Here is a 57,497-nt window from a genome sequence, read left to right on the forward strand (position 1 = left end):
AACCGCCGCAACCAAAGGAAAAGACACCGGCTCACACTGCGCCGGCCAGGCCGCTTACCGGCGGGAGTACCGTTGCACCGGCAGTGCCCAGGATAGCCCCTTCTGTAGGCGCATCCCCCGCGTTAGAGCTTCCGGCAGAACCGCTCATCCGCGAGATTGCCGCTGCCCAGGAGGCGCAGATCAAGGCGCACGAGGCCTACCTCCGCCTGAGCGACGGCATCGCCAGGTCAATGGCCGATGCGATCGGGCTGCAGCTTTCCCTGCAGGGCGCTTTGGGCGGCGAACCGTTGCCAGAGACGCCGGCGGTGACCGGCCCGAAAGACCCGGTGACATTCCGTCCCCCGGCCTTCGACCGCGATCTCTGCCTGGAGTTTGCCCGTGGCTCCGTGGCCAAGATGCTCGGTCCGGCCTTTGGCGAGGCCGATACCTTTCCGACCAGGGTCAGGCTTCCGGACGAGCCGCTGATGCTGGTGGACCGGATTGTCACCCTGGATGGTGAAGCCAGATCCATGACTTCAGGCCGGGTGGTGACCGAGCACGACATCCTTCCTGCTGCCTGGTACCTGGACGGCGGCCGGATTCCGACCTGCATCGCAGTTGAGGCGGGCCAGGCCGACCTGTTCCTTTCAGGCTATCTCGGCATCGACTTCATTACCCGTGGTCTCGCGGTCTACCGGCTGCTGGACGCGGTGGTCACCTTCCATCGGGGTCTGCCGGGACCGGGCGACACCATCCATTACGATATCAGGATCGAACGGTTCTTCCGCCAGGGGGATACCTGGCTGTTCCGGTTTCTGTTCGACGCCACGGTGAATGGCGAGCCGCTTCTCACCATGCGGGACGGCTGCGCCGGGTTCTTCTCCGAAGAAGAGCTGGCCAGTGGCAAGGGAATCGTCAGACCCGCCCTGGATCTAAGGCCAAAGGCCGGCATCCGGCCGGACGACTGGCAGGAACTGGTGCCGATGGAGCGGGAGAGCTACAGCGCCGGGCAGCTGGACCGCCTCCGGCAGGGGGATCTTGAAGGCTGCTTTGGCGACCGGTTCTCGACTCTCGCAATCTCGGCCCCCCTGACCATACCCGGCAACAAGATGCAACTTGTCCACCGGGTTAATGAGATCGATCCGGCCGGCGGCAGGTACGGTCTCGGGATCATCCGCGCCGAGGCGGACATCCGGCCGGACGACTGGTTCCTCACCTGCCATTTCGTGGATGATCGGGTCATGCCCGGCACGCTGATGTACGAATGCTGCCTGCACACTCTCCGGATCTTCCTGATCAGAATGGGGTGGGTGGCCGAGTCTAGCGGCGCGGTCTGGGAACCGGTCCCGGGAGTGGCGAGTGGCCTTAAATGCCGCGGCCAGGTGCTGGAGACCACCAAGGTGGCCGGTTACGAGGTAAGCATCCGTGAACTCGGCTATGGACCGGAACCGTATGCCATCTGCGACGCCCTGATGTACGCCGACGGCCGTCCGATCGTTGAGATCACCAACATGTCGGTTCGGCTCACCGGTGCGACGAAAGAGAAGCTGGCGGAATTGTGGAATCCGGTAGGAGCACTGCTTGCCGCGCCAGACAGAGTTCAAGGGCGCCGCAAGCAGCGCCCCTACAATCCGGATATAATAAAACCTGCCATCTACACCAAGGAGCAGATCCTCGCCTACAGCAACGGCAACCCGTCGGCAGGGTTTGGCGAGCCGTACCGGATCTTCGATTCCGGACGAAAGATCGCCCGGCTTCCCGGCCCGCCGTTCCAGTTCATGGACCGGATCACGGCACTCAGGGGAGAGCCGTGGCAGATGAAGGCCGGGGCCATGGCCGAGGCGCAATACGACCTCCCGGCTGATGCCTGGTTCTTTGCTGCTGAGCGCCAACCGGTCATGCCGTTTGCAGTCCTGCTGGAAACGGCGCTCCAGCCGTGCGGCTGGCTGGCCGCCTATGTCGGTTCGGCACTCACCACTCCGGCGGATCTTTCGTTCCGCAACCTGGGGGGGAGCGCAGTCCAGCATCGCGTCGTCACGCCGGAGAGCGGCATCCTCACCACCGCCGCAACCCTGAAAAAGGTCGCCACCAGCGGCGGCATGATCATCCAGGAGTTCGACTTCAGCGTTGCCGACCGCGACGGAGTCATCTACGAGGGTGAGACCATGTTCGGCTTCTTTTCCCGCGAGGCGCTTGCCAACCAGGTGGGAATCCGCGACGCCGCACCGTACAGCCCGACCAGGGATGAGACCGGTCGCGGTATCACCCTTCCCTACCCGGATGAGCCGCCGTTTCCAGAACAGAGGCTGCGGATGATCGACCGGATCGAGCTGTTCGTGGCTGACGGCGGGCCGGCCGGTCTCGGTTATATCAAAGGTATCAAGGATGTGGACCCGGACGAATGGTTCTTCAAGGCCCATTTCTTTGAAGACCCGGTGACCCCCGGTTCACTTGGGCTGGAGTCGTTCCTGCAGCTGCTCAAGTATGCCGCCAGGGAGCGTTTCGGCATGCCGAAGGCAGCGGCAATCGCCCTGGGCGCCAGGCACAAATGGCTCTACCGCGGCCAGATCGTGCCGGCCAACAGCCGTGTCATTGTTGAGGCCTGGATCACCGCAACGGACGAACATGCGCGGACTTTGACCGCGGACGGCCTTCTGTCGGTCGACGGCAAAGCGATCTACCAGATGAACCAGTTCACCGTCAGCGTGGAGTGATACAGATGAAGTATGCAAAGGTGTCCATCGAATCTCTCGGTTATGAACTCGGTCCGGTTGTAGTAACATCGTCCGAACTGGAGTCCCGTCTGGAACCGTTGTACAAGGCGCTCCGCTTCGTTCCCGGCCAGCTGCAGGCCCTGACCGGCATCCGCGAGCGCCGCTGGTGGGAACCGGGGTATCCGCTTTCCAAAGGGGCCATTGCCGCCGGCCGCAAGGCGCTCGATACCTGCCAGGTCACCCCTGCCGATATCGGCGTCCTGATCTATGCCGGTGTCTGCCGGGAACAGTTCGAACCGGCCACTGCCTGCAAGGTGGCTGCCGGTCTGGGGATCAGCGGCAACTGCGCAGTCTTCGACATTTCCAATGCCTGTCTCGGCGTTCTTAACGGCATCCTGGAGGTGGCCAACCGGATCGAGCTCGGGCAGGTCAGGGCCGGGCTGGTGGTCTCCTGTGAAAGCGCCCGCGAGATCAACGACCTGATGATTGCCGCCATGCTGAAGGAGCAGCGGATGGAACATTTCGCTGCATCTCTGGCAACCCTTACCGGCGGCTCCGGCGCTGTGGCGGTGCTGCTCACCGACGGTTCATTTTCAGGCGCAGGCAAGCGGCAACTGCTCGGCGGGGTTACCCAGGCGGCGCCGGAACACCATGACCTCTGCCTCTGGGGGGTAACGCCGGACGGACGGGGTGGATACACCCAGTCGATGCGCACCGACGCGGTCAGTGTCATGAACTTCGGGGTGGAGCTGGGACGCAGGACCTGGGCGGCCCTGATGCACGAGCTGAACTGGCAGACATCCGGGGTGGACCGGATTGTCTGCCACCAGGTCGGCTCCGCTCACCAGAGCGCCATTCTCAAGACCCTCGGCATCCCCGAGGATAAAGATTTCACCACCTTCGAATACCTGGGGAACATGGGGACCGTGTCTCTACCGCTGACCATGGCGGTGGCCGAGGAGCGCGACATCCTGGAAGCGGGGCAGAAGGTGGCGCTGCTGGGGATCGGGAGCGGGTTGAATTGCCTGATGCTGGGAGTACAGTGGTAAAAACGGTTACGGCAATACAAGGATTTTATGCAGTCAGCACTTAAAAGAGAATACCCCTTCACAGGTAAATTCCTCGACCTCGACGGCCTCCGCTACCACTACCTCGACGAGGGGAGCGGCCCGCCGGTGCTGATGGTGCACGGCAACCCGTCCTGGTCGTTCTATTACCGCAACCTGGTCCTGGCGCTCCGGGGCAACCGGCGTTGCATTGTCCCGGACCATATCGGCTGCGGACTCTCGGACAAGCCGGCTGACGACAGGTATGACTACACCCTCTCCCGCCGGGTCAACGATCTCAACCGGTTGATAGCCCATCTCGACCTTAAGGACAAGATCACCCTGGTGGTGCACGACTCGGGGGGGGATGATCGGTATGGCCTGGGCGATCCTCAACCCGGAGCGGATCGAGCGGATCGTGGTGATGAATACCGCGGCTTTCCACCTTCCGGAAGCGAAACCGTTCCCTTTGGGGCTCAGGATCTGCCGCGACACTTTTATCGGCACCCTGCTGGTGCGCGGCCTGAATGCCTTTGCCAGGGGTGCGGCCACCGTCGGCTGCAAGCGGAACCCGATGTCTCCGGAGCTGCAGCGCCTCTACTGCCTCCCTTACGATTCCTGGCAGAACCGGATCGCCACCCTCCGCTTCGTGCAGGATATCCCGCTTGCCCCCAGCGACCGTGGGTATGATATCGTCAGCGAGGTTTCCGACCGGATTGCACAGTTCCGGGAACTGCCCCTGCTGATCGTCTGGGGGGAACTCGATTTCGTCTTTGACCGCTATTTCCTGGCCGAATGGCAACAACGCTTCCCGAATGCCGAGGTCCACTCCTATCCGGACTGCGGCCACTATATCCTCGAAGACGCCAGGGATGAGGTTGTCCCCCTGATCTCTGAATTCATCCAAAGGCCTGCCTGATACTGCCGGGAACCGGCAACTCAGCAGTAACAAGCGTTACACACCTATTCCCACATTCCCTCTGCATGTGTTAGGTTTCTTGAAACATTTATGTCAGGAAAAACGGATCTCAAGGAGGGTCAGATCATCTTCCAGACGGATTCCGTTGGAGAAACTAAGCAGCGCCTGTTGCAGCGGCTCGACCCTGAGAGGGGTTTCGGGGTATCCCAGAACCGGCAGGAGCCCGATCAGCCCTTCCGGACCGAGCATCTGTCCATGAGAGTCCTGGATCTCGACCGCCCCGTCGGTAAACAGCAACAGGCAGTCACCTGGAGCACAGTCAATCCGGCATTCATCGAATTCTGCGTTTTCTATCATGCCGAACGGTAATCCCTGAGTGCCCACCTCTTCTGCCCGGCCGTTGGCACGGATCAGCAGCAGCGAAGGGCCGCCGGCAGAGGCAATCCTGACGCTCCTGTCGCCGGCATCCAATATTCCGCAGATTGCCGTAGCAAAGGACTCATCCCTGACGACCCGGCAGAGTTCACGGTTTATCTGCCGGGCAAACTCTGCCGGCTGCGTGAGGGTATGGCAGTAGCGGTTCCAGAGCGAGCTCAGATGCATGGTGTGGAGAGCAGCAGCAACCCCATGTCCCATTACGTCGGCAATAAAGAACCCGTATTTGTCGGGAGTGAGTTTACGAATGGCGAAATAGTCGCCGCCGATCATGTCGTGGGGGAGATAAATAGAGGTAAAGGCTACCCGGTTGTCATGCGGCAGGTCCTGATCCAGCGATAGCGTCTGAATTCGCTTTGCCCGCTCCAGGTCTGAGTAGGTTTCCGAAATATCGTGAAAGGTTTCCACCCCGCCGACTACCGTGCCGGTCTCATTGTGCAGCGGGGCAACGGAAACCACCATGGGGATTCGATTCCCGTTTTTGCCCTGGCCGACAATAATCACCGGGCAGTTGCTCGGCCGGTCGGTAACCATGCTTCGATGCAGCGGGCAGAACTCCTCACCGCACAGGCACCGGCCATCTTTGTCCACATGGCAGAGAATGTTGTCCTGACAGCGGTGCCCAACCACATCGGCTGCGGCCCAGCCGGTTATCCTTTCAGCTGACTTGCTCCAGAAGATGATACGACGCTCCCTGTCGCAAACATACAGACCGTCGTTCAAAGAGTCCAGTATCACCTCCGGCATCGATACATTCGCCATTGCCACGAATCCCCCATGCGCAAGTTTGCCAACCCTGACGACATCGAAAGAATAACACTTTTCTAATCTTTGGCAAGCAGGCCGAGCGGGAACCGGCGCTGACAGCCATATTCACTGTATTTTCAATACGTTAAACTTCTCATTAATCGGTTTTCCTTGACTTTTCCCGCTGCGTGCATTATCTTGCACCGACACATAAGTTTGACCTGATACACGACAATACTAAACCATCCGCGAGGATGGGACGGAAAGCCCACAGGGTCTCAACGAGACAGCCGGGTCGCCGAAATATCTTCAGATATCTCGGGGACCCGGCTTTTTTTAGCAGCGTTCATTATGACACGGGCCACTATTGCCGTACCAAAAAGGTTTAAGGAGGATCTATGACAGAGATGAGTAAAAAGATACAGGAGATGGCAGTATTTATAGAATTTCTCGTCGGCTCGGGGCTGGCAATCTTCTTCCACCTGGTGCTGAACAATGAGCAGGCCGCCTACCTGATCTTCGGGCTGGGGATACTGTTGTCCCTGTTCACCTACCTGGTGCGCCAGGATATCGAAACAACCAAATCGCAGTTGATCGACAAGTATCATGATGCCCACGAGATCCCGTTTGCCCTGGCGCAGATCAGTGATGCCGAGTGCAAGATAAAGGCGAACGAGTTGATCGCCAGCACCCTGAAAAGCATCATGATCCTGCAGAATGGCTACATCCCGCTGGATGAGATCGAGTTCTACCTCGAAGGCGCCAGGCTCTCCGACCAGTCGCTTCACCAGATCAAGGCAGTGGACCCATTGACTTCAGGCTGGCTGAGCCGCGGGGCGCTGATCAATTTCTACCAGGCGAACCTGCGTGCCGTCAACCGAGGAGTCACCATCACCCGGATCTTTGTCACCAGCCGCGAGGAGCTTGGCGACAGCGATGTCCAGAAGGTGCTGCTGACCCAGTACAACGACTGCATCGATGTACGGATTGCCTTCCGGGACGAACTCCCGTCAACCTTTGACATCAGCGGCAGGGACACCAACAGTTCCTTTGACTTTGCCATCTATGACGATCGTGGCGTGACCGACGTCTTTGTGCAGACCGGCAAATACTACGGCAGAAAGACCTTTCAGCAGTCAGAAGTCGCCAAGTACCAGTACCTTTACGAGCTGCTCGAACACAGCGCCCACCCGGTTAGACTTGAGAACGACCGGATTGTCCTGGCAAGCGAGCAGTTTTCCCTGGCATCGAACGGTTAGCAGTGGCTGACCAGGAATGAGTTTGCACCAAAATATTCGATAATATTTTATAAGCTTGTTTGTTTTTCAACAACTCTGACTCTGCACCGATATCACCTGCGTGCCTTTAAAATCAGATTAGCGCCATTTTCTTAAGAAAAATTATCCATATTTCCCTTTACATATTAATGGAACATAGTTTTAAATATACATAACAACAGAACAAGCCAAATCCCCGGGGCCAGCAACTGACATGCCCGACAGGTTCAGGGACGAGGAGGATGCCATGCTGACAAAATACCGGGAAGAGCTTATTACCGGGATCGAAGAATTCGACGATCTGAACGAAGAGTTGTTCACCAAGGTAGAGGAACTAATGACAGAAGCGCGTAGCGGCAATGCCGGACAATGCCTGGGGCGGTTTCTCTGGTTCCTGCAACGCTACGTCCGCAAGCATTTCCGGGCCGAGGAACAGCTGCAGCGCAGCCTCGGCTTTTCGGGATATCCTGCCCATAAAGAGCAGCATGATCTGTTTTTCGAGCAGGTGAGTGAGTTGCAGGCGCGGTATGGCCGCGAGGGAAACAGCACCGTCTTGATTGTGTCGGTTATCAAGATGCTGTCGGACTGGTCAAAAACCCATATCAAGACCTTTGACCGGGAAGCGGCCAATTTCTTCCGAAAGGTCGGCGGATAACACTACCCTTTCGAAATGAGCTGCAGCAGTTCATAAAATGCCCTGCGGGACTCTCCCACAGGGCATTTTATCGTCTAGGGGGGACCTTAGGGCACTGTTTCAAACCTATGGCCGATCAACAATGTCACGACATCCCGAAAATCGAGGTTGTTTCAGGATATCAATGATAGTAGAGTTATTGGTCGCTCGCATTGAAGGGGCACTGTTATCTGCCATTTTGCACAGGAGGGGAGCCGATGGAACGGGTTGGGATTGATGATGCCGCATGGAAAAAGGTATTAAGCCTGCCAGTTATTGTGGCTGCGCTCGGATACTTTGTCGATATCTACGACCTGGTGCTCTTCAGCATTGTCCGGGTGCCGAGTCTCAAATCCCTTGGTCTGCAAGGACAGGACCTGATCAATCAGGGGGTCTTTCTCCTCAACATGCAGATGATCGGAATGCTGATCGGAGGGATTGTCTGGGGGGTGCTGGGTGACCGCAAAGGGCGGCTGAAGATCATGTTCGGCTCAATCTTTCTCTACTCCCTGGCCAATCTCGCCAACGGCATGGTCTCCACCCTCCCCGCCTATGCCGTGCTCCGGTTCGTTGCCGGGGTGGGGCTTGCGGGAGAACTGGGCGCCGGCATCACGCTGGTCTCGGAAGTCCTCCACAAGAGCGTTCGCGGCTATGGCACCATGGTCGTCGCGTCGGTCGGTGTTTCCGGGGCGATCCTCGCCAATACCATTGCGGCCAATTTCGATTGGCGCAATGCCTTCTTCATCGGCGGTGTGCTCGGGCTGCTGCTCCTTATCCTCAGGATTTCCGTGGTCGAATCAGGCATGTTCCGGGATATGGAGCAGAAACAGGTTGCCAAAGGGAACTTCCTGGCCCTGTTCACCGACCGGAACCGGTTTGGCCGTTACCTGGACTCGATTCTGATCGGCATCCCTACCTGGTTCGTGGTGGGAATCCTCATCACTTTTTCGCCAGAATTCGCCAAGGCCCTGCGGGTAACCGGCCCGGTATCGGCCGGCAATGCGGTCATGTACTGCTATCTCGGGCTGGTCTTTGGCGATTTTGCCAGCGGTTTGCTGAGCCAGCTGCTGGCAAGCAGAAAGAAAGTGATCCTCATCTTTCTCGTCCTGACCGGTGCCGGAGTTCTATGGTATTTCAAGGCGACAGCGGTTTCGCCCGCCATTTTCTACCTCATCTGCACCTTCCTCGGTTTTGCCAGCGGCTACTGGGCCATCTTCGTTACCGTGGCCGCCGAGCAGTTCGGCACCAACCTGCGAGCTACCGTGGCCACCACGGTCCCGAACTTTGTGCGGGGAATGGTGGTGCCGATCACCCTCTCCTTCCAGTGGGCGCGGGGCCAGTTAGGCCTGGAGCGGGGAGCCGTTGCCGTTGGCTGCCTCTGCATGCTCATCGCGCTGATCTCACTGTACCGGCTTGAAGAGACCTTTCACAAAGATCTGGACTATTTCGAGGAGTATCTTTAAGGAGCGGCACTATTCCCATGCCCCGTAACAATAGCGTAAATATTGCCTGGCCGCTGTCCGAACTGGCCCAGAGCCAGCCGGATACCCCGGCCATTGTCTTTCCGCAGGAAGGCCGGTCACTGACCTTCCGCGAACTGGATACGGACAGCGACCGGCTGGCCGCCGGTCTGGCCGGTATCGGCATTGGCAGGGGAGTGCGCACAGCCCTGCTGGTTCCCCCTTCTCCGGAGCTGTTCAGCCTGACCTTCGCTCTGTTCAAGGCCGGAGCGGTGCCGGTGTTCATCGATCCCGGCATCGGTGCAAAAAACATGAAAGGGTGCCTCAGAGATGCGGAACCAACTGCATTCATCGGCGTCCCCAAGGCGCACTTTGCCCGGAGATTGCTGGGATGGGGAAAAGAGACCATCCGCACCCTTGTTACCGTAAACGGCAGCAAGATCTCGGGGGGGGATTCCCCTTGAAGAGATCCGCTCGTCCGCCTCTGACCTGACCAGTTACGTTCCGGCCCGGACCGGCCGGGATGAAACCGCCGCCATCCTCTTCACCAGCGGCAGCACCGGCGCCCCCAAAGGGGCTGTTTACACCCACGGCAACTTCGCCGCTCAGGTCGAAGCACTCAGGCAGGTCTACGGCATTACCCCCGGTGAGGTCGACCTCCCGACCTTTCCGTTGTTTGCCCTCTTTGCCCCGGCGCTCGGCATGACCGCCATCATCCCCAGGATGGACTTTACCAGACCCGGCTCGGTCGACCCGGAACGGATCATCGGGCCGCTGAACCGTTTCCAGGCCACCACAATGTTCGGCTCGCCGGCGCTCATCAACCGCGTTGCCAGATATGGAGTTGCCAAGGGGGTGAAACTGCCATCACTTAAACGGGTGATCTCTGCCGGGGCTCCGGTACAACCGCATGTTCTGGAGCGGTTCAGCGCTCTGCTGCCGGAAGGCGCCGAGATCTTCACCCCGTATGGCGCCACCGAGGCACTGCCGGTATGTTCCATCGGCAGCCGCGAGATTCTGGGAGAAACCCGTCGGGTCACCGATGCCGGGGGCGGTGTGTGCGTGGGTAAACCGGTCAATGGAATCAGGCTGGAGATTATCGAGATCAGCGACGCTCCGATCCCGGAGTGGGACGAAGCGCTGCGCGTACCGCTGGATCTGATCGGCGAGATCGTAGTGCAGGGGCCGCAGGTCACCAAGGGTTACTACAACCGGCCGGAGGCCGATCGGCTGGCCAAGATATCGGACCCTGCGACCGGCAGCTTTTTCCACCGGATGGGTGATCTGGGGGGTAAAGACGCGGCAGGCAGGATCTGGTTCTGCGGCAGAAAGTCGCACCGGGTCGAGACCGGTGCCGAGACCCTGTTCACAATCCCGTGTGAAGCAGTCTTCAACACCCACCCGGCGGTCTTCCGCTCCGCGCTGGTCGGGATCGGCGTCCAGGGACAACAGCGGCCGGCCATCTGCATCGAGCTGGAAAAGGGGTGCCGGACCGACCGGGACAAGATCCGGCAGGAACTCCTTGTCATTGCCCGGGCACATATCCATACTCAGGCGATCGAAACCTTCCTGTTCCACCCGGCGTTTCCCGTGGATATCCGGCACAATGCCAAGATTTTTCGGGAAAAACTGGCGGTATGGGCGGCAAGGAAACTGAAATGAAGGCTCTGGTGACCGGAGGTGGCGGATTTTTGGGCGGAGTTATCGTGAGGATGCTCCGTGACCGAGGTGACGAGGTGGCTAGCATCTCCCGCTCCATATATCCCGAACTGACCGGTCTTGGCATACAGCAGGTTCAGGGCGACCTGGCCGACAGTTCAGCGGTCATGAAGGCTGCCGCAGGTTGCGATATTGTATTCCATGTTGCGGCCAAGGCCGGAGTATGGGGCCCTTATAGCGAATACTACCGAGCCAATGTGACCGGTACGGAGAATGTGATCGCTTCCTGCCGGGCCAACGGCATCGCTAGGCTGGTCTACACCAGCTCCCCCAGCGTGGTGTTCGACGGCAGTGATATTGAAGGGGGAGATGAAACGCTCCCCTACCCCGCTCACTTTGAGGCCCCTTACCCGCAGACCAAGGCCATGGCTGAGCAGCTGGTTCTGGCCGCCAACTCGCCTGAACTGGCCACGGTATCGCTGCGTCCCCATCTCATCTGGGGTCCCGGCGACAATCACCTGGTACCGCGGATCATTGCCAGGGCCAAAAGCGGCAGGCTGCGCCGGATCGGCGACCGGCCCTGCCGGGTGGACACTGTCTATGTGGACAATGCGGCCCGCGCGCATCTGCTGGCTGCGGATCGGCTCTCACCAGGCTCTCCGGTTGCCGGCCGGAGCTATTTCATCAGCAACGGAGAACCGCTACCGATCTGGGATATGGTCAACCGCATCCTTGCTAGCGCAGATATCCCCCCGGTCTCCGGGACCATATCGCCACGGCTGGCTTATCTTGCCGGTGCCTTGTTCGAGAAGATCTGGAGCGCTTTCCGTCTTTCCGGCGAACCGCCCATGACCCGCTTTGTCGCCCATGAGCTGGCCACAGCCCACTGGTTCGACATCTCCGCTGCCCGGCGCGACCTGGGGTATGAACCGGAGGTTTCGATGGATGAAGGGATGCGAGGGCTTAAGGATTGGCTTACCGGAAGAGGATAAACACTTCAATGAAAGCACAGATTATCGAAAAGGAAGGCAGGCCTGAATTCGCGGTGATTTCATACACGGATTACGAGCATTTTCTGGAACTGCTTGAGGATGAGGCAGATACCAAAGCCGTTGCCGAGTTTCATGAAGCCTATACCGCCGGTCGGGAGTTTCTGGAGCCGAATGAAGATTATGCGCCGCGAACTCGCCGGAGAATCGCCGATTAAGCTCTGGCGCGAATACCGCAGCCTGACTCAGCAGGAACTCGCCAAGAAGGCGGCGATAAGCAAGCCGTATCTGTCGCAGATCGAAACCGGCAAACGGCAGGGGAAGGTTGAAACACTATCTGCCATAGCGCGGGCACTTGATGTGCCACTTGATGTTTTGGTCGACTAAACCTTCCGCTTAAATCTCCGTAATAACTCCATAAGGCTGACCAGCCCGCCCAGTCTTTCCGGGCGGGCTGGTCAGCCGCAAGTTGGATACTCTTGCTGTCAGACTGCGATGACAGTGGTTTCAATTCTGACATGGAGGGATTTCTTAATAGTGGCGAAGATAGTCGACAGGTTTTCCATGGTAGGATTGCCGGAAGCGGAAAGCATGCGGTGAAGACTTTTGCTTGGTTTTTGTACTTCTTCAGCTAATCGCTCGAATCCGACTGTTGCGTTTATGAGGTCTCTTAAAATCAGTTTGGCAGTGGCTGAATCGCCATCCAGCAATAAATCGACCGCTTCATGAAGCAGTGATTTGGCAAAATCAGGGTCGCACTCAACCCGCTTTTTTATGGTTTCTTTGAAGTCTCTCGTCAGGGCCATTTTGTCCTCCCTAAATCTATTTCTTTTTCTGTTTGGCTTTTCGTTCTTTGTACTCTTTCCAGATGGCTTCTGCCTTGTCGATATCCTTTTGCTGTCCCTTTTTCGTACCGCCCCCGAGAAGAATTATCAGTTTATCACCGTCTTTACCGATGTAGACCCGATAGCCTGGCCCCCAATCCAACCGGTATTCTCCGATTCCTCCAAGCCATTTTACGTTGGAAAGGTTACCTTGTTCCATTTTGAGCTTTACGATCGTGATCTTCGCAGCTGCAATAGTATCCAGTCCCATGAACCATTCTTCGTAAGGGCTTGTTCCATCTTCGCAGAGGTATTCTTCAACTTTATAACTCATGCTTGATAGTATCCTATATGTTACTATCATTCAATGGGAAAATTGCATTGATTCAGCAAATCCCGCGAATTGCCAATACAATTAAAAGAAGCACCAGTACAAACACTCTATGGTCAATCACAAAATTGGTTCCGCTCGATAATATGGCAACCGCACTGAATACAACCGACCCCGCGGCCTGCCCAATGTAATCCAGGTACAAAAAAGGGCACCACAGTGGGTGCCCTTTAAGTAGAGTTAACGGGAGATCGAATCAGTCGATCACCTTGCCGATATTCCCGAATCTGACGCGGAAATTGTCCTTGTCCCATGACCAGTACTTGATGAACGCCAGCCCCTTGATCTTGTCCATCTTCACGAACCCCCAGAATCGGCTGTCATAGGAACGGTCGCGGTTGTCACCCATGACAAAATAGGAACCCGGCGGGACCACTATCTGCTTGGTGTTGTCACGCGGGTTCTGGGCGGCCGGTATCACGTCCTTCTCCTTGTGCACTTCGTGGGGGTTGGAGTATGGCTTGGCATTTACCATCACGGTCTTGCTCACCACCTGCACCACGTCACCCGGTACCCCGATAACCCGCTTGATAAAGTCTTTGCTCGGGTCTTCGGGATATTCAAAGACAATGACATCCCCACGCTTGGGGTCGCGGATCTTGAACAGCCGCTTGTCGGTAAACGGGATTTTCGTGCCATAGATGAATTTGTTCACCAGGATATGATCGCCGATGGCAAGAGTATCTTCCATGGATCCGGATGGTATCTTGAACGCCTGTACGATGAACGTCCGGATGACGAGAGCCAGAATCACCGCAATAATGATCGACTCTGCATACTCCCGAATGATATGTTTTTTCTTGAATTCCGGTTGCTGTGTCTCTTTGGCGCCGAGATTCTTGTAATCTTCCATTATCAGGTCCCTAATCCTCTACTTTTAGTATCGCCAGGAACGCCTCCTGAGGCAGTTCCACATTACCGACATTCTTCATCCGCTTCTTCCCCTCTTTCTGCTTTTCGAGGAGCTTCCGCTTGCGGGTTATGTCACCGCCGTAACATTTGGCAAGAACATCCTTGCGCAACGCCTTGACCGTTTCCCTGGCAATGACCTTGTTGCCGATGGCGGCCTGAATGGCCACCTCGAACATCTGGCGGGAGATCAGCTCCTTCATCTTGGAAACAAGAGCACGGCCCCGGTAGTATGCCTTCTCCTTGTGAACGATCAGAGAGAGTGCATCGACCACTTCACCGTTGATCATGATATTCATCCGGACCAGATCACTCTGCCGGAAATCGAGATGTTCATAATCCAGGGAGGCGTATCCCTTGGAGATCGATTTCAACCGATCGTAAAAATCGAGCACGATCTCGTTCAGCGGCAGTTCATAGATGATCATGACCCGTGTCGGGGTAAGATATTTAATTTCCCGCTGGACACCCCGCTTCTCGACACAAAGTGCAAGAACAGGCCCGACAAAGTCATTGGGAACATGAATATGCGCCAGGATGAAAGGCTCTTCCATATAATCGATATGCTGCGGTTCCGGCATCTTGGCCGCGCTCTCGATCTCGATCATGCTGGAGTCGGTCCGATGGACGCGATAGACAACCGTCGGCGCCGTGGTGATCAGATCGAGGCTGAATTCCCGTTCCAGCCGCTCCTGGATGATCTCCATGTGCAGAAGTCCCAGGAAGCCGCACCGGAACCCGAACCCGAGCGCCACCGAGGTCTCCGGCTCATAGGAAAAGGAGGAGTCGTTCAGCTTGAGCTTAGCCAGCGCATCCCGAAGCTGTTCATACTGGGCGGTGTCGATCGGGTAAAGCCCGGAAAACACCATCGGCTTTACCTCTTTGAACCCTTCCAGCGGCTGGCTGCACTGGCGGTGCAGCAGGGTGACGGTATCGCCAACCTTGGCGTCGGCAACATCCTTGATACCGGCAATGATAAAGCCGACCTCGCCGACGGAGAGGCTCGGCACCTCCCGCATTACCGGAGCGAAGACACCCACCTTGAGCGCCTCGTAGGCACGGTTGGTGGACATGAGCTGGATCTTGTCCCCCTTCTTGAGCGTGCCATCGATAATCCTGACCAGGATGATGACCCCCTGGTACTGGTCGTACCAGGAGTCGAACAGCAGCGCCTTAAGCGGGGCATCCAGATTCCCCTTAGGAGGCGGTATCTTTTTGACGATCTCTTCCAGGATCTCCCTGGTGCCGATCCCCTCCTTGGCGCTGGCCAGTACGGCATCGTGGGCATCGATCCCGATGATATCCTCGATCTCCTGGATAACCCGCTCCGGCTCGGCAGCCGGAAGGTCGATCTTGTTCAGGACCGGGAAGACTTCGAGATTGATATCGAGAGCCAGGTAGACGTTGGCCAGGGTCTGGGCCTCCACCCCCTGTGAGGCATCGACGACCAGGAGTCCACCTTCACAGGCTGCCAGCGACCGGGAAACCTCATAGGTGAAGTCGACGTGGCCGGGGGTATCGATCAGGTTAAGGATATACTCCTTGCCGTTGTCAGCCTTATAGTTGAGCCTGACGGTCTGGGCCTTGATGGTGATGCCCCGTTCCCGTTCCAGGTCCATCTTGTCGAGGAACTGGTCCTGCATCTCCCTGGCGGTCAACGCGCCGGTGTACTCCAGCAGCCGGTCGGCAAGCGTCGACTTCCCATGGTCGATATGGGCGATTATGGAAAAATTGCGGATAATCTCTTGAGACATGAACACCTTTGCATCCTGATTGTATAAACCTTGGAAGGATAGACCAACAGAGGCGCTGATGTAAAGGTATTTCTCGTCTGAGCCGCCTGTAAATCATTGCCTTGCATAATCGTCCGTGATAAAGTCCGCTCATAAATACAAATAAAGGATAATCACTGAATGCTGACCGGAAAACAGAAACGATTTCTCAGGGCTCTCGGGCATGGTCTCAAACCGATAATCACCATTGGCAAGAGCGAAATAAGCGAGGCGTTGGCCAAAGAGACCTCCATAGCACTGGATGCCCACGAGCTGGTGAAGATAAAACTGCTCGAAAGCTGCATCATGGATCGGCACGAGGCGGCCGCACTGCTGGCCGACGCCAGCAAAGCGGAAATTGCCCAGATCCTGGGGAGAACGTTTCTACTTTATCGCCAGGCCAAGGAGCCGAAGATTCAGCTCCCTTCGGAAAAACCGAAAAAAGGCAGCCCAAGGTAATCATATGAAGCAGATCGATGAATTCCCCCGGGAGCGGCCGGACCTGGCCTTGTATGCGGCCAGAAGCTCTGAATCCGGAGGCCGCAAGCACGACGAGGAGTTGCGCGACCCACGCCCGGCATTCGAGCGCGACCGTGACCGGATCATTCACTCTGCGGCGTTTCGACGCCTTGAATACAAGACCCAGGTATTTGTCAATCATGAGGGCGACTACTACCGCACCCGGCTGACCCATTCGCTGGAGGTCGCCCAGATAGGGAAAGCCATTGCTCGGCGCCTTAACCTGAACGAGGAGCTGACCGAGGCGATCGCCCTGGCCCACGATCTCGGCCATACGCCGTTCGGTCACACCGGCGAGGAGGTTTTGAACCGGCTGATGGCAGATTACGGCGGCTTCGAGCATAACCTGCAGTCGCTCCGGGTTGTGGACGAACTGGAGGAGAGATACCCGACATTCAACGGGCTCAACCTGTCGTGGGAGGTCCGTGAAGGGATCATCAAGCACTCCTCCCCCTATGACCGGCCGGCCGGGATCATCGAAGAGTTTCTGCCCGGCATCGTGCCGACCATTGAGGCACAAATCATCAACTTTGCCGACGAGATCGCCTACAACAACCATGACATCGACGACGGACTGAAATCAGGGCTGTTGAACCTTGGACAATTGCAGCAGGTGGAACTGTGGCAGGAGATGTACGGCCATATATGTTCCCGTTTTCCAGGACTCGATGAAGAACGAGCCAAGTGCCAGACAATCAGCGCCCTGATCGGTTCCTTCATAACCGACCTGACCGCAAACACCGTCAGAAATCTCGAATCGCTCAATATCGCCACATCCGCAGACCTGCGCCGGGTAAACAGTCAGGTGGTCGATTTCAGCCCTTCTTTTGGGGAAAAGAACCGGCAGCTGAAAAGGTTTCTGTTTGAGAACCTCTATCGCCATTACAAGGTCGAAAGGATGCGGGTCAAGGCCGAGCGTTACATCTCCATGCTGTTCGACACCTATCGCAAACACCCCACCCTGCTTCCCGGCAAGTACGAGAAACGGATGGATTCAGTCGGCAGGGAACGGGTCATCTGCGACTACATCGCCGGCATGACCGACCGGTTTGCCCTGGACGAATTCAAGCGTTTGTTCGAACCGTATGAACGGGTATAAATACACTTTATGTGGCAGATCCCGCAACTCCTGATCGCGCTTACTTCTTGACTGTTCAGGTATCTGGTGATAAATTAATGAACTCTTCTTTACCAGGCCACGCAAGAGAGAACAACAATGCACAGCAAGCTGCTTGACAAGGTCCCGGCAAACGTCAGAGCCCGTATCGGTTCTGCGAGCATGGTCTGTCCACTTTCCGGACGGGACGTCTTTAATGCGCTCAGCAACGAGCGATTGATAATCATGGGGTGCAACCCGAGGATACTGCATGTGATTCCGGGGATCATGCGCGCTGCCGAAGAACTGGATGCCGTAGTCGCTTTTGAGTTGAGCAAGGCAGAAGGCGGCCTTGACGGCGGTTATACCGGCCAGACCCCGGAAAGCTTCTGTTCCGCCCTGATCGAGTACGCAGATTCCTGTCGCTTTACCAAGCCGTTCATCATCTATGCAGATCACATCACTGTTACCAACACCACCCCCGCAGAACTGGAAAAGGCAAAACTGCTGATCGCCGCCCAGATCGCTGCCGGGTTTACCTCGTTTGCTCTGGACGCGTCTTTCAATCCGCTGGCAGAGAATATCGCCGTTACCGCCGAGCTGGCGTTACCTATTCAGCAGGCCGGGTTCGGTCTGGAAACGGAACTTGGCGAAGTCAAGCATGTCGGTTCCGAATCCCGGCTGACAGAGGTTTCCGAGGTCGAAACATTTCTTTCCGGTCTGCGCGACAAAGGGATCCACCCGCAGTTACTGGCGATAGACAACGGCTCCAAAAGCGGCAACTATCTTGACGGGCAAGCGATAAGCATCGACCTCGAACGGACCGGAGATATTTTCCGGGCTGCCGTTCAATTCGGCATTGCCGGACTCGTACAGCACGGCATAACCGGCACCCCGCTCAGGATCGTCGGCAGGTTTTCGGATTTCGGCATCCGCAAGGGTAATATCGGCACGCTCTGGCAGAACATTGCCCATGCCGGGTTCCCGCTCGACCTTATGGATGCGATGCGAAAATGGTCCAGAGATAACAACAGGGACATAAAACATGCTACCGCAGTATTCAAATCGGATATTGACTCTATCCCGGCAGAAAACATCCAGATGATTCGAGATATGGCTTACCGTGAAGCAGGTGAATTCATCAAGGCATTTCACGCCCAGGGGAGCGCAGCCAAACTGATATCCCGCATGAAGAGTGAATGAGGGTAATCAGCGGTACGGCTAAAGGCAGACACCTTGCTCCTCCTGCGGACCGGCGGGTCAGACCGACAACGGATCGGATCAAGGAAGCGCTTTTCAGCATCTTGACCTCATTTTTTGGTGATCTGGACCGTCTGTCCGTTCTCGATCTTTTTGCCGGCACCGGAAGCCTCGGCATCGAGGCGCTGAGCCGGGGAGCTGCCAAGGCTGTTTTCATCGACAACAACAAGGTATCGGCAGCGCTGGTAAAAGAGAACCTCCGGTCAACCGGTCTTTCCGGATCTGCGGAAGTCATTCAGGCTGATGTCATACAAGCACTTGCCAAGCTGGATAACCAAAACAGGAAGTTCGATCTTGTTTTTGCCGATCCTCCCTATGGTATGGGGTTGGCTGACAAATTTCTCGACAAGATCAGCGCCACGACTCTTCTGGCCGAAGGTGCGCTGGTGGTGGTTGAATCAGGTGCAAAAGAAAATTTCCCTCTGGAAGAACGGTGTCTGAGGCAAATCGATCGCCGGGTATACGGAGACACTGCCCTTACATTCTTCGCGACAACGGACTGAGGTTTTTATGCCGAGAAAAATTGCCGTCTATCCGGGCTCGTTTGATCCCATCACCTATGGCCATCTTGATATTATCAACCGTGGACTCATGATCTTCGATAACGTCATTGTGGCGGTTGCCAGAAACTCGGCAAAAAATTCGCTGTTTACGATAGAAGAACGGGTGGATCTGATCAGCCGTGTCCTTGACGGGAACGACCGGGCAAGAGTTGACACCTTCGACGGCCTTCTGGTAGACTACGTCCGCTCTCAACAGGCAACGGTGATCATCCGCGGGCTCCGGGCCATATCCGATTTCGAATACGAATTCCAGATCGCCCAGATGAACCGGAGCATTACCAGCGAGGTGGAAACGTTATTCATGATGACCTCGGTTCCCTACGGCTACCTCTCCTCATCCATCGTCAAGGAGGTCAGCTCCCTGAACGGCCCGGTGGACGGACTGGTGCCGCCGCTCGTCAAACAAGCGCTTATAAATAAGTTTTCATCATAAACACCCATAACAAGGAGACCCGTATGAATCCGTTAGCCGTAGAACTCAACGAGATGCTCACCCAGAGCAACCCTTATGTTCTGGATATGCTATCCGACCTGGGCAAGAACCTCTTCTTCCCCAAGGGAATTCTGACCCAGTCGGCAGAAGCAAAGGAAAAGGCCCACAAATTCAATGCCACCATCGGCATCGCCACCGAAAATGGCGGCCCGATGTACCTCCAGTGCATCCAGGACAAGCTCACAGCCTTTGACCCGAAGGACATCTACCCCTATGCGCCGCCGGCCGGCAAGCCGGAACTGCGGGCGCTGTGGCGGGAGAAGCAGCTGCGGGAGAACCCGAGCCAACAGGGGAAACACTTCAGCAACCCGATCGTCACCAACGCCCTTACCCACGGCCTCTCAATCGTTGCCGACATGTTCGTCGACCAGGGTGACCACGTGGTCCTGCCGGACATGCTCTGGGGAAACTACAACCTCACCTTCGGCACCTGCTCCGGTGCCGTCATGCGGAAATTCCCGACCTTCACCGTGGCTGGCGGCTATGACGTCGACGCCTTTAAGGCTGAGTTGAAAAACAGCGCCGAGGAAAAGGGTAAAGCCGTTGTCATCCTGAACTTCCCCAATAACCCGAGCGGCTACACCCCGTCCGTCGCCGAAGGTGACGCCATCGTTGCCGCCATCAAGGAAGTCGCCGAGAGCGGCTGCAACATCGTCGCCGTCACCGACGACGCCTACTTCGGACTCTTCTACGAGAACAGCTTGAAGGAGTCGCTCTTCGGCAAGCTCGCCAACCTCCATCCGCGCATCCTGGCGGTAAAGCTCGACGGCGCCACCAAGGAGGAGTTCGTCTGGGGCTTCAGGACCGGCTTCATCACCTTCGCCGACGGCAACAGCTTCGAGAACGAACGGGTCATGACCGCCCTTGAGAAGAAGGCCATGGGGATCATCCGTGCCCGGATCTCCAACTGTCCCCACCCCTCCCAGACCTTCGCCATCGAGGCGCTCCGCTCCCCGAAATTCCTCGAACAGAAGGAAGAGAAGTTCCAGGTGCTGAAAGGGCGCGCTCTTAAGGTCAAGGAGGTCCTCAACAGCGGTAAGTACGATTCCGCCTGGACCTACTACCCGTTCAACTCCGGCTACTTCATGTGCTTGAAACTCAAAACTGTTGATGCCGAGAAGCTGCGGGTCCACCTGCTTGACAAGTACGGCGTCGGCGGCATCTCCATCGGCAAGACCGACCTGCGGATCGCCTTCTCCTGCATCGAGGAGAAGGACATCCCCGAACTGTTCGACATCATCTACCAGGGAGTGCAGGATCTGGCCTGATCATCCTGCAAGTATCAAAAACCTGAAATAGATCTGATCGGGGGACGCTCCGGCGTCCCCGCTGCTTTAGAGGGAGGTTTCATGATCACCAAAGACATGATCATCGGCGACATCATACGCTCCTTCCCCGCCACCATTCCAATCTTCGACAAATACAAACTCGACTGCTACGAATGCCAGATAGCCGATCTTGAGACTCTCGAACATGGCGCCGGCGTCCATAAAATAAGCGTGGATGCCCTGCTCGAAGAGCTGAATCGGAACCAGTCACCCTGATGGCGGTCCGGTTACCAATGCATGAATGACCAACTACCTGAATACGAGCAGTATTTTCAGCCTCATCAATCCGTAAGGATTGCATTGGTTGCCGAAGGCCGCAAGCTGCCCGAGATCGTCGGTGGTGTATCACGGCTTTCCGGCGACCTGATCGAACTCATTCTCAACTCTCGATTGCCGGTTGATACATCCTCAACCGATACGGAATATCTGCTTGAGCTCCGCTCGGTTCATTTGGGGAGTGCCTTCCGCTGCCGGGCGCTTCTGGTAAGCGACGCCTCTGAGATGACCGTAAGCATGAGACTGGTGGGAAATGTCATCTTAGAGGAGTTGCGGGAATACTTTCGGATCGATACCTACATACCGTTACGATATATTCCGCTGGCAGACCTTGATGAAAAGACTGTGCTCAGACGGTGGCTGGAATTCCTGGATTTTCAGACCCAGAGGTCAATCAGGCCGGCAAGCTTTGCGTTCAAAGGAGAACCGGCCTCAGCGGCGTCATCGGATTCCGACCTTTTCTCCCCCCTTGAATACTCTACTCCGGTTGCGGCCAACATCAGCGGCGGAGGACTGAGAACCAATCTCCCGGAGCTGCTCAAACCCGGATGCCAGGCAATTCTGGAGATGTACCTGCCCGGTACCCCTCCCAGGATCGTCGATGTCGTCGGTGAAGTCCTCGCCTCCGGATATGTCCATTCCGAGGATGGCGGCAAGACTTTTTCCACACCGTTCAAGTTTACGCATATCAACGAAAACGACCGTGATGCGATCATTAACCATATCCATAAAGTACAGCAGCAGCAGATCAGGCAGATCTCCGATGAAACTCCGGTCGAGTTAAGGACAACTGCTCCCTCCCCACTGTCCCGGAACGCAAGGATCAAGCGGTTCATTGGCAAGACAATTGTAATTTCATTGCTGATCATTACCGCCCTGTTCCTTTTCAATCTCTACAAACACCGCGGAAAATCAGAGGTAAGCATCATTTTCGAACGGGGATTGAAGATGTACCTCGACAGGATTTTTTCAACTCCCCCCTGACCCGGGCAACAGTGTACACTGTAGGCTAGTTTGTGTACTCAACACCTGACAACTCCCCCCTAAACCATACGATAAACACCAGCCCCGCGACACGCACCCACTCTAATTAGTCTTTTATTCCATACAGTTGACCGTTTGAGACCTCCATTTTCAACTGCTGGCATGCAAATCGCAATATCTGTCCGCAGCGCTTCCCACTTATCAGCGTGCCGCATCCTCAACATGGAGGTAGACAGGTGCTTTACAAAACACCGAATGAATCATTCAACGAATTCATCATTGCCAGAAACGACTCCACCTGCATAAGATGCAAGGTCTGCGTCCGGCAATGTTCCTATGGAGTCCACCGCTATATATCCGAGACCGATTCCCTGTGTGAGGATTCCGGACAGTGCATCGGATGCCGGCGGTGTTCCGCATTCTGCCCGACCGGAGCCATAACCATCCGCGGCAACGAAGAAACTTTCAAGGCCAACGCATCCTGGTCTAACGCCCATATCAGAAACCTGTACGCCCAGGCCGATACCGGCGGCATTCTCCTTGCCGCCATGGGTAACCCGGCAAAATACCCGATTTACTGGGACCACATGCTCCTCGACGCCTCGCAGGTCACCAACCCATCCATAGACCCTCTTCGTGAGCCGATGGAACTCAGGACCTATCTCGGTAAAAAACCCCACTCCATCGAGGTGGTCAAGGACAAGAAGACCGGCAAGCCGAAACTGGCAACCAAACTTACCCCGCAGTTGAAGCTGGAATATCCGTTCATATTCTCCGCCATGAGCTATGGCGCCCTCAATCTCAACGCCCACAGGGCAATGGCAGCGGCAGCGGAACAGCTGGGAACCATCTATAACACCGGAGAAGGCGGTCTGCACAAGGACCTGTACCGGTACGGCAAAAACGTCATTGTCCAGGTCGCCTCCGGCCGATTCGGCGTCAGCGAGGCATACCTCAATGCCGGTGTCGGGATCGAGATCAAGGTCGGCCAGGGGGCCAAACCAGGTATCGGCGGCCACCTCCCCGGCGAGAAGGTCAACTGCGAGATCTCCGAAACCCGCATGATTCCGATGGGTTCGGACGCGATATCCCCGGCTCCGCACCACGATATCTATTCCATCGAGGACTTGCGCCAGCTGATCTATGCACTGAAGGAAGCAACCAACTACGAGAAACCGGTTTCGGTAAAGATTGCCGCAGTTCACCATGTTGCGGCAATTGCCTCCGGCATTGCCCGTGCCGGTGCGGACATTATAACCATCGACGGTTTCCGCGGCGGCACCGGCGCTGCGCCGCAGGTCATCCGCGACAATGTCGGCATTCCGATGGAATTGGCCCTGGCCGCGGTTGATACCAGGCTGCGCGACGAAGGGATCAGGAACCAGGTCTCCATCGTTGTCGGCGGCGGCGTCCGGAACTCCGGCGACGCCATCAAGGCCATCGCCCTGGGCGCCGATGCGATCAACCTCGGGACTTCCACACTCCTGGCCCTTGGCTGCACCCTCTGCCAGCGTTGCTATACCGGCAAGTGCCCCTGGGGGATCACCACCAACGAGCCTTACCTTGCCAAGCGGCTCAACCCGGAAATAGGCGCCGAGAAACTGGTCAACCTGGTCAAGGCCTGGGGGCACGAGATGAAGGAGATCCTGGGTGGAATGGGTCTCAACGCCCTCGAATCGTTGCGCGGCAACCGCTACAAGCTGCGTGCCGTCGGACTAACCGAAAAAGATATGAACCTCTTGGGCGTAATGCCCGCCGGAGAATAGTTTATGAAAAGGATCTACACCTTAGAAGACGCATGCATCGGCTGCCATCTCTGCGAAGTAGCCTGCATCACCGAACACTCGCTCTCCAAGGATCCGGTCAAGGCCTTTCTCCATGAACCGGCCAAGCCGATTTCCCGCTGCACGGTGGAAGAGTTTGACGGCGGAGTAATATCGCTCTCCACCACCTGCCGCCACTGCGATGAGCCCGACTGCCTCCGCGCCTGCATATCGGGGGCGATTCAGAAGAATGACCAGGGTGTTGTACGCCTGGACACCGAGCAGTGCGTCGGGTGCTGGTCATGCGTCATGGCCTGCCCGTACGGGGCGATACAGCGCAATCTGACAAAAAAGAAGGCCAACAAGTGTGACCTGTGCCCGGACCGGAAAGGGCCGGCCTGTGTTGACGCATGCCCCAACCGGGCCTTGATCTACAGGGAGGGGAGCCAGAAATGAATTACGTTATCATCGGCAACTCCGTTGCAGCCGTCGGAGCAGTCCGCGCCATCAGGGCGCACGACAGCCAGGGAAATATCACCATAATCTCGCGGGAACGTCACTCCGCCTATGGCCGGCCACTGATTTCCTACCTCCTTGGCGGGCTGATCACCGAGAAACGGATGGCCTACATACCGGAAGATTTTTACGAAAAACTCGGGATCAACCTGCTGCTCAACTCCGAAGTCGTGGGAGTTGACACGAAAAAGCAGGTTGTCGCCCTTAGCGCCGGCGATACCATCAAATATGACCGGCTCCTGGTGGCGACCGGCGGCGACCCGTTTGTCCCCCCCATTGAGGGGCTTACCGGCAAGGAAAAGGTCTTCACCTTTACCACTTGGGACGATGCCGCCAAACTGAAAGCCGTTGCCCACGACATCGATCATGCCGTCATCCTCGGCGGTGGCCTCATCGGCCTGAAAGCCGCGGAAGGGCTGCATCTGCTCGGCAAGAGGGTGACGATTGTCGAACTGGCCGACCGGATACTCTCGGCGGCATTCGACAGGCCAGCGGGCAGAATCGTGGCCAAGAAGATGAAAGCCAACGGCATTGACGTGATCACCGAGGATACGGTGGTGAAAATAGAGGGCGATGGTGCCGACATCAGCGGCGTTCTGCTCAAATCAGGGGATGTCATCCCCTGCGACACCGTGGTCGTTGCCATCGGCGTGCGACCGGCCGCCGGTTTTCTGAAAGGAAGCGCCATCGAGGTAAACCGCGGCGTCGTGGTGGATGACCGGATGGAGAGCTCGGTAAAGGGTGTATTTGCCGCCGGCGATGTTGCCGAGGCCCGCGACTTTTTCTCCAGCCAGAAGAATCCGATGCCGATCTGGCCCGATGCCTACATCCAGGGCGATATTGCCGGTACGGCCATGACCGGGGCGGACAAGGAATACGCCGGCGGGCTGGCCATGAACTCGATCGAGTTCTTCAAGGTATCAACGATCTCAATGGGAATAACCAACCCGGCAAATGCTTCGGAGTACGAGGTGCTCACCTATCAGAACACCGAATCATACCAGTACCGCAAGATCGTACTGAAAGAGAATCGCCTGGTCGGCGCAGTTCTGGTCGGCAATGTCGAACGCGCCGGCATCTTCTCGGGCCTGATCAGGGACGGCGTTGACATAACCCCGTTCCGGGAACATCTGTTGGCTCCTGATTTCGGCTTTATTCATCTTCCCAAGGATTTGCGGAACTCACTTTTTGCCCCTGTGGGCAAAGTGGCATAACAGACCAGGTTAAGGGGAAAACCTCTCATGAAATATAAACCGACCCATATATTTGAAAAAGATATCTCGAACTGCGGCCTTACCGGCTTCATTTCCACAGCGGGAACCCTGGTTGAGGGGAGCGTCATCATCAAGTCGATCTCGCTGATGCATGATCGGGGCAACGGCCTCGGCGGTGGTTTTGCCGCTTACGGCATTTACCCGGAATTGAAAGATTTCTACGCCTTTCATATGATGTACGAGAACAGCACGGCGTTGCAGCTCACCGAAGAGTACCTGGAGCAGAACTTTTTCATCGAGCTGCAGGAGGAGATCCCCACCCGGCGTACCCAGGCGATCGCCAACCCCCCGATGTTCAAGCGCTACTTCATACAACCACTTGAAACCACCGAATATCGTGAAGCCATCGACTACCAGAAAATGACCGATGAAGATATCATCGTCAGCCACGTGATGCGGATCAACCATGGCATCGAAGGGGCGTTTGTTGTTTCTTCCGGCAAGAACATGGGGGCGTTCAAGGGGGTCGGGTATCCGGAGGAGATCGCTGATTTTTTCCGTCTTGAAGAGTACAGCGGCCATATCTGGACCGCCCACAACCGATTTCCCACCAATACCCCCGGATGGTGGGGCGGTGCCCACCCGTTCACGCTGCTCGACTGGTCGATCGTCCACAACGGCGAAATATCATCCTACGGCATCAACAAGCGTTACCTGGAGATGTACGGTTACCTCTGCACCATGCTGACCGATACCGAAGTCGTCACCTACATGCTTGATCTCCTCATCAGGAAGCATGGGCTGAGCCCGGAACTGGCAAGCCTTGCCCTCGCCTCTCCTTTCTGGGACATGATCGACTCCATGCCGGACGACGACCGGGAGCTGCTCACCGCAATCCGCCAGGTATACGGCAGCGGACTGCTCAACGGCCCCTTTGCCATACTTTTTGCCAGCAACGAAGGGCTGATCGGTTTGAACGATCGCGTGAAACTGCGGCCGCTCATCTGTGCCACCAAGGACGATTTTGTCTACATGGCTTCCGAGGAGGCGGCGATCCGCGAGATCTGCTCCAACCCCGACCGGGTCTGGGCGCCGAGAGGCGGAGATCCGGTGATCGCCAAACTGCAGCCGGGAGTTGCCTGAAATCCGGGAAGTGCCAAGAACCGCGAGGTGTTAATATGAAAATCGATGCACAAGGTGTCTACTACCGGGACCTGAACAGCAAGATCCGCGAAGCGGTTGCTGGCGGGGCCGATAAAATCGAGCTGAACAACGTCAATGGCCAGTACTTCATCGGCGATGGGGTAAACCGGGCCGTGACCATCACCATTAACGGCGTGCCGGGGAACGATCTCGGCGCATTCATGAACGGCGCCACTATAATCGTCAAGAGCAATGCCCAGGACAATATCGGCAACACCATGAACGCCGGCAAAGTCGTTGTCCACGGCCATGCCGGCGATGTCCTCGGCTACGGGATGCGTGGCGGTAAAGTCCATATCCTCAAAGATGTCGGCTACCGCGTCGGCATTCACATGAAGTCATACGATACCAACAAGCCGGTACTGATTGCCGGCGGCAAGGCCGGGGATTTTTTCGGGGAATACATGGCCGGTGGCGTTCTGGTACTTCTGGGAATGTTTACCGATGACCCGGACAAACCGAAGCACGGTTTCCGGTTCGGGACCGGCATGCACGGCGGGGTGATTTTCGTGCGCGGCGCGGTTGATGAAACAAAGCTCTCCAGGGAGGTCGGGGTCTTTGATCTGACCGACGAGGACAAACAGGAACTCGAAGGATATCTGAAAGATTACTGCAAGGACTTCAAGCTGGACTTCAAGGAAGTCATGCAGGAGAAATTTGTGAAGGTGCTGCCGAAGAGCAAGAGGCCGTATGGGGATTTGTATTGTCCAATGCCCAGATAGCTAGGAAAGGGTTCTTTTCCGCCCTGGCGGTGTCAACCTGCGTGATTGCTTGTGCGGCGTACCAATCAGTACGCATCCGCGCAATCCCTTGGTTTCCTTGCCAGGACGAAAAATCCCTCCTTTCAGTAGAGGTTCTACCACACGTTTGGAGTCTCAACACCGCGCTGTAACAGGCGGGGTGTTTATTTCCCCCCTACCCCGGCCATCTCGTAGCTGACGCTCATCCCGATCTCTTCACGAACCAGGTTGCTGATCCGGGAGGCCGATTCTTCCACCAGCATGTCAAGGAGCAGTTTTTTCTTTTTCGGCGGCCGGATCACCTCCGGCTCACCCTTGATCCCGGCCAGCCGCCCCGCCTCTTCTATGGCATCCTGCATTGATCCGAGACGGTCTACCAGCCTGGCGGCCAGGGCCTGTTCCCCGGAAAAGATCCGGCCGTCCGCAATAGCCTTAACCTGCTCCACCGGCAGATTACGCCCCTCGCTCACAGCCTTGACAAACTGTCCGTGGGTACTCTCTATTACCCCCTGCAACAGGGCCTTTTCCTCAGCAGTCATCGGCCTTACCGGCGAACCCGAATCCTTGTACTTGCCGGTCTTGAGCGTAAACGCCTTCATCCCGATCTTGTCCATCAACCCTTCGACATTGGAGAATTTCATCAAGACGCCGATACTGCCGGTGATCGAGCCCGGATTGGCATAGATCAGGGACGCGGGAGCCGATATATAGTACCCCCCCGATGCGGCAAGACTACCCATCGAGACAACAACCTTTTTCTTTTTCGCCAGTTTTTTTACCTCCTGATAGATCTCCTGCGAAGGCCCCACCACCCCTCCGGGGGAATCCACCCTGAGGACAACCGCCTTGACATCGTCGTCACGCCCGAAGTCGTGAAGCTGCTTGACGGTCTCCTGGGAATCGAGGATCACCCCCTTGACCTCAACAACGCCTATCCCGCTCCCTTTGACAAGCTTCGTGTCGTTATCGCGGAAAAGGAGAGCAATAACGGCACAACTCATAAAAACAAGCACAAAAACGCACACAAGTCCGACAGATATCCACAGCCATTTATTTTTCATTGCAGATTCCTTAAGTTAGATACTGCAAACCTGGGTCGGCCTCGATTCAAACCCTTCTTGACCCTTACATGAAATCTCTGTTATCTTAATCTCATGAACTGCATTGTCTTCTCGGATACGCACGGGAATTACCCATTGGCAGCAGAGACGGTGTCACTTGCTGCCCCTGTCGATATGATCATCCACCTTGGCGACGAAACAGAAGACGCGAACATGATCGAAAGGATCTGCCTGACGCAGGTGCAGAAGGTTGCCGGCAATTGCGATCCTCCGGGGAAATGGCCAAGGGAGATCTGTACGTCAGTGGGAGAGACCAGGATGCTGTTGACCCACGGCGACCGCTACAGCGTGAAGGCCGGACTTTCAAAGCTCGTCGAACGCGCAGTTGCCGCAGATGCGCAGGTGGTGCTTTACGGTCATACCCACCAGGCTTCAATCGAGAGGATAGGTGGTATCCTCTTCGTCAATCCGGGTTCGCTGCATTGCGGTGCGGCAATAAAAAGCTATGCGGTTCTCACGATCAACAACTCGGAAATCGCTGCACGCATAGTTGTTATAACCGAATAGCAACTGCCTCGTTAACAGCCGCAACCGCAGTTATGGCAAACCCTGCGGTTGTGCTCCTCCGGCGCAATCGTCTCCGGGGCAAATGCCACCCGTTTCACGGCCCGGCCAATATCCTCCAACAGATCCAGATTCTCGCTTTTCCCGATAATATGACCTACACACTGGCTGGTGATGCCATCGGCAGGAGACGATATCCTGACCGAGTTGAGAAGATCTGCATAGCTGTTCACGTTGATCGTGACTGAAGGGTTGTCGACCCTGGCGATGTCAATTCCGAAACGCTCAAGTTCTCCCTGGAGCCCGGCAAAATAACATGCGAACGCCTCACCATCAGTATCTATCTTCCAGTCGGGACGGACGTGATTCTGGCCGAAAAATGTCACCAAAAGCTTTTTGCCGGTCATTGCCGATATTACCTCTTTATCCTGCATTATTAATCATACTTCCTGGCGAGCCTCTGCCTTACGGTTAAGTGAACTGAATACCATCTCAAGCACCGCCTTCTGCTTGACTTCATACTTGTTGAGCACTGCCAGGCATGTTCCTAAAGGGAAATTTGCATGAAGATAGTCCGCATCCCTGCCGGAAAGTATCACAATCCGCTTCGGGTCCATCCCGGTTTCCACCGCAAAATTGAACAGTTTCGCGCCATCGATGTCAGGCATCTCAAGATCCAAAACCAGCAGATCCAGCCCCCCCTCCCTTATCACGTTCAATGCACTTACCGGTCTGGAGCATGTCATCACCTGCAGCAACGGGTAACTCTCTTCCACGAAAGCGCTCAAAAGTTTCAGGAATGCCGGGTCATCGTCAACAATAAGGATCTTGCCCATACGTATACTCATGTTCAAAAAACAACTTATTTAATTATTCTCGTAGCTACGTTAAGCACCTGAATCGGGACATGCAGATCAAGTACGCGAGCGGTCTTCATATTGACAATCATGTCAACTTTTTTGGGGGCAACAATAGGGATAATAGCCGGCTTCCGGCCGGCAATTACCTTGGCCGCAAGGTCTGCGGCCTGATGTCCCATTTCACCGGGATGCGCCTCCAGAGATAGCAGCGCACCCTTCTCGCCGCCGTCGGGGACCTGAGTGATAACCGGGATTCTCTGGTCCATGGCGCGACGGATGACCTTGTCCAGCTGTCTGCCGACCACTGAAGATTCCGTCACATAAAGGCAGTCAATCTGGCTCAGGAGAGAAGACAAGGCCAGATCGAGCGTAGCAGGGCTTTCGACATTGCTTTCAACCACTGAAAACCGGTGCTGCACGGCCAGACGTTTGATCTCTTTCAACTGAACCACTGAACCGATTTCGCGCGAAGTGTACAAAACTCCAATCTGCTTGAACTGTTTGAACTCCAGAGTGGTCCTTATCAGTGTTGACAGCGGGACCTTTGAACTTACCCCGGTGGCATTGTTACCCGGTGCAGCAAGGCTTTTTGCAATCCCGGTCTCAAGGGGGGCATAGACATCAACAAAGACTATCGGGATATCGTGCGACTCCTGAAGGGCTGCCAGGGAAGCGGGAGCCCCAAAAGTCACGATGATGTTCGCACCGATAGCATTGAACTTTCTGATGGCGTTCGACCATGAGATCGGATCAGGATTCGGGATCTGGGTTACCAGTTCAATTGCGGTCTGATCATACCCCTTGGCGGCCATGGCACGAACAAAGGCCTTATGGGCGTTCCGGTAGCGTGGCTGATCGCTCGACAGAACCGTTGCGACAATAAGTGTCGATGAATTGCTCACCGCAGCAGGGAATATCGACACAACAATCAGCAGAGTGCCTAGAAAAACGAGTTTTCGAAGGAAGAAGTAATTCATCACCACTTGGCCGTAAAACTGGTAATCACCGAATGAACTGAGCCGTCAAACATGGAATTGCGATCATCGCTGTATTCCTGATAACGATAATCCACTCCGCAGGAAATATTTTTGAACAACCGGTAATCGACCTTGAAGTTAAGCGAATTTTCGACGGTCTTCAGGTCGGAGATCTCCTTCACCCCTGACGCATTGACAATTTGCGTGCTTGTCGGATCGAACTCGGCAAACGATCTGATCTGCTGGAAGGAGAGGAAGGTGTCGAGCTTTTCCAATGGCCGGACTGCAATGGTAATGCCGTAAAGCAGAGACTGGCTGGTATAGTTGGCGACTGTTGCGGTGTTCTGGTTGGAAACTGATGAAAAAAGCACCTGTTGGTCGGCAGACGATCTAAGCAGACCGGTCGTTCCGGTCAGGGATATCCGACCGTTAAGGAGATTTCCCCAAAGCGTGGCAGTAGTACCGATCTGCCTCTTTTCCCGGTACACCGGCACCGGATCGAAATTCGGCGAAACAAGGTCAAGCCTTCTGACAGCAGAAGCGTCGTTGAAATTATGGCTGATCTGATAACTCGCAGAAAAACCGTATTTATCCTTAAGGGTGTAAGTTGCCAGGAGCTGCCCATCGTGACGCTCATCGAAAGAAATCCCGTACTCCGGCTGATTATAGGTCGTATAGCTGTACCTTGCCTTGAGCCGAAGATTTTTGACCGGCTTGCTTAATATGGTCAGGATCCCTTTGTGGCGCTCAGAGTTCGACGGCACCGTGATGCCGGACAGTTTACCAAAAGGGTCCCAGCTGTCGGTATTCTCGCGATGGATATATTCGCCCTGATACTCACCCTTGACAGTAAAGTCATTTACCGGCCGAAACGAAACAATGGCCGACAGTACGTCCTTTTGCATGTTGATCCCGGTATTTGCCCGGATAACATTACCGGGATTCGGGGTAATGAAGTTGAGCGCGGTAATGCTCGCAGTATCGCGGGCAATCTCTTGATGCCGGAACCTGAGTGACGTTGAAAACTCTTTGCATGGGGTGTAGACCAGGTCACCGGCTCCGGTCTGCAGGGTATCGGTCAGGCCATTGGCCCCCGACACCTGTGTCAATGACGACAGGTTTTTGCGCTGGGCAATGGTATAAGCGGCAGCGGCAACAATACCGCCGGTCTGCTCGGTGTGAATCTTTATATTATGGGCCAGGTATCTGCTTGAGGGCGATTCATCATGCTCATAACTTCCGGAAGATCGCTGATAATAACCCGGCTTTGAAGGATCCAGCCTGGCAACGTAAGCGTCTACCGGGGTATCGGCATGGTCGGAGTATTGGCGTATGGTGAAATCATAAATGAAGTCGAGCGGTCCGACATGCGCATCAAAACCAAGCTTACCCTCGTGCGTCTCGTGGTCGATCCTGCGGCGAACTGAACTGAGTTTATTGGCAGCAGTTACAGGAAAGAATGCCAAATCCGCAAACCTGAGTTGAGAGTCTCCCTGCTTCAGGATCCGCCAGTACTGAAGATTAAGGTGTATCGGGTACGACCCCATCCGGGCGCGTAATGAAGCCAGGTCCTGCTCGACCCGTAAGCCGAATCTCCCGGAATCCTTCTGGTCCACGGAATAAAACGACGGTGCGGTCAGGGTATACCGGTCAAGGTTGTGATACAACGATTCAGTGCGCAACTGGGCACGGTAGGCACCCATATAGTCATAGGAAAGGTTGGCGAAATAATCGTTTTCGGTAACATATGCGCCGTCAACCACAAACTTGTGGTCCCGCCCCAGGATGCTGTCCATAAAGACGAAAGTAGGACCGGAATGGAGATCGTCGTATTCTGCGGCTCGGCCGCCATAGCCGTCGAAGCCCATAAACCGGTAACCGGCTGAGGCGGTCAGGCTTTTGTGCGTCTCCACCTTTATCTCGGAAACAGGGAGTTCCACAGCTTCCAGATCTGTGGTTTCGGTCGCTTCCAGGGATACCGGTAAAGGATGATCGATCACCACGGAATCCTGCTCGTCAGGTTTCGCGTCATCCGCACCAACAGTGGCTGCGCTCCCAAACAATACCGTAATGATTCCTGAGATCATTACCGCGGCTATGGAAAATCGTGGCACGTTAATGCTCCTTATCATGTTGGAGAATAAGTAACCCACTAACGCAACGATCCGGGACTCAGCTCTGCCGGAACCGGCGTGTCACTGCCATGCACCTGGGAATGGCAGTCGGTGCAGCGATTGACAAAGAGTTGATTGACACCGGTAATACTGTTGTTGACAGTGTGTCCGCCATGGCATTGCAGGCATAGAAACGGCAAGGCGGCTGAAAGCATGAAACTGTTGGCCGAACCGTGCGGTGTATGGCAGTTACCGCAGTTCTCGGTTACGTCCCCATGTTCGAAGGCAAACGGCCCCTGTTTTTCCATGTGACATCGCGTACAGGTATCCTTTGGTGTTGAACCTCTAAGTTGCTTATCCTGCAATGAACCATGAACATCGTGGCAGTCGACGCAAGCCATCTTTTTTTCGCGTAACGGGTGGTGGGAAAAGAGATTGTTTTCGACTTTTACCTCGGGATGGCAACCATAGCAAAGCTCCGCCATCTGTTCATGGCTCACCTTCTGCTGAGGCCCGAGATGCAATTTATGACAATCGAAGCAACTGACATCGTTCATTGCGTGCGGACTGGCATTCCACAAGGCCAGAATCGGGGTAGATGCTGCGGTGTGGCATTTGAGGCAGAGCATTGACTGGGCCTGCGGCGGCAAATTCATGATGTCGAGGAACTTTGTCGTATCGCACTTCTTGTTTTCCGCATCGTTTTTTTCCGGATCGTCATCCAGCTTTTCAATGGCAAGACTTCCCGGGCCGTGACACGACTCGCAATTAACCAAAGGGAGCCCGGTTTCCGGTTTGATCTGCTCGCCATGAATGCTGTGCCTGAAGTCATCCGTAATCTTGTCGTGTTTATGGCATTTCGCCACACAGTTGTCGGTGCCCACATACTCTGCATCAAGCCGGCCTACTATCATCCTCTCGTATTCCCGCACCGGCATCAGGGGTTTGCTCTCCTTGATCCCCGCACATGCGGCAAGGAACCCCGACATTATTGCGACAATGATTACAGCCTGCGGCAAATGGCGCACTTGCAACCCCTTCCTGTTGAGACTAAATCCGGGTCTCAGTCTGCTGCAATTCCCTTGGTAGTGGTGTATATGAATCGCTTTACTATAGGATTCTGACTCGATTTGATCTCTCTGGGTGTCCCGACTTCTATAACGCGGCCATCATGCATCATTCCGATGCGATCGGAGATGTACAGGGCGAAATTCAGATCATGGGTAACAATAACAGTGGTGTTCTTAGTAGTCTTCTTGAGCTGCAGAATCGTATTGGCCAGCTCATCGGTATTTATCGGATCAAGTTCCGCTGTCGGTTCGTCATAAAGTATGAGATCCGGGTTCATGGCTAATGATCGGGCAATTGCAACCCTCTTTTTCATGCCGCCAGAGAGTTCGGCGGTCATCAGACCCTGTTTGCCGTCAAGACCGACCAGAGCAAGTTTTGACGCAATGATCTCACGTATCCTCTGTTCCTTGCAGATCCGCTTTTCCCGCAACCAGAGCCCGACGTTCTCGCCGACAGAGAGTGAATTGAACAAGGCAGAGGATTGAAACACCATGCTGTAACGATAGTTTTGACCAAGACCCTGCGGCTTTCCCCCGAAAATCGGCACCCCGTTGATCAGAATTTGGCCGCTGTCAGGTGTCTCCAGCTTTACAATATGCTTGAGTAAAACGCTTTTACCGGTCCCTGACGGTCCAATTATGGAAAAGGTTTCTCCGGCCCGGATCTCCAGGTCAACATCCACAAGCACATGATGAGAGCCGAAAAACTTGTTGAGTTTTTCAATCTTGATATCGACGCCTTTGGTATCGTCAAGATCTATGGTCGAAACTTCATTGTCATGATTGAAGATGCTGTGCGTGAGGCCGTGCTTCAACATGTCAAAAACGCCGCCGGGCGTGCTTTCGAAAAGCGACCTGATGTTCACTGCGCCCCCTGTGGACTAATTGTATACATCCCCGGCACTATACCAAACCATATCGGTACACGCAAGGCGCTCGGTTAGCTTCTGAACCGTCCTTCCCGGAAGAAGGCACCCAAAGCGGCATGTATTAAAACAAGTAATACCTGCGATTGCTGAACATTTCCTTGTTCCGATAAATATACTGGGTCAGGAGCAGAATCGCCAGAGATGCCGCAATATTATTGACCCAAAGACCGTCGCTGTTCACCTGGCTACCGAGGAGCCGCTCCAGCTCTGCCACGGAAATATATTTGACGTTGATCAGCGTGTTGATTATTTCAAAGATGTTATAGGCAATCAGAAGGCGCCAGGTAAGCAACTGCTTCCTCATGGTCCCCAGAAAAAGATAGAGACAGATCAAACAATCTGCCACCACGAGAGCTTGAGCCGGAATGCCGGTATAGATGCGGCCCAGGAAAGGAAACGGGTTGCCGTACGTTGAAGCGGATACCAGAAAAAAAACAGGTACAGACCTGAAAGAAGAGTAATACCCAAAGGTCGTTCCTCACCGTCTCCCCTGCTCATCGTTCTCACCGTTTGCGCCTCATATCGCTGAAAGCGACACACACAAAGATAACAAGCAGAACTACCGCTATGAATATCCAATCTCCCAGGCTCATCCCCCACATAATAGTAACTCCGTTATCCGGCAAGTGCGTCCAGCGATTTTCTGGCATCGTCATATCCGGGGTCGCGATTTAGGGCTTCAGTAAAACATTCCGCGGCATTTTTCGGCATTGCCAGGTTCTGGTAACAAAGTCCCAGATGGTGCCATACCTCCGGCATGGGAAAATCCTCGATAAACACCTGATCATCAAGAACATCGGCGAGAATTGCCGCGCATTCCTCAACATCGCCGGACTGAAAACAGGCAAAGGCAACCCCGATTGCCTCAAGATAATCTACGGGAGGGATCTTCGGAAACTTACCGGCAAGGATTCTCTCGGTTCGAAGCAGCAACCGTTCGCTTTCCGGGCGCTCGATCAGCGGCCGGAGCTCTCCCCAGATACGGGAAGCGTTTTCGTACCTGCCGAGCAGGTACTGGACCTCCGCATACCGAAGGCGGACGTTCAGATCATCGGGAGTCTTATCGACGGCCATTTCCAGGTATTTCTCCGCCCGATAAAGCATTACGGTGCATTGCAGGAGGGACGACATCCTCAACCCCCGGTCAAGGCATGCAGCGCCGATTTCTGCGGCAAGACCGGCATTGTCGGGTTCAAGGAGAAACATCACTTTCATGTAATTGATTTTGCGGTCAAGATACGAAACGTCAACCTCTTTATGGTCCAGCATCAGGATATGGCTCGCAAGTTCGGCAAGGAGATGGGGATAGGCATCGCGCAGCCAGGTTGCATATATGGTATTACAGCTGCAGTCCGGATTTGTTCGCAACGCGCTGTATATCCCCCGCCCGACCATATCATAATCCGGTTCAGCACCGGCAAGGGCCTTGAAATCGGCATTCTCGAGGGGTATTGGTATCCCGTCGAAAAGTATCGAAGCGCGGCCATCCCGCCCTTCAAGCAAAGTCCCCGGGGAGGGTGTGTACCAGGTTATCCCGGTTATTGGTGTCGGTCTGTTCACGTTTTCTTGCCTCCAGCAAAATCAGCAGTGGGAATCGATTATTATGGGAAACACATTTTTTCTGATCATCCCGATGCTCCGTTCCAGGGCATCAAGTGCCCGGGTCCTGACATCCTCCTCAGCCCAGTGCATGGCATCCAGCAACATCTTGTTCCGGTATCCCTGGGCATCGATCAGTTTTACGAATGACCCTGGCAACTGCGGTGATAGTTCCACATCGTTCATTATACCCCAGGCAATGGTCCATGCCCTGGCCACGTTCAGATTGTCATAGCCACCGCCGCCAACCGCCACCCATGGGATTCGCAACGCCTTCAGTTTCCTGAGTATATACGAATAACTATGGGTGGTGATTTCCAGATTCGTCAGCGGATCAGTCCTGAAAGTGTCGGCGCCCAGTTGAGTTACTATTACGTCGGGATCAAAGGCTGCCATCAACGGATAGGCAACCTCGTCGAAAGCCTTCATATACAGCGCATCGTCAGAATGGGCAAGGAGCGGGACATTGACCGAATATCCCTTCCCGTTCCCGGTACCGATTTCACTCTCGAACCCGGTGCCGGGGAAAAAGTAGATGCCGCTTTCATGCAGTGATATCGTCAGGACCCTGTTGTCGGAGAAGAAAGCCTCCTGAACACCGTCACCATGATGAGCGTCGATATCCAGGTAAACGATTCGCTTCCCGCGTTCCAAAAGGTAATTTATTGCAATGACTGAATCGTTGAGATAAGAGAACCCGGATGCCTTGGAGCGATGCGCATGATGCCACCCGCCGGCAAGATTGAATGCGATGTCGTACCCATCTTCGAGAACCAGCCTGGCAGCCTCGACCGTCCCGGAAGTACCGAGCAAAGCCCAGTCGAACAGACCCTCAAAAACCGGATTCTCAACATCTCCGAGGCCGAACCGGAAATCGGCGCGGGGTTCGGATGTCGCACTGAACTCTTTCAGTTTTTCCAGATATTCACTGGAGTGGAATCCAAGAAGCTCTTTTTCTTCCACCAGTGGGTACTGATTATATAATTTCCCCGTCGAATCAATCAGTCCGTAGGCATGCATCAATTCATAGGCAAGCTGATAACGCTGCACATGAAAAGGGTGATCGGCGCCAAGGAAAAAATTACCGAACCTAGAGGAATAGATCAGGGCTGTCTTGAGAGGCAATCTATCTTTCCATAAATGCTAAGGGATTGTTAATTCACGGGACTTTACATCGTTGGCCTTTACCCGTCAATAGATATTTCCATCGGAAAACTCCCCGGACATAGTGTTGCGATACACTGGGTGAAGCATGGACAACCGGTTGTTTTTAAATACTCGGATATATTAATGTGCCTAGTATTGATTAAATATTCCTTGGGGCATCCAAAATGGGTTGACGCGACAAGTGTATACTGTATACTTGTTCAGATTTTGATTAATTGCATCAACCCCATATCACTTTTAGAAAGGATTCAGAACAGATGAGAATTGCAATCAATGGTTTTGGCAGGATCGGTCGGATGGTGTTTCGGGCGGCACTCAAGGAAAAGAGCATTGAAGTTGTAGCAATAAATGACCTTACTGATGCAAAGACCCTGGCCCACCTGCTTAAGTACGACTCGGTTCACGGAACTTTCGCTGCCAAAGTGGAAGTAAAGGATGATGCAATAGTAGTAAACGGCAAGGCGATCAAAATCTACAAGGAAAAAGATCCGGCAGCTCTCCCCTGGAAAAAGGAGAAAGTTGATGTGGTTCTCGAATCGACCGGGCTTTTCACTGACCGGGCCAAAGCTGAACTGCACCTGAAGGCCGGTGCAAAAAAGGTTGTCATCTCGGCTCCGGCGACCAACGAAGACATCACCATCGTTATGGGCGTCAACAGTGACCTGTACGACCCCAAGAAGCATAATATCATCTCCAACGCCTCCTGCACCACCAACTGCCTCGCGCCGGTCGCCAAAGTGCTGCACGACAGCTTCGGAATCGAGAAAGGGCTGGTCACCACTGTCCACTCGTACACCAATGACCAGAACATCCTCGACCTGCCGCACAAGGACCTCCGCCGCGCCCGGGCAGCAGCAATGTCGATGATCCCGACCAAAACCGGAGCGGCAAAAGCGATTGCCCTGGTAATGCCCGACCTCAAAGGGAAGATGGACGGTATGGCCATCAGGGTGCCGACTCCGAACGTATCGGTAGTGGACCTGGTCGTTACTCTCAAGAAAAAGACCGATGCCGACAAGGTAAATGCCGCTCTCAAAAAGGCAGCCAAAGGGGCTCTCAAAGGGGTTCTCGGATTCGAGGAAGAGGAGTTGGTCTCCATCGATTACAACGGCAATCCGCTCTCCTCGATTGTCGATGCCGGCAGCACCAAGGTTATCGGCGACAACATGGTGAAAGTCCTCTCCTGGTATGACAACGAGTGCGGTTTCTCTCAGAGGGTGGTAGATCTCCTGAAACTAATAGACTCCAAGAAATAATCAATCCAAATGAAATCAGGCTGAGGGGGATAACATCCCCCTCTTTTTTTCATCTGAAATTCACATGGAGGTGCATAATGCCGATTCGCTATATTGATCAACTCAAGGATCTCAAAGGAAAGAAAGTCTTTATCAGGGTAGACTTCAACGTTCCTCAAGACGAAAAAGGGAACATCACCGAAGACTCCCGCATAGTCGGCGCAGTGCCGACTATCAAGTTTGCTGTTGAGCAGGGTGCTAAAGTGGTTTTGGCATCCCATCTGGGAAGGCCCAAGGGCGAAAAGAAACCGAAATACACCATGGCGCCGGCAACCAAAAGGCTTTCACAGCTGTTGGGGAAAAAGATCATCCAGGCCCCGGACTGCTTCGGCCCCGAGGTGGACAAACTTGTCAATGCCATGAAACCTGGCGATATAGTAATGCTGGAAAACGTCCGTTTTTATCCGGGCGAAGAGAAAAATGATCCCGCCTTTGCCGGCCAGCTGGCCAACGGCTGCGAAATTTACATTAATGACGCCTTTGCCGTCTCCCACCGCGCCCATGCATCGGTTGAAGCCATAACCAAGCTGATCCCCTCCGTTTCCGCCGGCTTCCTGATGAAAAACGAAATGTCGTTCTTTGACAAGGCGATGCGGAACCCGGTGCGCCCACTGGTTGCTATCCTCGGTGGCGCCAAGGTCTCCGGAAAGCTTGAGGTCCTGGAGGCGCTGATCGACAAGGTCGACAAGATCGTCATTGGCGGCGGCATGGCCTTTACATTTCTCAAGGCCCAGGGATACCGGGTCGGCAAGTCGCTGGTAGAGGACGAACTCATACCAACGGCAAAAAAGATCATGGACAAGGCCAAAAAGAAGGGGGTCAGCTTCTACCTCCCTGTTGACTGCATTGTAGCCAATGCCTTTGAACCGACGGCAACAAACTTTATCACCACTACCCAGGAGATCCCCGAAGGTTGGATGGCGCTCGACATCGGCCCGGCTTCCACCATGCTCTTTTCCGAGACCCTGCGCGACGCCAAGACCGTCATCTGGAACGGCCCCATGGGAGTTTTCGAGATGGACGCCTTTGCCCGGGGTACCTTTGCAGTGGCAGAAGCAGTGGGAAACTGCTTTGCCACCACAATCATCGGCGGAGGAGATACGGATGCGGCGGTCCACAAGGCCGGTGTCGCCAGCAAGGTCAGCTACATTTCCACCGGTGGCGGCGCCTTCCTCGAACTGCTGGAAGGAAAGACCCTGCCTGGAGTGAAGGCGCTCGACGTTAAATTAAAATAGGAGTTCATATATGCGTACACCTGTAATAGCGGGAAACTGGAAACTGTTCAAAACCTCCGGAGAGGCTTCAGAACTGATCAAAGGGCTGATCCCCCTGGTAAAGGATACAACCGGTGTGGAGATCGTCGTGGCGCCTGTTTTCACGGTTCTAGACCGAGTGGCGCAATTGACTTCAGGCTCGGCAATAAAGCTTTCCGCCCAGGATTGTTTCTGGGAAGAGGAAGGCGCCTTTACTGGAGAGATATCGCCCAAGATGCTTCGCGATGCCGGCTGCAGCCACGTCATTATCGGCCACTCCGAACGCCGCCAGTATTTCGGCGAAACCGACGAGACCGTAAACAAAAAGACCAAGGCGGCCATTGCTGCCGGTCTTACGGCAATAGTCTGCATCGGCGAGACCCTCAAGGAGCGCGAAGACGGGATCATGAACGATGTCCTGATGCGGCAGGTTTCAAAAGGATTGGAGGGGCTGGCCTCTTTCAGTAATGTCATTGTCGCCTATGAACCGGTCTGGGCGATCGGCACCGGCAAGACCGCCAGCGACGGACAGGCCCAGGATGCCCATAAATTTATCCGTCAGGTGATAATGGATAAGTTTGGCAACGCCACAGCGGAATCAACAAGGATTCTTTACGGCGGCAGCGTAAAGCCGGAAAACGTAAAAGGGCTTATGGAGCAGCCAGATATCGACGGCGCCCTGGTCGGCGGCGCCAGCCTGAAGGCCGATTCCTTTGCCGCAATAGTAAATTTCGGCAAATAAGTGGCTTTCCTTTTTTAAAGGAATCTGATATAGATATCCAGTTTTCACAACTGGAGGCTTAGACATGACTTTTGTACTCGTATTTCTGCATATTATTGTCTGTATCGCTCTTATTGCCATAGTCCTGCTGCAATCCGGCAAAGGGGCGGAGATGGGCGCATCTTTCGGTGCCAGCGGCAGCCAGTCGGTGTTCGGCGCCGGTGGCGGCAACACCTTCATGAGCAAGCTGACGACCGGGGCAGCCATCATATTCATGCTGACCTCTCTCACCCTAGCCTATCGTTCCGGCCACACCGGAACTTCATCGGTGATGTCGGGCAAGGCAGCCCAAAAAGCGGCACCGGCACAGAAAGCCGCACCGATGCAGGCACCTGCCCAGGCTCCGGCTGCAGCACCGCAACAGCAGACAGCTCCGCAGACCCAGCCGGCAGCACCTGCACCGGCACAAAAGAAATAGTTTTGTCGATTTTACTGTTGACAGCGCAGTCCCGGAAATGGTAGATAGAAGACCCTGTTCGCAGGGGAGAAGTTAAGCAGAACATTTGACAATCAGATATGCGGTGGTGGCGGAATTGGTAGACGCACCAGCTTGAGGGGCTGGCGCTCGCAAGGGCGTGATGGTTCGAGTCCATTCCACCGCACCAAACAAAAGAGGCCGGGAATTTTCCGGCCTCTTTCTTTTTTGAACCCCGTCGTTACCGGCGGGGTTTTCTGTTATAATTAGATTAACTAGATAGACTGATACTGTTCACAAGTACCTGATAAAGGAGATGCCATGAAAACGGCAATAATAACGGCGCGAGGATTAGCATGGATCATTATCGCCATGCTCATGATGCCGATCTCTATATCGGCACAGGAACCCGGCGACACCGATGACTCAGCCAAATTCAGCAAGGAAGAGCTGACGCAGATGCTTGCACCTATTGCCCTGTATCCTGATTCACTGACGGCCCAGATCCTGATGGCATCAACCTATCCGCTCGAAGTGGTCGAGGCGGAGCGCTGGGTGCGGCAAAACAAGAACCTCACTGGGGCCGATCTGGACAATGCATTGAAGGATAAACGGTGGGACCCGAGTGTCGCAGCGCTCTGCCATTTCCCGAATATCCTTTCCGCCATGAGCGAAAAACTCGACCAGACGAGAAAGCTTGGCGACGCCTTTCTAAGCCAGGAAGCTGATGTCATGGCCACCATCCAGGAGTTGCGACGCAAGGCCGAGGCCGCGGGCAACCTCAAGACCACCGATAAACAGAAGGTGATTGTCGAGGATGAGGATATCAGGATTGAACCTGCCGAACCAGACACCGTCTATGTGCCGGTCTATGATCCGATGTATGTGTATGGTCCCTGGTGGTATCCGTCCTACCCCCCCTATTACTGGTATTATCCACCAGGTTTCGTCTCCGGAGCGTACATCGGTTTCGGCCCCGGAATCTATTTCGGCTTCGATTTCTTCTCCTGGTGCTGGTTCGACTGGGGGGGGCATCGTATCCATGTCGATTTCGACAGGGCCAGGTTCCACCGGCACGACCGGCGTGATTTCGATGACCGGTTCTGGCGCCACAATCCGATCCACAGAAGAGGGGTCGCCTATCGCGACCGGAGAACGAGCGAGCTCTTCGGCACGAGATCGCCGAGGGTCTCCCCCATTGCTCCGGAGACGCGTGGTTTTACCGGGAGAAGCGGTGTTACCGGACGAAGGACCGAAATCCCCTCCCCGTCTCTCCCTGCCATCCAGCGCGGGACGAGGAGTATAGCGCCGCAGGGAAGCCTGGAACGACGGACGCCGGGGACCGGCGAACGTCGTGAAGGTATCGGCACACCGACAATGCGGTCGCGGGAAGCGATACCGAGATCGGTACAACCAATGCCGAGATCGATCCAGCGCGACACCTCGTTCCGGGGCATTGGTGAAGGAAACTTCGAACAGCGGGCCGTGGAACGAGGCGGCAGCAGTATCCGGAGCAGCGAACAATCCGGCGGCTTCTTCCGGGGTGACGGCGGAGCGACTCGATCGGGCGGAGGCTCCTCGGGCGGAGGCTCCTCGGGTGGCGGTTCCTGGGGCGGAGGACGCGGGTCCCGCGGGAGATGAGCCGAGACGATACGGACAGGAAGGGAGGAGCCATGAACATATCCGCATTACATATATCTGGTGAAAAACGACGACCGGCTTTCATGCTCTGCGTCGGCCTCGTTATCATGATAGTTCTAATGGGATCTGCCGCCTTTGCCACAGTTGTACGCCAACAAGGGTTCGCAACGCAGGATAAGGCGGTGAACGCCTTTGTCACCGCGGTGCGCGCCAATGATGAAAAGGGTATGCTGGCGATTCTCGGCGCCGGGGGTAAAGAGCTGATATCCTCCGGGGATGAGGTGGCAGACACCACCGGCCGGGAAAAATTCCTCGCCGCTTATGACCGGAAGAACAGACTCGAACAGAAAGCCGCCACTATCACGGTGCTCCATGTTGGTGACGATGATTGGGCGCTGCCGCTCCCGATTGTCAAGAAAGGGGATGGCTGGGTTTTCGACACCGGCAAAGGGAAGAAGGAGATTCTGAAACGGCGGGTCGGAAGAAACGAACTGCATGTAATCGAGGTGCTGGATGCCTATGTGGATGCGCAACAGGAATATGCCACCAAGGATTGCCGCGGTGCCGGCAGGGTGGAATTTGCCCAGAGGCTTTTCAGCAGCGAAGGGAAACATGACGGCCTGTACTGGGAAACCGAGGAAGGCGAACAACAGAGCCCTTTAGGACCGCTGGTTGCGCAGGCGGCAAAGGAGGGGTATGCCAAGGAGAGCAGCCTGTCGCCATTTCATGGCTACTACTTTAAAATCCTCAAGGGCCAGGGGAAACATGCTGCAGGCGGCGCCTATAACTATGTCGTAAAGGATAAGATGATCCTCGGATTCGCTCTGGTTGCCTATCCGGCGGAATACGGCAATTCCGGAGTCATGACCTTCATGGTGAACCAGGAAGGGACCATCTACGAGAAAGATCTCGGCAGGAATGCCCGGCGCATTGCCGAGAAGATGAAGAGCTTTGATCCTGACAAGAGCTGGAAACCGGTAAAGGCCGATGAGGCGTCGAAAAAGAAACCGTAGTTGTCCGGGAATCGGGCCGGAGGGGAGATCGAATCTCCTCCGGCTTTTTCATGCCCGCCCTGCGTCAGGGGATTCGTCCGGAAATCACGCCGGCGCCGTTCGGCAGATCGATCGGCTCCCGTTTCAGATCGACCAACCCCGCCGCCGCCATCATGGCGAACAGCTCGGCCCGTGAATATGCCTGCCCCGATTCGGTCCCGATCAGCATGTTGAGTGAGAAGAGCGCCGGGAACTCCGGGCCGTCCTTCTTGTCGTCGAGGATGAACTCCTGCACCAGCAGTATCCCTCCCGGCTCCAGGGCAGCAACGGCCTTGTCCAGGATCACGGCGCAGTTCTCCGCACCCTCGCCGTGCAGAATATGCGACAGCCAGGCCACATCGAAACGCCCCTTGATCCCCTCCGCCACAAAATCACCATCCTCGAAAGATATCCGCTGCTCCATGCCGAACCTGGCAATGGTCTGTTCCGCAAATCGCCGGGTAGAAGGGAGATCGTAGACAACGGCATCCAACTCGGGGTTCTGCTGGCAGAAATGGATGGCGTAGGTTCCGGGCCCGCCGCCCAAATCAAGCAGGCGTCTGCGGCCGGCCAGATCGATCTGCGTGACAATCTTGGGCGCGATCAGCATGGCAAGATTGAACATCCCCATCTCGAAACATTCCCTGACCTTCTCGTCATCCGCATGCGATACGCGCTCCCTCACCGGCTGGCCGCTTTGCACCGCCACGTCGAGCATACTCCAGCCGGACATGAGATGATGGTGATGCTGGATGATATAACCGAGATACCGGGGCGAATTGCGTGACAGGAATTCAGTGGCAAAGGGTGTTGCCCGGTAGACACCTTTAATCTTGTCCACAAGATTGAGCGCGGCCAGGGCATTGAGAAGCATCTCCAAACCGCGGGGGTTGAGGCTTAGCATCGAGACCAGTTCCTGAACCTCGCATTCTCTGTCGCCAAGTGCAGTGAAAAGGTCGAGTTTTACCGCGGCATGAAGCGCACAGGTGCTCCAGTAACCGCCCGATAACTGCAGGAGAGATGCCGGTGTCCATTGCTGATTATCCATAATAAAACCTCCAGGTTGAATCATTGATCGAAGCTGCGATTGTCCGGTACCGGAAATGGGCCGGGACGGCAGCTCCTGACCGCAGCAACTCCGAAATTGTCTACGCCCCATCCCAGCAACTCGGCCGGAGGCGCTGTTGCCAGGTCAGGCGGAGGGTTTTGCCCCAGAAAAGCCAGTGCGCCGAAAATAAGGCGGCTGGCGTCCTTGATATTAATGCCGGTGGAAGCTGAAGAAACAACATTGTCGCGCTTGGACAGTTTGGCCCCGCCCGGCCCGGTTACCAGCGGCAGATGGGCGTATTCCGGAGTGGCATACCCCAGAAGCTGCTGCAGATGAATCTGACGCGGGGTTGAAGAGAGCAGGTCCGCCCCCCGTACCACCTGGTTGACCCCCTGCAGGGCATCGTCCACGACCACGGCCAGCTGGTAGGCAAACAGCCCGTCGCTGCGCTTGACCACAAAATCGCCGCAGAGCGACGGGAGCTGGAAAACGAGCGGCCCCAAGACAAGATCCTCGAACCGGATCGGTTCGGCAGTTGTCCTGACCCGCCACCCGCGCGCGGATTTCCCGGCAGGAAGCCCGTTGCGGCAGGTGCCGGGATAGATGAATTCGCCGTCGCCGTCATGCGGCGCGGTTGCGACCCTGGCAATCTCGGCGCGCGAACAGCCGCAGGGATAGGCGGCTCCGAGAGCTATCAACCGATCAAGCGCCTCTTGATAAAGTTCCCCCCGCTCGCTCTGGCGTACGACAGCGCCGTCCCAGGCAAACCCGAGCGCTTCCAGGGTCCACAGGATGTCGTCGCCGCATCCCGGCACAACGCGTGGGGAGTCCAGGTCTTCCATCCGCACCAACCAGCGCCCCCCTCCCCTTCTGGCCATGAGATAGCTCCCCACTGCCGCTACCAGCGAGCCGGTATGGAGCGGGCCAGTTGGCGAAGGAGCGAACCTGCCGACAATCATTCCGCTAGAAAGGAGCAGCAGTAATCGGAAACCGTGGCCACTTTCATGGTAAACGCCGAGTTGGAGGGAACCTGGAACGACTCCCCCCCATTTACCCTTTTCCATTCGCCACTATCACCAACCCGGTACTGGAGCTCCCCGGCAATGATCTCCATGATTTCGGCAACCCCGGTATTGAAGGTATATTCGCCAGGCAGCATGATACCGAGCGTCTTCTTGGTGCCGTCGCTGAACAGGACGGTACGGCTGGTAACGCTGCCGTCAAAATAAACATTCGCCTTCTTGACTACGCTAACATTGTTGAACTGATCCATCGTATTCTCCTTGTTTTGGGTTGATTCCGTTACTGGCCGGCGCCGAGCACCCGCCTGATACGCGCCGGAGTCTCCGGATGGGTGGAGAACAGTTCCAGGAGACTCCACCGGTGCCCACCGCCTGTTCCCTTTTCCCCGGAATGCTTGTCGTGTTCCGCCTGCAGCCGCGCCAGGGTGTCGGCATAAACCTTTGGCTTGATGCCGGCCTTGCGCAAAAAAGCGACCGCAGCATCGTCGGCCTCGTTTTCGAATTCCCTGGAATAACCGGCATCGATCAGCGCCGTCGGAATCGTTGCCGACAGCGAGGTTATCGAGGTTATGTCACCGGTCAGGGCGGCGATGAGCAGACCGGTCCCGGTGCTCTGCAGCACCTGCCGCAAGGCATGGCGCGACCGTTCATGGGCAGCCTCATGGGCCATAACCCCCAGGAGTTCGTTCTCCCCGCTGGCAAGTTCGACCATCTGGTCGGTCACGACAATGGTCCCGCCCGGCAGGGCAAAGGCATTGGCGCCCACACCGGGGGCGTCGCGCAGTTCGATCCGATACCGCCGTGCATCCGGCGATTTCTGCTGCAGTTCGGAGAATACCGCCTTGGCCTCGCGCTGTTTCGCTTCAGGGAGTTTGGTCGGCTTCATCAGATACTTGTCGAGAAAGGTCAGCGACTCTTTCCCCAAGGCGGCATCGGATGCCTCGGGAACTGCCAGCGCTACATGGCGCGCAATGGCCGGAACCGCAAACTTGATGAAACCGAGCACCACTCCTGCGGTCAGGGCCAGTGCCAGCAGGGCCAGCGGTAGCGACCGCTCCCAGCGGTATAACAGGTCATGCAGCTTACCCCCCCCCTACTCCGAGGAGTTGCTCCAGCGGCTCATCGGTGGCGAGTTCGCACAGCGCACCGTTGGGGAAACGGATCGCGCTCCGTCCGGCACCGACCTTGGGGGCAAGCTTCACCGACCCGGCCGGGAAGCTCAAATCCAGACCATCACCGCGAACCAGCAGCAGGTCTCCGGCCCGCTCCAGTACCACCGTCCGACGGGCCGAACTCCTGCCGTCAAAATAATATCCCCGTAATGGCTTCATAAGCCGATATCTATGCCGAACATATCGCCAATCTCTTCGCCGGCCGGGCCGACACCCTGGTGTCCCCAGCCGAGGAACCCCTCAAGATCGTCATGCAGATCGAGCGTCAGGTTCTCCAGCTTGTACCGGGTAATCCGTACCGATGCCCACGGCACCAGCAAGCCAAAGGAAAAGAGGATCGCCACCGCGCTTGAGATATAGAGCCAGGCCATGTCCCGTACCCTCAGCGTACTGATGAAACGGCTTTTCCGGATCCGGGTCGCGTTCCAGGACAGGTTGGTGAGCGCGGTCCTGATATAAATGGCAAAGTAGAGATAGACCAGGTTTAACAGCAGGATGATCAGCACGACGAACAGGGCAATCGCCTTGGGGGGGATACTGGCCCCGGTCTCGCCGATATCTCGGAAAAGTGGCAGAAACTCGCTCCAGACCGCGGAAAAAAATACCAGCCCGGCAATGATGGCCAGAATGAGCAGGACGAACCACCCGGCTGCCTTGAGAAACAGCAGATAAAACTCACTCGCGGTTGCTTCGAATGAGAACCTGGTCCGGCCGTAGCCGCTGTTCTCGACGAAAAACTTCTTCTGCCGGTATACCATGTACGGAAAGATCAGGCCAAGGGTAAGCGGCAGCAGCATCGGCAACGCGGCAAATACGAGATATGCCTCTGCATAGTCGGGGTCGAAGGTAAAACGGATGTTGCGATGATCGGAGTTGCGCAGGTTGAAGGACCGTGACCGGACGATCAGCCAGGGCATGGCCACAAAGAAGAGCAGACCGAGCACGGAACTGACTACCGGGTTCAGCTTGTTGCCGACGGAATAGAGGATAAAGCAGAGGGCGGCAATGAGCCAGCCGCGAAACAGGATCTTGGGGTCGGCGAGATAGTTGAACGTCGACTGCCCGAGTACGGTATTACCGTAAAAATACTGCCTCTTGCGCACCTTTGCCCAGGCCGAATAGATCCCGAGGGTCACCATCTTCAACAGGTTGTTGACGATCCAGATGCCGAAATACTCTTTCGCGCTGCCGGTAAAGGAGAAACGAAGCTTACGATGGACCGGCAGTGGTCCCGTTTCGTTACTATCTGCGTCTGAATCCGCACAGCGGGTGAGAGAGGGGGGCGTAACCTCCCTAGCCTGTTCCGGTTTATGATCGGCTGACGGCCGTGACGCCTCGGCAATGGTGAATCGCTGCCGGCACTTGGGGCAGATGGCGGCAGTAACCCCGGCAGGGATGGTGGAGTCATCAACATCGCGGCTGAATGAGCAGAACGGGCAGGTAATTGTTATCTGGGACATCGGGAACTCATGACAATGGGATAGTCAAATTATAGCAATGTCGCCGCAAATTACCGGGAAAATATCTCATGACCGAGTTTTTCCAGAAACGGTGCGCGCTCCTTGACCACCTGCGGGTTGGGGATATAGAGGTACTGCAGCGACTGGGCCGGGACCATCCGGTAGTTTTTGAGCAGGAAGCTCAACCGTGTAAACTCGCCGTGCATGAATTTACCGCTGTTCCACCCCTGGAGATAGGAAAACGGGGCAGCCACCAGGAGCAGCAGGGTCACCGGAATCAGGAGAATCCGGAATCCTGGCATTGATCCGGTCGTGGACAGGGCAGCCAGGATCGCAAGCAGCGAAACGGCGAATACCGCGGAAAACGTGGTGTAACGGGAGGCAAACGCAGCATCGATACCGGACCCGGCCCGCCCCAGGGTGATGGCAAAAAGCACCATCAGGCTGAACAGACCCAGGGCGATCCAGAACCGGAGCTCGACCAGCCGTTTTTTTGCTGTTGCAGCCGCCAGGGCAGCAATGAACGCCGCTAAAAACAGGAAACCAGCCGCAAAAGATACGTCTTCACGCCAGGCGACCAGGTTGCCCAGTGTCATGCAGAAAAACCGGAACCCCTCATAGGGGTGTTCCATTATATAGCTGATGGTCGGGTGCCCGGCCGGCTTGACGTAACCGGAAAAATAAAGCCCCCAGACAATGATACCGGCTCCCGCCAATAGCGCAGCCGGCCATTTATTCCTTTCTCCGGACAGGGCGGTCAACAGCACGGCGCAGGGCCAGAAAAACAGCCCCTGGCTCGACGAAAACGAACCGAGCAATCCTGACAGCAAGGCTGCAACGATCCAGTATGGGCCGGGCTCACACTGCTTCGAGCCGGCAAGGATATGAAAGGCGATCACCGGCAACAGCAGCGACAGCACGAGACCGATCTGAAACCCCCAGAGCAGGTTTTCACTCTGCCGGAAACTGCAGATGAGCAACGGAGCGATCAGTGCCAGCCAGCGGAACCCGGGAGATACCACCCCGGTAAAGCGATAAAAGCAGATCAGGCTTACAGCGATCAGCCCCGTGGCAGTGAGATACATCTGGTATTTGAGATTGAACGAGAACAGGGTGGTATTGGCAAGCATGATCAGGCGCGGCACGGCAATCCGGTGCTCGTTGTGCTGGGCAAAGAGCGCCCGGAAATCCAGGCCGCTCGTACCGGTTTTATTGATAAAGAGCAGGGCGTCCCATTCGTCGCCCCAGGGGATATTGACACCAAACCGCCAGACAAAGAACAGCAGTCCCAGCGAGATCAGGGAAAACAGCCCGTAGATTACACCATTATGCCACTGCCGTGTACCTTGCATAGCAACCCCTTCTGCATCTGAAAACTTCCTTACGCTACCCCGGCCAGTTCCAGCCGTCCCCCCCAGCGTCGGGCCAGTTCGGTTCTGATCCCGGCATGTTCCGGCTGTTTAAGCCCCGGGTCTGCCTCGGCCAGGGCGAACGCCTCTCGCCGGGCCTCTTCCAGGACCCTGCCGTCGCGTAGAATGTCGGCCACCCGGAACTCCGGCAGCCCTGCCTGACGGGTACCGAGAAAATCGCCCGGCCCCCTGATCTCCAGATCGGCCTCGGCGATCCGGAAGCCGTCGGTGGAGGATTCCATGACCCGGAGCCGTTTCTCGCCATCCTCTGACAACCTCTGCGAGGCGAGCAGAAAGCAACACGATTGCTCACTCCCCCGCCCCACCCGGCCGCGCAGCTGATGGAGCTGCGACAGGCCGAAGCGCTCGGCATGCTCGACAACCATGATCGTTGCATTGGGCACATCGATCCCGACCTCGATCACGGTTGTCGCCACCAGAATGTCGGTCTCCTGCGCCTTGAAGGCGCGCATCACCGCCTCTTTCTCCTCAGGCTTCATCCGGCCGTGGAGAAGTCCCACCCGCAGATCAGGGAAGATGTCGCTCTGCAGATGTTCGGCCATCTGGGCCGCGGCCTTCAGTTCGGACTTTTCCGCCTCCTCTACCAGCGGACAGATCAGGTATGCCTGGCGCCCGCTTTTCACCTCGGCGCGGATGGCGGCATACACCTGCGGCCGTCGGGACTCGAACATCACCCTGGTTTCGATCGGCGTGCGTCCCGGCGGCAGCTCGTCGATCACAGAGAGCGACAGGTCGCCAAAGACCGTCATGGCAAGGGTTCTGGGGATCGGCGTGGCGGTCATCACCAGGATGTCCGGGTTTTCCCCCTTTTTCCGGAGAATCCCACGCTGCAGCACCCCGAACCGGTGCTGCTCGTCAATGATCCCCATCCCCAGCCGCCGGAACTCCACCTTTTCCTGAATCACGGCATGGGTCCCGATCACGATCTGCGCCGAGCCGTCGGCAATCCGGGCAAATACCGCTTCGCGGGCCTTACCCTTGAACGATGAGGTCAGCAGCACCACCGATACCCCGAGTTCTTCGCACCAGCGATGGATATTGAGAAAATGCTGCTCGGCAAGGATCTCGGTCGGCGCCATGAACGCTACCTGGTAGCCATTCTCAACCGCCACCAGGGCAGCAAGTAACGCCACCAGGGTCTTGCCGCTCCCCACGTCACCCTGCACCAACCGGTGCATCGGGTGCGGCGCCATCATGTCTTCCTTGATCTCGGTCAGAACCCGGCGCTGGGCAGCGGTGAGCTGAAATGACAGCATCTGAAGCAGCAGTTTCGTGTACTTGTGCGTAACCGTAAAGCTGATCCCCGCCTCAAGCGTCACCCCTTGCCGCTTCAGGGCCATCCCGAGTTCCAGGTAGAAAAACTCGTCGAACACCAGCGTCCGGCGGGCCGGGAAGCTCCCCTGGTTGAGCTGCGCCATGTCGGTAACAGCTGCCGGGAAATGGGCCTCGCGCAATGCCTCCGAGATCGGTATCAGACTGTGCCGCTGCCGGACGCCGATTGGCAGGTGATCGGCCACGCAGCCGGCAAACCGCTCCACCACCTCCTTCAGCACCTTGCGCATGATCTTCTGCGACAGCCCCTCGGTAAGCGGGTATACCGGGACGATCCGGCCGAAGCTCGCCGGGTCGCGGGCCAGCGCAGTTGTGGCCTCCTCACCTTCGTTCAGCCACTCCACCTCCGGGTGGTGCACCTCACGCTGCAGGCCGTAATGGCCAACATGGCCGGTAAAGATCCCCCGGCGCCCGATCCGCCAGGTCCGCTTCATGAACACCGGGTTGAAATTGAACCATTTCAGGATAATTGCCCCGCTCTTGTCCCTGAGCAGAACCTCGAAATACCTGCGTCCACCCTTGGTGGTCATAGGTTCGGCAGCAGCCACCTCGCCGCAGAATAGCTGTATAGAACCGACGGCCAGGCGGTTGATCGGCATAATCGTGCTCCGGTCTTCATACCGGTGCGGCAACAGGTACAGCGCATCCTCGACCGTGTTGATCCCTTTGCGGACCATGGTCTCGGCCAGCTTCGGCCCGACCCCCTTGATGAACTGCATCGGCGTAGCGAGGTTTTTCCGGTCAACGGCCTCCTGAAGAGCAGGCTTTTGGGGTGACTTGGGTTCGCGTAGCGGCGAAAGCAACAGCCGCCCTGCGCCGTCCGGCTCCACGGAAATCCGGTCTCCGGGTGCGAGGCCGGCCTGTAGGGCAAGATCCGTGGGGATGGTCAGGCTGAGTTTTTCGTCGAGTTTGATGATCGGCATGGAGTTGTCCGGCACAAAATGCATTGCTCGGGGGGGATACTAGCACAGTTTAGTGGTGCGGCGCTATCATCTACTGGCATTTCAGGGCATGGCCGGATAATCCGATCAGACAGCGCCTGTCCGGACAGTTTTCTTTTGCTGTTTCTCTGCGTACATCATGGCGTCCGCACTGGACATCAATTCATCGATACTGGCGGGTGAACCGGGGATGTATTCCACAACCCCGACGCTTAAGGCCAGCTCAAAGGCAAAGGTCTTACGGCTGTTCCAGCGGGCAAGATTTTCGAACAAACGTTGCTTGATCTGCTCTTCGGCGTTGGGATCCCTGTTATGTACCGTCAGGATCGCAAATTCATCTCCCCCGATGCGGCCGATAATATCCGAAGCCCGAAAGGTGTTGTTCAGGATTGCGGATGCTTCGACCAGCGCCTGATCGCCGGATTTATGGCCGCAAGTGTCGTTGATCAGCTTGAAATCATCCAGGTCGATATAGAGCAGGAAGGCGCCGGTTCCACTCCGCTGCAGAATCGTCAGCTGTTTTTCCACCGCTGCTGTAAAACCGCGCCGGTTCAACAACCCGGTCAGAGTATCGGTCACCGATAGTTGCTGGAAAATTTCCTTGGATTGATCAAGCTCGGTCATGCTTTTATCGGCCAGATAGGTACTTAAAAGCCCTCCGGCAAGCAGCAGGATGATCACCGGCAGCATGGTTCTCTGTTCGTGTTTTTTCATATTCTCAAAGGTCTGTTTCATCTGGGTGATGTTGCGGTAGATCTCAAATGCACCTACGGCAACACCATTATCGATAATCGGCACGTATGTCTCAATCATCTGAATATCGCCGACCACCTCGTTGTTATTGACAATCTTCACCTCGGAACGGGGCAGACCGTCAACGAGCATCTGCGGGAAAAACTTTTTCGAGGTGAGATGACCGACATCGGCTTGATCGGTCGAATAGACAATGACACCGCTTTTGGTAAAGATCTTGATCTTAGGAAGACCGACCGTGCGTTGAATATACTCGACACTCTTGATGAATTTTTCCGGAAGCGGCTGGTCCTGCGAAATCGGGGCGGTAAATTGATTACCTTTGACCATCCGTTTGGCCAGGACCTGCATCTCCTGCTCAACGCTGGTCACCAGGAACTCTTCATAGGCTGGATAGGCAATGAATTCAAGATAAAGAGGCAGGGAAATAACGATTAACACGGAAATCAGAGCAATGACGACGAGGATGATGTGTCTACGCATTTTGATCCATCAAAATGAATAAATTTAGATTAAACAATATGCCATATTCATACACCCGGAACAGGGGATGTCAAGCATCCCGACAATTCCTGGGATTGATGGATAAAATTGACTTCTGTGCGCCGGTCTGCCATTTTGTGATTATATAAGTTCTTATCCTGGATTTGATTCAGCAGAAGGGCCGGATCCGTCAGAGGATGATGGAGCGGCCTTTTTTCATAGGGAGTAATGTAAACATGCGGGGCGGTCTGCTTCAGACAATCAGCCGGGGAATTCGGCAACTAGCCCGGGGGGTCGGCCACGTTTTTCGGCCCGACAGGGAAGCGGACAATGCCAGGGTCCGGAGGGAAAACCCTGCGGTCCGTTTCCCACCTTGCTCCCTGTCAACTGCTGCTCTGAACCATTGCGACAACCGGCAATACCTTGATTCCGGCCTTGCCCATGCCCGGTTCATCATGCAGACGATCAGGGGGTACAGCTCCGACCAAAACCTTGTTATCTGCGAGTGGGGGTGCGGTCCGGGGCGGATTATCCAGCATCTGCAATCATTGGACAATGGCATTGCCCGCCTGATAGGTACCGACTGCCATGAGGCCAGCATGGACTGGTGCCGTGAAAACCTGCCGGCTATCGAATTCCAGACCAACGGGATGGCCCCGCCGCTCCTCCTTGCCACTGGTAGCATTGATGTTGTTTATTGCTGTGCAGTCTTTTCACACCTGGGAGAACCGCTCCACCACGCCTGGATCTCGGAAATCCTGCGGCTGCTCCGCCCCGGAGGGCTGCTGATCGCCACGGTCAACGGCAATAACCTTGAGGACCGGATGTCCGGAGACGAACTGGCTGCTTACCGGAACGGCAGCCTGATTGTACGTCCCGAAGGGAGAGAGGGAGAGACCGGTTTCGTCTCCTTTGCCGGCGACCGCTTCATCCGCGACTCCCTTTTCAATCGCTTTGAAAACATCACCAGGCTTGACGATACGCCATTTCTGCAAACGGTCTGGACTGCAACCGCACCCGCAACCTGAACCTTTGCAAACCCGGATCAGATGCCCGTTTATTAGACCGGTCAGCAGTCAATTCCTGCCATTATTGCTGCCGGTGTCCGTCAATTCATCCTCTTCCAACTGATCCCCCTTGCCATCAGGCAATGGCGATTTTTCCGGCTGCGGTTCGAGCAGATCGCCACCATGTTCGGGACAAAACTCCTGCGGTTCGGTTCCGCTTATGAAAAATTCATCCTCCCGCTCCGGACAGTCGAGCGTGGCCAAGTACCCCGTGGTAGGATCGATAGTGACTGAAACGACAGTAGCTGGTTTCTGAAAATCGAGCGCTGGTTTCCCTGCAAGAGCCTGGCGCATGAACCGCTCCCAGACCGGGACCGCGACGCTGCCTCCGGTGAATCCCTTTCCTCCCGGCTTCGGCCGGTCGTGTCCAACCCAGATACCTGCCACCAGCTGCGGCGTGTAGCCGACAAACCAGGCATCGCGGTAATCATCGGTAGTCCCGGTCTTGCCTGCTGCCGGGCGCTCCCGGGCAAACTTTTTCAACGACTTTGCGGTCCCGTATTCCAGTACGTCCCCGAGCATCCGAGTGGTCACGAAGGCGGCCGCCGGGGTCATTACCGGCGTCACCGCCGGAGGTGTCTCTGACCAGGTACGCCGGTTGCGGTCGTAGATCCGGACGATGGTGCGCGCTTCGGCACGCGCGCCGCCATTGGCCAACGGTGAGTAGGCCTGCACCAGTTCGTTCAGGGTCACCTCCTCCGTACCTAGAGCCAGGGAGAGGTCGTTCTGCGCCCGTAGCGGCAGCCCGATCCGTCGGGCATATTCCACAAAATACGGCACACCGATCGACTCCAGCAGTTTGATGGTAATAATATTGTTGGAATAGGCCAACGCCTGGCGCAGGGTCAGTTCACCGAACTGCTCCCGTCCGTAGTTCTGGGGGCGCCAGATCTCGTTATTGCCGCGATTGTAGGTTACCTGAGCGTCGTCCCATACCGTTGCCGCAGTTACCCCCTTCTCCAGCGCCGCGGCATAGATCAGCGGCTTGATAGCAGACCCTGGTTGCCGTCTGGCTGCAAAAGCCCGGTTATAAGGGCTCTTGGCAGCGTCAACCCCGCCGACCGCCGCCAGCACATCCCCGGTAGCCGGGTCCAATGCTAACAGAGCCCCCTGCAACTGCGGCGATATCTTCCTGATACCGTCGCTCAAGGTCTTTTCCGCCAGCTTTTGCAGGTTCAGATCCATGGCGGAGATGACATCCAGCCCTCCCTGTTCGACGATTTGAGCACCGTATCGCTCGATCAACTTTCCACGGATATGGGCCATATAATACGGGGCCTGACCGGCCGGGATAATGGTCGGCGGGTTGGCGCGCAACTTCTGCTTCTGGACGGACGAGATCATATTCAGGTCCACCATCCGCTTCAGCACCACATCCCGCCGTCCGGTTACCCGGGCCGGATCCCCCAGCGGGTTGTACCGGGCCGGGTTTTTCGGCACCCCGGCCAGCAGCGAGCATTCGGCGTCGGTCAACTCCTCCGGGTTCTTGTCGAAATATAGTCGCGCGGCCTGGGCAATCCCCCAGGCCCCGTTGCCGTAATAGATCTCGTTGAAATACATCTCCAGGATCTGCTTCTTACTGTATTTCTTTTCAAAATCCATTGCCATGCGCGCCTCGTCCAGCTTGCGCTCGATGGTCTTTTCCCCGGAAAGATACCTGTTTTTGATCAACTGCTGGGTGATGGTGGATCCCCCTTCGGCCAGCCGCCCCTTGACCACATCCTTGACCAGGGCGCGGGCGATCCCGCGGACATCGATGCCGCCATGCTCGTAAAACCGGGCATCCTCGACCGCCACCACGGCATTTTGCAGGAAGACCGGAATCCGGTCGATAGGGGTCCAGTATCTCTTGTCAGGGAGAATCCGGCCGACGAACCGCCCCTGATTATCAAAAACCTTGATGGAAGAGTAACCATGCGGCAGAGGGGGATATGATCCGGGCTGCTCCTTGGCCCAAACGGAGGAAACGAGTACCAGGCAGGAAAAACAGATGGATGTGACTATTCTGGCAAAAACAGTGGACACGGCTGACAAATCCTTTTCAGTATTGCTTGAATCGAGGCTTAGTCTGACCCATGAGACAGCCAAAGTCAATCGTCGGTTTAATGAATAAAATGGGGGGATCGCAGCACCGGTTCATTCGGCGCAGCAGGAAAGCCGGGTAATGTCGCGCGAGAACCCCTGGGCGCAGAGACGCAGACCTTCGCTCATGGAGGGGTAGACCGGCAGCGTAGAAGCCAGGTCGTCGATCGTGGCCCGGAGCCGCAACGCCAGCGCAGCCTC

55 protein-coding genes, 1 tRNA gene, 3 pseudogenes and 1 riboswitch (1 of these 60 running past the window's edge) are annotated in these 57,497 nt (G+C 55.9%); of the genes and pseudogenes, 32 read left to right on the forward strand and 27 right to left on the reverse strand.

The annotated features are described in order from the left end of the window. The 3 genes and pseudogenes from OR1_RS16265 to OR1_RS23330 all read left to right on the forward strand — a co-directional run. A pseudogene (locus OR1_RS16265) lies at positions 1-2,693 on the forward strand (3-hydroxyacyl-[acyl-carrier-protein] dehydratase FabA); the annotation flags it as partial. A gap of 5 nt (positions 2,694-2,698) precedes the next feature. Beyond that, positions 2,699-3,742, forward strand: coding sequence for a 3-oxoacyl-ACP synthase III (locus tag OR1_RS16270; protein ID WP_041973075.1), 1,044 nt, complete (start codon positions 2,699-2,701; stop codon positions 3,740-3,742). 27 nt (positions 3,743-3,769) lie between these two features. Then, positions 3,770-4,658, forward strand: a pseudogene (locus tag OR1_RS23330) (alpha/beta fold hydrolase). A 93-nt stretch (positions 4,659-4,751) separates the two neighbouring features. Here the strand turns inward: OR1_RS23330 and OR1_RS21045 are convergent. Beyond that, on the reverse strand, positions 4,752-5,855 hold the full coding sequence (locus OR1_RS21045) for a SpoIIE family protein phosphatase (protein ID WP_052440553.1): 1,104 nt from the start codon (positions 5,853-5,855) through the stop codon (positions 4,752-4,754). Positions 5,856-6,066: 211 nt separating this feature from the next. Next, a riboswitch (cyclic di-GMP riboswitch) is annotated at positions 6,067-6,143 on the forward strand. A 104-nt stretch (positions 6,144-6,247) separates the two neighbouring features. On the opposite strand from OR1_RS21045, the gene OR1_RS16285 reads away from it, so the two are divergent. The 7 genes and pseudogenes from OR1_RS16285 (at position 6,248) to OR1_RS16310 (ending at position 12,285) form a co-directional block, all read left to right on the forward strand. Continuing rightward, complete coding sequence (locus OR1_RS16285) at positions 6,248-7,099, forward strand: hypothetical protein (RefSeq protein WP_041973262.1); 852 nt, start codon at positions 6,248-6,250, stop codon at positions 7,097-7,099. A gap of 265 nt (positions 7,100-7,364) precedes the next feature. Beyond that, complete coding sequence (locus tag OR1_RS16290; RefSeq protein WP_041973265.1) at positions 7,365-7,772, forward strand: bacteriohemerythrin; 408 nt, start codon at positions 7,365-7,367, stop codon at positions 7,770-7,772. Between the two features lie 236 nt (positions 7,773-8,008). Continuing rightward, entirely contained in the window at positions 8,009-9,253 is a 1,245-nt protein-coding gene (locus tag OR1_RS16295) for an MFS transporter (protein WP_041973077.1), read from the forward strand. Positions 9,254-9,270: 17 nt separating this feature from the next. Further along, a pseudogene (locus OR1_RS16300) lies at positions 9,271-10,912 on the forward strand (fatty acid CoA ligase family protein). Next, positions 10,909-11,901, forward strand: coding sequence for an NAD-dependent epimerase/dehydratase family protein (locus OR1_RS16305; protein ID WP_041973079.1), 993 nt, complete (start codon positions 10,909-10,911; stop codon positions 11,899-11,901). The pseudogene OR1_RS16300 and the gene OR1_RS16305 overlap by 4 nt, the downstream one beginning before the upstream one ends. A gap of 8 nt (positions 11,902-11,909) precedes the next feature. Beyond that, a complete protein-coding gene (locus OR1_RS22590; protein ID WP_202812063.1) occupies positions 11,910-12,116 on the forward strand; it encodes a hypothetical protein in 207 nt (68 codons plus the stop codon). Further along, positions 12,073-12,285, forward strand: coding sequence for a helix-turn-helix domain-containing protein (locus OR1_RS16310; RefSeq protein ID WP_202812064.1), 213 nt, complete (start codon positions 12,073-12,075; stop codon positions 12,283-12,285). Before OR1_RS22590 ends, OR1_RS16310 begins: the two co-directional genes overlap by 44 nt. Before the next feature lie 98 nt (positions 12,286-12,383). Here the strand turns inward: OR1_RS16310 and OR1_RS16315 are convergent, their stop codons facing one another. The 4 genes from OR1_RS16315 to lepA all read right to left on the reverse strand — a co-directional run bounded on the left by OR1_RS16315 (position 12,384) and on the right by lepA (position 15,776). Further along, positions 12,384-12,704: a DNA-binding protein gene (locus OR1_RS16315; protein ID WP_041973083.1), complete on the reverse strand. Its 321-nt coding sequence runs from the start codon at positions 12,702-12,704 to the stop codon at positions 12,384-12,386. 16 nt (positions 12,705-12,720) lie between these two features. Next, positions 12,721-13,056, reverse strand: a complete 336-nt coding sequence (locus OR1_RS16320; RefSeq protein WP_041973086.1) for a type II toxin-antitoxin system RelE/ParE family toxin — start codon at positions 13,054-13,056, stop codon at positions 12,721-12,723. Positions 13,057-13,309: 253 nt separating this feature from the next. After that, positions 13,310-13,966, reverse strand: coding sequence for a signal peptidase I (gene lepB, locus OR1_RS16325; protein ID WP_041973089.1), 657 nt, complete (start codon positions 13,964-13,966; stop codon positions 13,310-13,312). 10 nt (positions 13,967-13,976) lie between these two features. Beyond that, the gene (gene lepA, locus OR1_RS16330) at positions 13,977-15,776 is read right to left on the reverse strand and encodes a translation elongation factor 4 (protein ID WP_041973092.1); all 1,800 of its coding nucleotides are present in this window, start codon (positions 15,774-15,776) and stop codon (positions 13,977-13,979) included. 159 nt (positions 15,777-15,935) lie between these two features. Here lepA and yhbY point away from each other — a divergent pair, with 159 nt between their 5' ends. The 13 genes from yhbY (at position 15,936) to OR1_RS16395 (ending at position 27,731) form a co-directional block, all read left to right on the forward strand. Continuing rightward, complete coding sequence (gene yhbY, locus OR1_RS16335; protein ID WP_041973094.1) at positions 15,936-16,253, forward strand: ribosome assembly RNA-binding protein YhbY; 318 nt, start codon at positions 15,936-15,938, stop codon at positions 16,251-16,253. Positions 16,254-16,257: 4 nt separating this feature from the next. Beyond that, entirely contained in the window at positions 16,258-17,412 is a 1,155-nt protein-coding gene (locus tag OR1_RS16340; protein ID WP_041973097.1) for a deoxyguanosinetriphosphate triphosphohydrolase, read from the forward strand. Between the two features lie 117 nt (positions 17,413-17,529). Beyond that, on the forward strand, positions 17,530-18,612 hold the full coding sequence (locus OR1_RS16345; protein WP_041973099.1) for a class II fructose-bisphosphate aldolase: 1,083 nt from the start codon (positions 17,530-17,532) through the stop codon (positions 18,610-18,612). Beyond that, positions 18,609-19,172 carry a 16S rRNA (guanine(966)-N(2))-methyltransferase RsmD gene (gene rsmD / locus OR1_RS16350; protein WP_041973108.1) on the forward strand — a complete coding sequence of 188 codons (564 nt, stop codon included), beginning with the start codon at positions 18,609-18,611 and terminating at the stop codon, positions 19,170-19,172. Before OR1_RS16345 ends, rsmD begins: the two co-directional genes overlap by 4 nt. Positions 19,173-19,179: 7 nt before the next feature. Further along, positions 19,180-19,665 carry a pantetheine-phosphate adenylyltransferase gene (coaD, locus tag OR1_RS16355; protein WP_041973111.1) on the forward strand — a complete coding sequence of 162 codons (486 nt, stop codon included), beginning with the start codon at positions 19,180-19,182 and terminating at the stop codon, positions 19,663-19,665. Positions 19,666-19,688: 23 nt separating this feature from the next. Next, positions 19,689-20,993 (forward strand): aminotransferase class I/II-fold pyridoxal phosphate-dependent enzyme, encoded by a 1,305-nt coding sequence (locus OR1_RS16360; protein ID WP_041973113.1) that lies wholly within the window; start codon positions 19,689-19,691, stop codon positions 20,991-20,993. An 81-nt stretch (positions 20,994-21,074) separates the two neighbouring features. Further along, entirely contained in the window at positions 21,075-21,269 is a 195-nt protein-coding gene (locus tag OR1_RS16365) for a DUF1858 domain-containing protein (RefSeq protein ID WP_041973116.1), read from the forward strand. A gap of 21 nt (positions 21,270-21,290) precedes the next feature. Further along, complete coding sequence (locus tag OR1_RS16370; RefSeq protein WP_152609940.1) at positions 21,291-22,313, forward strand: hypothetical protein; 1,023 nt, start codon at positions 21,291-21,293, stop codon at positions 22,311-22,313. A gap of 236 nt (positions 22,314-22,549) precedes the next feature. Beyond that, positions 22,550-24,079, forward strand: a complete 1,530-nt coding sequence (locus tag OR1_RS16375) for a glutamate synthase-related protein (protein ID WP_041973122.1) — start codon at positions 22,550-22,552, stop codon at positions 24,077-24,079. 3 nt (positions 24,080-24,082) lie between these two features. Continuing rightward, positions 24,083-24,532 (forward strand): 4Fe-4S dicluster domain-containing protein, encoded by a 450-nt coding sequence (locus tag OR1_RS16380; RefSeq protein ID WP_041973124.1) that lies wholly within the window; start codon positions 24,083-24,085, stop codon positions 24,530-24,532. Further along, positions 24,529-25,806, forward strand: a complete 1,278-nt coding sequence (locus tag OR1_RS16385; protein ID WP_041973127.1) for an NAD(P)/FAD-dependent oxidoreductase — start codon at positions 24,529-24,531, stop codon at positions 25,804-25,806. Before OR1_RS16380 ends, OR1_RS16385 begins: the two co-directional genes overlap by 4 nt. A 27-nt stretch (positions 25,807-25,833) precedes the next feature. After that, positions 25,834-26,949, forward strand: coding sequence for a glutamine amidotransferase family protein (locus OR1_RS16390; RefSeq protein ID WP_041973130.1), 1,116 nt, complete (start codon positions 25,834-25,836; stop codon positions 26,947-26,949). Between the two features lie 35 nt (positions 26,950-26,984). Continuing rightward, positions 26,985-27,731: a hypothetical protein gene (locus tag OR1_RS16395; RefSeq protein WP_041973133.1), complete on the forward strand. Its 747-nt coding sequence runs from the start codon at positions 26,985-26,987 to the stop codon at positions 27,729-27,731. 182 nt (positions 27,732-27,913) lie between these two features. On the opposite strand, the gene sppA is transcribed toward OR1_RS16395, so the two are convergent. Then, entirely contained in the window at positions 27,914-28,810 is an 897-nt protein-coding gene (gene sppA / locus OR1_RS16400; protein ID WP_041973136.1) for a signal peptide peptidase SppA, read from the reverse strand. A gap of 93 nt (positions 28,811-28,903) precedes the next feature. On the opposite strand from sppA, the gene OR1_RS16405 reads away from it, so the two are divergent. Then, a complete protein-coding gene (locus OR1_RS16405) occupies positions 28,904-29,377 on the forward strand; it encodes a metallophosphoesterase family protein (RefSeq protein ID WP_041973139.1) in 474 nt (157 codons plus the stop codon). A gap of 11 nt (positions 29,378-29,388) precedes the next feature. Here the strand turns inward: OR1_RS16405 and OR1_RS16410 are convergent, their stop codons facing one another. From OR1_RS16410 to OR1_RS16450, 10 genes are all read right to left on the reverse strand, one after another. Further along, positions 29,389-29,808 carry a hypothetical protein gene (locus tag OR1_RS16410; RefSeq protein WP_237754328.1) on the reverse strand — a complete coding sequence of 140 codons (420 nt, stop codon included), beginning with the start codon at positions 29,806-29,808 and terminating at the stop codon, positions 29,389-29,391. Between the two features lie 6 nt (positions 29,809-29,814). After that, on the reverse strand, positions 29,815-30,210 hold the full coding sequence (locus OR1_RS16415) for a response regulator (RefSeq protein WP_041973142.1): 396 nt from the start codon (positions 30,208-30,210) through the stop codon (positions 29,815-29,817). Positions 30,211-30,236: 26 nt separating this feature from the next. Further along, on the reverse strand, positions 30,237-31,211 hold the full coding sequence (locus tag OR1_RS16420; RefSeq protein ID WP_041973145.1) for an ABC transporter substrate-binding protein: 975 nt from the start codon (positions 31,209-31,211) through the stop codon (positions 30,237-30,239). After that, positions 31,211-33,325 (reverse strand): MtrB/PioB family outer membrane beta-barrel protein, encoded by a 2,115-nt coding sequence (locus OR1_RS16425; protein ID WP_160295269.1) that lies wholly within the window; start codon positions 33,323-33,325, stop codon positions 31,211-31,213. Before OR1_RS16425 ends, OR1_RS16420 begins: the two co-directional genes overlap by 1 nt. A 38-nt stretch (positions 33,326-33,363) precedes the next feature. Then, on the reverse strand, positions 33,364-34,314 hold the full coding sequence (locus tag OR1_RS16430; RefSeq protein ID WP_041973270.1) for a DmsE family decaheme c-type cytochrome: 951 nt from the start codon (positions 34,312-34,314) through the stop codon (positions 33,364-33,366). Between the two features lie 74 nt (positions 34,315-34,388). Next, positions 34,389-35,213 (reverse strand): ABC transporter ATP-binding protein, encoded by an 825-nt coding sequence (locus OR1_RS16435; protein ID WP_041973273.1) that lies wholly within the window; start codon positions 35,211-35,213, stop codon positions 34,389-34,391. A gap of 172 nt (positions 35,214-35,385) precedes the next feature. Beyond that, positions 35,386-35,658, reverse strand: a complete 273-nt coding sequence (locus OR1_RS22875) for a hypothetical protein (RefSeq protein ID WP_237754329.1) — start codon at positions 35,656-35,658, stop codon at positions 35,386-35,388. Beyond that, complete coding sequence (locus OR1_RS22880; protein WP_237754330.1) at positions 35,655-35,822, reverse strand: hypothetical protein; 168 nt, start codon at positions 35,820-35,822, stop codon at positions 35,655-35,657. The genes OR1_RS22875 and OR1_RS22880 overlap by 4 nt, the downstream gene beginning before the upstream one ends. Positions 35,823-35,939: 117 nt before the next feature. Beyond that, positions 35,940-36,884, reverse strand: a complete 945-nt coding sequence (locus tag OR1_RS16445; RefSeq protein WP_041973150.1) for a M48 family metallopeptidase — start codon at positions 36,882-36,884, stop codon at positions 35,940-35,942. A 21-nt stretch (positions 36,885-36,905) separates the two neighbouring features. After that, on the reverse strand, positions 36,906-38,048 hold the full coding sequence (locus tag OR1_RS16450) for an acetoin utilization protein AcuC (RefSeq protein ID WP_041973152.1): 1,143 nt from the start codon (positions 38,046-38,048) through the stop codon (positions 36,906-36,908). 299 nt (positions 38,049-38,347) lie between these two features. On the opposite strand from OR1_RS16450, the gene gap reads away from it, so the two are divergent. From gap to OR1_RS16485, 7 genes are all read left to right on the forward strand, one after another. Then, positions 38,348-39,346: a type I glyceraldehyde-3-phosphate dehydrogenase gene (gene gap, locus OR1_RS16455; RefSeq protein ID WP_041973153.1), complete on the forward strand. Its 999-nt coding sequence runs from the start codon at positions 38,348-38,350 to the stop codon at positions 39,344-39,346. Between the two features lie 77 nt (positions 39,347-39,423). Beyond that, positions 39,424-40,620, forward strand: a complete 1,197-nt coding sequence (pgk, locus tag OR1_RS16460; protein ID WP_041973157.1) for a phosphoglycerate kinase — start codon at positions 39,424-39,426, stop codon at positions 40,618-40,620. 10 nt (positions 40,621-40,630) lie between these two features. Continuing rightward, positions 40,631-41,380, forward strand: a complete 750-nt coding sequence (gene tpiA, locus OR1_RS16465; RefSeq protein WP_041973160.1) for a triose-phosphate isomerase — start codon at positions 40,631-40,633, stop codon at positions 41,378-41,380. 64 nt (positions 41,381-41,444) lie between these two features. Beyond that, positions 41,445-41,837, forward strand: coding sequence for a preprotein translocase subunit SecG (secG, locus tag OR1_RS16470; protein ID WP_041973162.1), 393 nt, complete (start codon positions 41,445-41,447; stop codon positions 41,835-41,837). A gap of 100 nt (positions 41,838-41,937) precedes the next feature. Then, positions 41,938-42,024 (forward strand) — tRNA-Leu (locus tag OR1_RS16475). A gap of 131 nt (positions 42,025-42,155) precedes the next feature. Beyond that, positions 42,156-43,475 carry a DUF3300 domain-containing protein gene (locus OR1_RS16480; RefSeq protein WP_041973165.1) on the forward strand — a complete coding sequence of 440 codons (1,320 nt, stop codon included), beginning with the start codon at positions 42,156-42,158 and terminating at the stop codon, positions 43,473-43,475. 32 nt (positions 43,476-43,507) lie between these two features. Then, a complete protein-coding gene (locus OR1_RS16485) occupies positions 43,508-44,488 on the forward strand; it encodes a DUF2950 domain-containing protein (RefSeq protein WP_041973168.1) in 981 nt (326 codons plus the stop codon). Positions 44,489-44,552: 64 nt separating this feature from the next. On the opposite strand, the gene OR1_RS16490 is transcribed toward OR1_RS16485, so the two are convergent. The 9 genes from OR1_RS16490 to OR1_RS21050 all read right to left on the reverse strand — a co-directional run bounded on the left by OR1_RS16490 (position 44,553) and on the right by OR1_RS21050 (position 54,147). Beyond that, a complete protein-coding gene (locus tag OR1_RS16490) occupies positions 44,553-45,554 on the reverse strand; it encodes a methyltransferase (protein ID WP_041973171.1) in 1,002 nt (333 codons plus the stop codon). Between the two features lie 20 nt (positions 45,555-45,574). Further along, on the reverse strand, positions 45,575-46,513 hold the full coding sequence (gluQRS, locus tag OR1_RS16495) for a tRNA glutamyl-Q(34) synthetase GluQRS (protein WP_041973174.1): 939 nt from the start codon (positions 46,511-46,513) through the stop codon (positions 45,575-45,577). Further along, positions 46,510-46,827: a pyrimidine/purine nucleoside phosphorylase gene (locus OR1_RS16500; protein ID WP_041973176.1), complete on the reverse strand. Its 318-nt coding sequence runs from the start codon at positions 46,825-46,827 to the stop codon at positions 46,510-46,512. Before OR1_RS16500 ends, gluQRS begins: the two co-directional genes overlap by 4 nt. Before the next feature lie 29 nt (positions 46,828-46,856). Next, on the reverse strand, positions 46,857-47,582 hold the full coding sequence (locus OR1_RS16505; protein ID WP_237754331.1) for a M48 family metallopeptidase: 726 nt from the start codon (positions 47,580-47,582) through the stop codon (positions 46,857-46,859). A 76-nt stretch (positions 47,583-47,658) separates the two neighbouring features. Beyond that, positions 47,659-47,907: a hypothetical protein gene (locus OR1_RS22885; RefSeq protein ID WP_237754332.1), complete on the reverse strand. Its 249-nt coding sequence runs from the start codon at positions 47,905-47,907 to the stop codon at positions 47,659-47,661. Beyond that, on the reverse strand, positions 47,904-49,208 hold the full coding sequence (locus tag OR1_RS16510) for a DUF898 family protein (RefSeq protein WP_041973178.1): 1,305 nt from the start codon (positions 49,206-49,208) through the stop codon (positions 47,904-47,906). The genes OR1_RS22885 and OR1_RS16510 overlap by 4 nt, the downstream gene beginning before the upstream one ends. Before the next feature lie 50 nt (positions 49,209-49,258). Further along, a complete protein-coding gene (locus OR1_RS16515) occupies positions 49,259-50,560 on the reverse strand; it encodes a hypothetical protein (protein ID WP_041973181.1) in 1,302 nt (433 codons plus the stop codon). 29 nt (positions 50,561-50,589) lie between these two features. Then, positions 50,590-52,893, reverse strand: a complete 2,304-nt coding sequence (gene recG, locus OR1_RS16520) for an ATP-dependent DNA helicase RecG (RefSeq protein ID WP_041973276.1) — start codon at positions 52,891-52,893, stop codon at positions 50,590-50,592. 105 nt (positions 52,894-52,998) lie between these two features. Further along, positions 52,999-54,147: a GGDEF domain-containing protein gene (locus tag OR1_RS21050; RefSeq protein ID WP_052440559.1), complete on the reverse strand. Its 1,149-nt coding sequence runs from the start codon at positions 54,145-54,147 to the stop codon at positions 52,999-53,001. 236 nt (positions 54,148-54,383) lie between these two features. Between OR1_RS21050 and OR1_RS16530 the strand changes: the two genes are divergently transcribed. After that, positions 54,384-55,175 carry a class I SAM-dependent methyltransferase gene (locus OR1_RS16530; RefSeq protein ID WP_041973183.1) on the forward strand — a complete coding sequence of 264 codons (792 nt, stop codon included), beginning with the start codon at positions 54,384-54,386 and terminating at the stop codon, positions 55,173-55,175. A 48-nt stretch (positions 55,176-55,223) separates the two neighbouring features. Here the strand turns inward: OR1_RS16530 and OR1_RS16535 are convergent, their stop codons facing one another. Both OR1_RS16535 and merA read right to left on the reverse strand, forming a co-directional pair. After that, entirely contained in the window at positions 55,224-57,239 is a 2,016-nt protein-coding gene (locus OR1_RS16535) for a transglycosylase domain-containing protein (protein ID WP_041973185.1), read from the reverse strand. 111 nt (positions 57,240-57,350) lie between these two features. Beyond that, positions 57,351-57,497, reverse strand: the 3' end of a protein-coding gene (gene merA / locus OR1_RS16540; RefSeq protein WP_082003002.1) for a mercury(II) reductase. It continues 1,272 nt past the right edge of the window; only the last 147 of its 1,419 coding nucleotides appear in the window; its start codon lies off the right edge, out of view; it ends in the stop codon at positions 57,351-57,353.

The organism is Geobacter sp. OR-1 (genome assembly GCF_000813145.1).
Classification (GTDB): Bacteria; Desulfobacterota; Desulfuromonadia; order Geobacterales; family DSM-12255; genus Geoanaerobacter.

Excerpts from the sequence above, each read along its gene's own strand:
- OR1_RS16270 (WP_041973075.1), top strand. The coding sequence starts at position 2,699 with ATGAAGTATGCAAAGGTGTCCATCGAATCTCTCGGTTATGAACTCGGT.
- OR1_RS21045 (WP_052440553.1), bottom strand. The coding sequence starts at position 5,855 with ATGGCGAATGTATCGATGCCGGAGGTGATACTGGACTCTTTGAACGAC.
- OR1_RS16285 (WP_041973262.1), top strand. The coding sequence starts at position 6,248 with ATGAGTAAAAAGATACAGGAGATGGCAGTATTTATAGAATTTCTCGTC.
- OR1_RS16290 (WP_041973265.1), top strand. The coding sequence starts at position 7,365 with ATGCTGACAAAATACCGGGAAGAGCTTATTACCGGGATCGAAGAATTC.
- OR1_RS16295 (WP_041973077.1), top strand. The coding sequence starts at position 8,009 with ATGGAACGGGTTGGGATTGATGATGCCGCATGGAAAAAGGTATTAAGC.
- OR1_RS16305 (WP_041973079.1), top strand. The coding sequence starts at position 10,909 with ATGAAGGCTCTGGTGACCGGAGGTGGCGGATTTTTGGGCGGAGTTATC.
- OR1_RS22590 (WP_202812063.1), top strand. The coding sequence starts at position 11,910 with ATGAAAGCACAGATTATCGAAAAGGAAGGCAGGCCTGAATTCGCGGTG.
- OR1_RS16310 (WP_202812064.1), top strand. The coding sequence starts at position 12,073 with ATGAAGATTATGCGCCGCGAACTCGCCGGAGAATCGCCGATTAAGCTC.
- OR1_RS16315 (WP_041973083.1), bottom strand. The coding sequence starts at position 12,704 with ATGGCCCTGACGAGAGACTTCAAAGAAACCATAAAAAAGCGGGTTGAG.
- OR1_RS16320 (WP_041973086.1), bottom strand. The coding sequence starts at position 13,056 with ATGAGTTATAAAGTTGAAGAATACCTCTGCGAAGATGGAACAAGCCCT.
- lepB (WP_041973089.1), bottom strand. The coding sequence starts at position 13,966 with ATGGAAGATTACAAGAATCTCGGCGCCAAAGAGACACAGCAACCGGAA.
- lepA (WP_041973092.1), bottom strand. The coding sequence starts at position 15,776 with ATGTCTCAAGAGATTATCCGCAATTTTTCCATAATCGCCCATATCGAC.
- yhbY (WP_041973094.1), top strand. The coding sequence starts at position 15,936 with ATGCTGACCGGAAAACAGAAACGATTTCTCAGGGCTCTCGGGCATGGT.
- OR1_RS16340 (WP_041973097.1), top strand. The coding sequence starts at position 16,258 with ATGAAGCAGATCGATGAATTCCCCCGGGAGCGGCCGGACCTGGCCTTG.
- OR1_RS16345 (WP_041973099.1), top strand. The coding sequence starts at position 17,530 with ATGCACAGCAAGCTGCTTGACAAGGTCCCGGCAAACGTCAGAGCCCGT.
- rsmD (WP_041973108.1), top strand. The coding sequence starts at position 18,609 with ATGAGGGTAATCAGCGGTACGGCTAAAGGCAGACACCTTGCTCCTCCT.
- coaD (WP_041973111.1), top strand. The coding sequence starts at position 19,180 with ATGCCGAGAAAAATTGCCGTCTATCCGGGCTCGTTTGATCCCATCACC.
- OR1_RS16360 (WP_041973113.1), top strand. The coding sequence starts at position 19,689 with ATGAATCCGTTAGCCGTAGAACTCAACGAGATGCTCACCCAGAGCAAC.
- OR1_RS16365 (WP_041973116.1), top strand. The coding sequence starts at position 21,075 with ATGATCACCAAAGACATGATCATCGGCGACATCATACGCTCCTTCCCC.
- OR1_RS16370 (WP_152609940.1), top strand. The coding sequence starts at position 21,291 with ATGAATGACCAACTACCTGAATACGAGCAGTATTTTCAGCCTCATCAA.
- OR1_RS16380 (WP_041973124.1), top strand. The coding sequence starts at position 24,083 with ATGAAAAGGATCTACACCTTAGAAGACGCATGCATCGGCTGCCATCTC.
- OR1_RS16385 (WP_041973127.1), top strand. The coding sequence starts at position 24,529 with ATGAATTACGTTATCATCGGCAACTCCGTTGCAGCCGTCGGAGCAGTC.
- OR1_RS16390 (WP_041973130.1), top strand. The coding sequence starts at position 25,834 with ATGAAATATAAACCGACCCATATATTTGAAAAAGATATCTCGAACTGC.
- OR1_RS16395 (WP_041973133.1), top strand. The coding sequence starts at position 26,985 with ATGAAAATCGATGCACAAGGTGTCTACTACCGGGACCTGAACAGCAAG.
- sppA (WP_041973136.1), bottom strand. The coding sequence starts at position 28,810 with ATGAAAAATAAATGGCTGTGGATATCTGTCGGACTTGTGTGCGTTTTT.
- OR1_RS16405 (WP_041973139.1), top strand. The coding sequence starts at position 28,904 with ATGAACTGCATTGTCTTCTCGGATACGCACGGGAATTACCCATTGGCA.
- OR1_RS16410 (WP_237754328.1), bottom strand. The coding sequence starts at position 29,808 with ATGCAGGATAAAGAGGTAATATCGGCAATGACCGGCAAAAAGCTTTTG.
- OR1_RS16415 (WP_041973142.1), bottom strand. The coding sequence starts at position 30,210 with ATGGGCAAGATCCTTATTGTTGACGATGACCCGGCATTCCTGAAACTT.
- OR1_RS16420 (WP_041973145.1), bottom strand. The coding sequence starts at position 31,211 with ATGAATTACTTCTTCCTTCGAAAACTCGTTTTTCTAGGCACTCTGCTG.
- OR1_RS16430 (WP_041973270.1), bottom strand. The coding sequence starts at position 34,314 with ATGTCGGGGTTCCTTGCCGCATGTGCGGGGATCAAGGAGAGCAAACCC.
- OR1_RS16435 (WP_041973273.1), bottom strand. The coding sequence starts at position 35,213 with ATGTTGAAGCACGGCCTCACGCACAGCATCTTCAATCATGACAATGAA.
- OR1_RS22880 (WP_237754330.1), bottom strand. The coding sequence starts at position 35,822 with ATGAGCAGGGGAGACGGTGAGGAACGACCTTTGGGTATTACTCTTCTT.
- gap (WP_041973153.1), top strand. The coding sequence starts at position 38,348 with ATGAGAATTGCAATCAATGGTTTTGGCAGGATCGGTCGGATGGTGTTT.
- pgk (WP_041973157.1), top strand. The coding sequence starts at position 39,424 with ATGCCGATTCGCTATATTGATCAACTCAAGGATCTCAAAGGAAAGAAA.
- tpiA (WP_041973160.1), top strand. The coding sequence starts at position 40,631 with ATGCGTACACCTGTAATAGCGGGAAACTGGAAACTGTTCAAAACCTCC.
- secG (WP_041973162.1), top strand. The coding sequence starts at position 41,445 with ATGACTTTTGTACTCGTATTTCTGCATATTATTGTCTGTATCGCTCTT.
- OR1_RS16480 (WP_041973165.1), top strand. The coding sequence starts at position 42,156 with ATGAAAACGGCAATAATAACGGCGCGAGGATTAGCATGGATCATTATC.
- OR1_RS16485 (WP_041973168.1), top strand. The coding sequence starts at position 43,508 with ATGAACATATCCGCATTACATATATCTGGTGAAAAACGACGACCGGCT.
- OR1_RS16490 (WP_041973171.1), bottom strand. The coding sequence starts at position 45,554 with ATGGATAATCAGCAATGGACACCGGCATCTCTCCTGCAGTTATCGGGC.
- gluQRS (WP_041973174.1), bottom strand. The coding sequence starts at position 46,513 with ATGATTGTCGGCAGGTTCGCTCCTTCGCCAACTGGCCCGCTCCATACC.
- OR1_RS16500 (WP_041973176.1), bottom strand. The coding sequence starts at position 46,827 with ATGGATCAGTTCAACAATGTTAGCGTAGTCAAGAAGGCGAATGTTTAT.
- OR1_RS22885 (WP_237754332.1), bottom strand. The coding sequence starts at position 47,907 with ATGAAGCCATTACGGGGATATTATTTTGACGGCAGGAGTTCGGCCCGT.
- OR1_RS16510 (WP_041973178.1), bottom strand. The coding sequence starts at position 49,208 with ATGTCCCAGATAACAATTACCTGCCCGTTCTGCTCATTCAGCCGCGAT.
- OR1_RS16515 (WP_041973181.1), bottom strand. The coding sequence starts at position 50,560 with ATGCAAGGTACACGGCAGTGGCATAATGGTGTAATCTACGGGCTGTTT.
- recG (WP_041973276.1), bottom strand. The coding sequence starts at position 52,893 with ATGCCGATCATCAAACTCGACGAAAAACTCAGCCTGACCATCCCCACG.
- OR1_RS21050 (WP_052440559.1), bottom strand. The coding sequence starts at position 54,147 with ATGCGTAGACACATCATCCTCGTCGTCATTGCTCTGATTTCCGTGTTA.
- OR1_RS16530 (WP_041973183.1), top strand. The coding sequence starts at position 54,384 with ATGCGGGGCGGTCTGCTTCAGACAATCAGCCGGGGAATTCGGCAACTA.